This is a genomic window from Ruegeria sp. YTSA135, from assembly GCF_059610165.1.
Genome location: NZ_JBXWNC010000015.1, coordinates 1 through 57,671 on the forward strand (window position 1 = coordinate 1; position 57,671 = coordinate 57,671).

Below are 57,671 nucleotides of genomic sequence, written 5' to 3' on the forward strand. Positions count from 1 at the left end.
AGGCTTTTTGCATCCCGCCATTGCCGCTCAAAACACTACGCAAGCATCAGGGCGGAAAATCACTGTAGCGGAATTGCTAAAGGTAAAGCTTGCCCAAGCGCACGAAACACGCCGCAACCAGCCAGGATTTGCTATTGCCGAACGTGAGGTGCTCGTACCCCCTCGTCCGCTGGTAACTCTAAACTGATATAAGTTATTAGAAAATTAGGGCGGTCATATCATCAAAGCCCCCGTGAAAGGCAGAAATTCATATCAACGTGACACCTGTCTAAGAAGAGGACAGTGGGTATCGCTATGATGCTGGGTGAACGGGTAAATGCTATTATGACCCTCGACAGAGATTTTCGGAGACCGTGGACTGTTTTGTAACGGAGGTTCTGGTTTTGAGTTTAGGCGGCAGCGGTTTGGCGCTGTAAGCGGCGTTTCTGGATTGTCTGTTTCTTGATCTCCCTTCTCATCTTCAAGATATTCGCGCTCCGACCGTGATAGACATCGGCGGGTGTCAGGTTTTTGATGCTCTCGTGGTATTGGTTGTTGTTGTAGTGATTGTCGATTGCACCGATCTGACATTCGAGATCGCCCGGCAGGAATTAGTTTTCCAGGAGAACCCGGTTCTTCATCGCCTGATGCCAGCGCTCAATCTTGACCTGTGTCTGCGGGTGTGTGGTGCGCCTTCAACGTGGTTCATACCTTTGTCGTCGAGATATTTGGCCAGATCGGCTGCGACGTAAGACGAGCCCTTATCGCTGAGTAGACGGGGCTTCTGAGCAACCGCTGCACAGGTGCAGCCTGACGCCTCCAGTGCCAGAGTGTCGGTGACATCTTCCGCCTTCATCATGGTGCAAAGCTTTTATGCAATGATATTGCGACTGTAATCGTCGAGGATGGTCGACAGGTAGAACCAACCCCAGCCAATGACTTCAAGATAAGTTAAGTCGGTCTGCCACAGTTCGTTCGGGCCGGTAGTCTTGTCGCGAAACTCATCCGCAGCCCGGATCGCAACATGGGCCGGAGCTGTGATGAGGTTATCGGTCTTGAGAAGGCGGTAAGCGGATGACTCGGACACAAGATACCGTTTCTCATCGATGTATTTGACCGCCAACTCGCGGGGCATCAGGCCCTCATGATCCAGCGCAAATTCAACAAAGTCTCTGCGGATGCCATTCTGGTTACGGTTCCACACCGAGTTCGGACGGGGAGAGTGACCAGCAAGCTCGTCGATAACACCGTCAGCCCAATGTGCATACCAATCGTAATAGGTGCTGCCGGGAACGTCGATCATCGCCAGGGTCTGCTTCTCTGGCAGATGACGCCTCGACCGTGCGGATGATCTCAAGCTTCTCCGACGCTGGGTATCTCATTCGTCGTTGGCCCCTATCCCCGAAGGTGCGTTTTGTGAACAGCCTGTTCTCAAGCATCAGTTCGGCGACAGCCTCCTTCAAGGCCAACGCTTCGGATCGTAGTTCCCTGATTTCAGGAGCCGTCGCCCGTCGGGCGGTGCCACCAGCCAGCCGGCTCTTTCCAGCCTCAAGGCATTCCTTCGACCAGGAATAATACAGGCTCTCGGCAATGCCCTCCCGGCGGCAACGTGCAGCGATGCTCGCCTCGCCAGAACAAGCCGCTATGGGTGATAAAAAAATTATTCTACTCCAAGCGCTTGCCGCTTACTGATGGTTTGTCGTGGGTTTTCGGGAAGAAACGGCCAAGCTTATCCATCTGATCGTCGGTCAACGGATACAGGTCACCCTTGCGGTCGCTCCGCGTCGCGCTGCGATGCTGCATGACGGGTCATAGCTGCCTATTCAACCGATCGACGCGTCTCACTCATCGAACTTTTCAACAGGTGCGAAACAAGTCACGATCATCACTGGATCGATCACTCTTCCGCTTGTGACACGGCCCTCTGATAAAGATGCCATGTGGTGTGTCCAAGGATCGGCAGGGTGAAGATCAAGCCAAGGAATGCTGGAACCAGCGACAACAGCATGGTGACCGAGATGATTGCTGCCCAAGTCAGCATCACGCCTGGGTTTTCCGTGACGGTGCGAATGGATGTAATCATAGCCGAAATGAAATCGATGTCCCGGTCAAGAAGCAGAGGCATCGCGATTACAGTCACCGTGAACAGGACAGCCGATAAAAACGCGCCTGAGCAGGTGCCAATTGCAAGAAAGGTCCAACCTTCTGTGGTAAAGAATACGGTGTTCAAAAACCCGCTGAAATCCGAGAAGGATGCATCCTGCAGTATGATCGCCAACCACAGCCGGATCTGGTACATCCACACCCAGAAAACGAACAGGGTGACAAAGGCCATCCAGCCCATTTCGCGCTTGCGTTGATTAATCATGACAGTCAGGATTTCGGACCATCCGAAGTTTTCATTCTTTTGCAATCGACGGGATATTTCATAAAGCCCGGCTGCAGCGAAAGGCGCGACCAGTGGAAAGCCTATTATGGCGGGAATGATCATCCAGATCTTGCCAAGCCATACCAAGCTCCAAACAAACAGGATCCCGAAAATGGCATAGAACAGGCCGAAGAAACCGCTCATGAAGGGACGAGCCAAAAAGTCGGAAAACCCGGCCTTCAGCGACGCGGTGATATCACCCCTAGTCACCTTGTTGACCTTGGGAATAGCCTTTTGTTGTGGCATCGGATTGTCTGGTGGTGTGGAACCTGCGGTCTTGGATGTCATGGCATACTCCTCCCGAGGCAGGGCGCTCTGCTGGTCCGTTTGCGAAAAAGCCCGGCGGTGAAACGGACATCCCTCCTCTGTACGCAAGTTTGCCTCAGCCGAGGCATTTCGGCAACGAGGGAGTATCGCAGCCATGCCCGCAACGCCGAAAGGGAACCCTGATTAGGCTTCGGGCGCTCTACAATCGCAGGAAGCGACGAGGTGAGTAGGGTGCTTTTGCGGATGATGGCTGTTCCGAGGCCGTGGTCATGGCGCGGATAGGTTTCGTGGCGCATAGAAAGACAATGGGATGAAAGCCCGAACTGTCGGTCGAACGCAGCGCAAGCTGCCTGTGAAACGTGGCAAACGACGCAACCGGACCGAGATCATGTTCGGCACGCTCAACGATTGGAGACGCGTCGCAACCCGCTTTGATAGATGTCCAAGGTCTTTCACTCAGCCATCGCACTCGCTGCGACCGTCATCCAGTAGTTATAAGTCACTCGCTTTAAAAGCGAATTCCCCGCCGCTGAGATGGAACCAAGCTGTCCGGGCGCGCCGCAACGCTGTTTCGAGCGATTTCTGCAAAACCCGGATCGTTCACAATCCAGTGGCGCAAAGTCTTTGCGATGGCTTCCCGTGTTTGGCGTGGCCCGTGCAAATAGTGAATCATCATTGCCTGGAAGATTGCGTCTTGGCTTTCAGCGCTTAGGCGGGGCGCGGCCGAGACTGCTGCGCTTACTTTGTTCACGCCGTCCAATCCGTCCCTTTCAATAATTGCGGTTGCATAGGCACCAAGCAATCTATCCTGCGCGTGGGTCAGAGAACGTTCAAACCCTTGAAGCAGAAACTGTCCAGCGGCCTCGGAGTCGCTAAAGCCAAGGGTGAGTATCTTAGCAGGTTTAAGGTATATCTCACGAGGATTGGAAAAGCTGCCCAACAGTGTTTGTGTGTCTGAACTGGTGTCCAGGGTTTGCAGAATACTATACGGAGCCTGGTCAAGCTCGTTCAGGGCCATGTTCCGTATTGAAGGCTCTTTGTGGCTGAGAAGCGATCCGAAGTACTGGTAGCGGCTGACGCGCTGAGTTGACCAAGCCTCAAGATTCGAAAGGATATGCTGGAAAACCTGCCTGTTCGATGCGTCGATATAGGCCAAGCGCGCCCAATTTCCGGCCTCGACGTTTTTTGCGAACAAGACCCTGCCGTCCGAATTGCTGCCAAGTTTTCTGCGTGTCGTACTGTCCACAAGAAACGGTATCTCTGCCTCGGTCAAATCTCCTTTGATCGCCTCGGAGGCTTTGTACTGAAAGGGCATGTCAGGGTCAGTTGTGGCCAGTACCACCACTGCTCCGTCCATCAGAGAGCTAACCACGCTTTCACGTGCCGACACCGCATGAAAACCGCATGGCATCGCCGCCGTGGGCAGGAATGTCAGGGTGCAGGTTAACAGCACGGTTGAAACACAAGATCTTATCATCAGATCGAACCTGAAAGACATGCGAAGTATTCTAACATGCTTTCGTGGCCTAGCGTGATCAATTTGTTCGGCTGCCGGGCACCAGACAAGTGGTGAATGGGCGTGGTCGGTCGCCAGACAGACGTGCATTGACGTTAGTCGCAGTCGCCCCACCGATGCAGTAAGGTCTGTCTGGTTATTCGTTTAGGGCGATGATTGAACTTGTGACTATCGGTCAACCCTTTCTGACATCACCGGCAAACCGCGCCGCGTTTTCCTTGGCAAAGGCGCTGGCATCGGCGTTTGCGTCCCAAAAATGCGGGTTTGCCTTGGGAATGGTCAGTGCCTTTTGTACGGATGGGCGCGCGTCAATATGGTCGAACCATGCCTGAAGGTGAGGTAAACCATCAACACTTGTGCGTGCCCAGACATAGGCGCGTGCCCATGGATAAACCATCATATCCGCGATCGTGTATTCCCCGGCCGCAAGCCATTCACGACCTTCCAGATGGGTGTTCAGAACCTCAAGCAGGCGTCGCGATTCGTCAACATAGCGTTTGATTGAGAACGGTTCTTCATGTCCGTTGGGGGCCGCGATGTGCTGAAAATACATGGCCTGACCCATCATAGGACCGACATGGGCAACTTGAAAGAACATCCACTGCATCACCTCGGACCGTTTGACCGGGTCTGCGGGAAGGAACGCCCCGTATTTCTCAGCCAGGTGCCAAAGGATTGCACCGCTTTCAAAAATCGCACGCCCCTCGGCCCGGTCCTCAATCACCGGGATTTTGCCGTTTGGGTTGAGTTTCAGATAGTCCGGCGTTTTCTGTTCCTGTTTCGAGAAATCGACGGAGGTCAGATCGTAGGGAATGTCACCCTCCTCAAGGAAGATAACCGGCTTGTATCCGTTCATGGTGGCCGCGGTATATAGGTGGATATCAGGCCGGGACATAAGCGACCTCTGGGAAAACAGAGTTCAGGTGGGCATCAAACCGTTTGAAATCCGCCTCGATCTCGGGGTTTTTCATGACATCAAACGCGGCGAAGGTTGGTAACTGCTCCATGGCAAAGAACTTGGCGTTCAGATGAACCGGGCGCAGCAGGTCATCGACGCTGCCGCCTTGAAAGAAGGGTTCCGACGGGGCGTCGAACGCTTCTTTTGGTGCGTTGAATGTCACGGACAACATGTACTTGGTGCCCTTGAGTGTTCCGCCCATCCCATAATTCGCTTTTGGAGCCTCTATCGTGCGGCCATCGCCAGCACATAAACGCCCATCCATTCCGGCGGTATAGACATCGTCCATGTACTTTTTGAACACCCAGGGTGTTCCCATCCAATTCACCGGAAACTGCATGATGATCACATCGGCCCAAACATGCGACGCAACCTCGGCTTCGACGTCATACCCATCTGAAATGGTTGTCAGTCGTACTTCGTTTCCTTTTGCGGCCATGGCCTCTTGCGCCCTTTGCGCAAAGCTTGCGTTTAGCCTGCCAGGGGCAAATTCATAGGGCTGCGTACCTTTGATGATCAGAATGTTGCTCATGTCTGGAACCTCGTTCAATTGACTGATTGACGCTTGACTTGAAGCGGCTTGAAGGGAAAGTTGTGTTTCCTGAGATGGAAAAGCAACCAGTATACTTTTTGTAACCTGCCTTTATGCCTATGGAGGTGCGCAATGCGGGCTCGGGTCGAAGATGATGCCAAGGGACGAAGACAGGTTTATGAAGCCTGTACAGAGCCTTGTGCGATTGAGCGCGGCATGCGGATCATCGGCGGAAAATGGACAGGATCAATCCTTTGGCACCTCAAAGACGGTCCTGTGCGTTTTAACGATTTGTCCCGAATGGTGGGCGGTGCCAGTAAAAAGATGATTGCCGAACGTCTGCGCCAGCTTGAGGCGCAAGGGTTGGTGCGGCGTGAGGTGATGGATACTGCACCAATCTCAGTCCAGTACGAGATAACCAAGAGGGGACGCACGGCGCTTGGGTTTTTGGACGCATTGCGTGAGTGGAGTGAGAGTCTGCCGCAGCATAACTCCGATGCCTGACCCACGTGTCTGTCAAAGGTACAATTGGCCAGATGTGAATTAGGTGTATTGCTGTTCATTGAGGACTTGATCACGCGGACGCGTCACATGGAAAGCAGATTAAGACTGCATAAAAACCGAAAGAGAAACGCGTATGCGCGTTTCCCGTTTCTCGGTAGGATCTAGAAATCCCAGTCTTCGTCTTCGGTCGCGACAGCCTTGCCAATTACATAGGATGATCCCGAACCCGAGAAAAAGTCGTGGTTCTCGCTGTCAGGGCTGAGCGCGGCCAGAATGGCCGGGTTCACCTCGGCAACCTCTGGTGGAAACAGCGCCTCGAACCCGAGGTTTTGCAGCGCCTTGTTGGCATTGTAGTGTAGGAACACCTTTACGTCTTCGGTCAGTCCGATCTCGTCATACAGTTCCTCAGTGTACTGATTTTCGATGCCATAAAGCTCGAACATCAGCGAGAAGGCGTAGTCCTTAAGTTCCTGTTGCTCATCATCCGAAAGCTTTTCATAGCCACGCTGAAATTTGTAGCCGATGTAATAACCATGCACGGCTTCATCCCGAATAATCAGGCGGATCAGGTCGGCGGTGTTGGTTAGCTTCGCGCGGCTGGACCAGTACATCGGCAGGTAGAAGCCCGAATAGAACAAGAAGCTTTCCAGAAACACAGACGCAATCTTGCGCTTCAGCGGGTCGTTGCCCGGAGCATAAGTGTTCAGGATTGCATCGGCCTTGGCCTGCAGATGCGGGTTTTCTTCGGACCAGCGGAAGGCTTCGTCGATCTCTTTGGTCGAACAGAGCGTCGAGAAGATCGAAGAGTAGCTGCGCGCGTGCACGGCCTCCATAAAGGCGATGTTGGTCAGCACGGCCTCTTCATGGGGTGTCACGGCGTCGGGCATCAGGGCAGGGGCACCGACCGTGTTTTGGATCGTGTCAAGCAGGGTCAGGCCGGTAAAGACGCGGATGGTCAGCTGTTTTTCGTGATCCGTCAGCGTGGCCCAGCTTTGAATGTCGTTGGACAGCGGTACCTTTTCAGGCAGCCAGAAATTCACCGTTAGGCGGTTCCAGACCTCAAGGTCCTTGTCATCCTCAAGACGGTTCCAGTTGATCGCGCGGGGGATCTTGGTTTGAACCATGTCTTTCATTTCACTTCCCCTTACAAAGAGCAGGATACGCAGCCCTGCACTTCGGTCCCTTCAAGGGCCTCTTGGCGCAGACGTACGTAGTAGATGGTTTTGATGCCTTTCTTCCACGCATAGATCTGCGCGCGGTTGATATCGCGGGTCGTGGCCTCGGCCGGGAAGAACAGGGTCAGCGACAATCCCTGATCGACATGTTCAGTGGCCGCGGCATAGGTGTCGATCAGCGCTTCGGGGCCGATCTCATAGGCATCGCGGTAATATTCAAGGTTGTCATTGTTCATGAAAGCCGCGGGATAGTAGACACGGCCGATCTTACCCTCTTTGCGGATTTCGATCTTCGAGACGATGGGGTGGATCGAAGAGGTCGAGTTGTTGATATAGCTGATCGACCCGGTCGGCGGCACCGCCTGAAGGTTGCGGTTATAGAGGCCGTGTTTCATTACATCGGCCTTCAGCACCGCCCAGTCGTCGCGCGTGGGCAGGGTCATGCCGTCGAACAGAGCTTTCACCCTGTCGCTTTCCGGCAGCCAGTCACGAGTCGTGTATTTGTCAAAGAAAACACCCGAGGCGTAATCTGACTCCTCGAACCCTTTGAACGGCGCGCCCCGCTCTTGCGCCAGATCGCAGGAGGTACGGATCGCGTGATAGGCCACAGCGGCAAAGTAAACGGACGTAAATTCAATGCCTTCCGCACTGCCATAGTGAATATGTTCGCGCGCAAGAAACCCGTGCAGGTTCATCTGCCCCAGACCGATGGCATGGCTTTCGTCATTGCCCCGGCGCACAGATGGCACCGAGTCAATCGCCGACATCTCGGACACCGCGGTCAGCGCCCGGATCGCGGCCCCAACGGTACGCCCAAGATCACCACCATCCATCGCCTTGGCGATGTTCAGCGAACCGAGGTTGCAGGAAATATCCGTACCCAGATGGGAATAGCTGAGGTCATCGTTGAACTCAGACGCTTCATTGACCTGCAAAATCTCGGAACACAGGTTCGACATATTAATCCGGCCTGCGATGGGGTTCATCCGGTTCACCGTGTCTTCGAACATCACATAGGGATAGCCGGATTCGAACTGGATCTCTGCAATGGTCTGGAAGAATTCACGCGCGTTGACCTTGGATTTGCGGATACGCTTGTCATCGACCATCTCGTGATACTTCTCGGAGACCGAGATTTCCGAGAACGGAACGCCATAGACCTTTTCCACATCATGCGGTGAGAACAGGTACATATCAGCGTTTTTCTTCGCAAGTTCAAAGGTGATATCGGGGATCACTACGCCCAGAGACAGCGTTTTGATACGGATTTTCTCATCCGCGTTTTCGCGCTTGGTGTCGAGGAACCGCATGATATCGGGGTGGTGTGCGTTCAGATAAACCGCACCCGCGCCTTGCCGCGCACCCAGCTGGTTGGCGTAAGAAAAGCTGTCCTCCAGCAATTTCATCACCGGGATCACGCCCGAGGATTGGTTTTCGATCCCTTTGATCGGCGCACCATGTTCGCGGACATTGGTCAACAATAGCGCCACGCCGCCACCGCGTTTTGACAGTTGCAGGGCCGAGTTGATGCCGCGCCCAATGCTTTCCATATTGTCCTCAAGTCGCAGCAAAAAGCATGAGATCAACTCCCCGCGCGAGGCTTTGCCTGCATTCAGAAAGGTTGGGGTCGCGGGTTGGAACCGGCCATCCAAAATCTCTTCCATGAAGGACATGGCCAGCGCCTCATCCCCACGGGCCAGTGCCAGTGCGGTCATCACAACACGGTCTTCGTAACGCTCCAGAAAGCGCTGCCCGTCACGGGTCTTCAGCGTGTACGACGTGTAATATTTGAACGCGCCCAGAAAGGTCGGAAAACGGAACTTCTTGGCATAGGCCGCATCCCAGATCTTGCGCATGAAATTCTTGGAATACTGATCCAGAACGGCTTCTTCATAATAGCCTTCAGAGACAAGATACCCCAGCTTTTCGTCCAGTGAGTGAAAGAAAACGGTATTCTGATTTACATGCTGCAGAAAATACTGCCGCGCGGCCATGCGGTCCGCATCGAACCGGATTTTACCCTCGCCGTCATAGAGGTTCAGCATCGCGTTCAGCGCGTGATAGTCCTGCTCGTTTAGGCTGCTGTCGAGCATAGGTGTCTCCCTAGTTTCTCAAGGCCTGCGCGCACGCGGGCGATGTCGGTTTCGGTGCCGGCCAGCTCAAAAGAATACAGCAGTGGCACGTTGCATTTCTGGGCGATGATGCGACCGGCGAGGGCATAGGTCGCACCGAAATTTCGGTTACCGGCGCCGATAATTCCAGCGATCCCGGCGCGCCTGTCCGGATCGTTCAGGAACTGAATGACCTGTTTCGGCACAGCGCCGCGCCCTTCGCCATCGGCATAGGTCGGGCAGATCAGAACAAACGGATGCGTGGGGCGTGGCATCTGGTCCATTCGCATCGGAATGCGCAAAGAAGGCAGGCCCAGCCGCGTGACAAAGCGATGGGTATTCCCTGACTTCGATGAAAAGTAGACCAGCGTCGGGCTCGGCGCCGACACCCTTTAGGCCAGTTGGGCGATCATGTCAGGCCGAAACCCCGACCAGTGATCGCTTCCGGCGACAACAACAGGAGCTTGACGATAGCCCAGCTCGATCACGTGGGTCATGGCGCTGTCATCTTGCGTCAGGTCAACCACGTCATAGGTAATACCTTTTGCATCCAGCGCGCGGGTGGTGGCGGTACATTGCACGCATGCGGGTTTGGAATACACGGTAATGCTCATCTGTCCTCTGTCCTTTTCATCAAAAGCCGAGGACGCCATCGCGCAGATATTCCCTGCGCACGCCCCCGAACCCTCCGTTCGTGGTTATCGTTCTTGCTTGCGGCAGGTCTCCTGGCTCGCGGATCGACGTTCAGGCTGGCCTTCCCAAAAACACTGTTTCAGTGGCGTGTTCAGCCGAACTTTCCGCTTACAGTTGCGGGGGCAGCGCCGGAATTTCACCGGTTTCCCTCTTAGTTTTCGACCGGAATCGAAATCACCGAAGCAACTTCATATTGGGTATGGAAGTAAGGCGTTGTCAATATGTAGTATGCGCTTCGTGTTAATTTCTTCGTTGGGGTTGGAGTATCAAACACGCCGCACCCTTGTATCTCCGACAGTCCAGCGCGCCATCTTTAGAAACCATTCACGCGCTGGACAAGCCAGAAAAGCGACACACACCCGATGGCATAGCCAGTGATCGACCTTGCAATCGTCTCTGACCCTGATGGAACAGGTCGTATCACATGGCGCCACAAGAATATCCCGAGCGAAAGGCTCGCAACAAAAACAAGCTGACCCGCTTCGACCCCAACATTAAAAGCCAAAAGTGCGGTCGGAATATCCCCGGAAGGCAGGCCAATCTCGGTCAGGGCGCCGGCAAAGCCAAGCCCGTGCAAAAGGCCGAAACAAAAACAGACAATCCAGGGAAACTGCTCTGACAACCTGACTTGGCCATCTTTGTGTTTGAGGATTTCCAATGCCATAAACACGATCGAAAGGGCTATCACGGCCTCGACCGGGGCGGACGGAACGTGCAACACGCCAAGCGTGGCCAGCGCCAGCGTTATCGAATGCGCCACGGTAAAAGCCGTCACAGCCCCGATCAAGCGCCATGGATCACGCACCAGAACAAACAGGGCAAAAACGAACAGGAGGTGGTCCAAACCTTCCAGGATATGCTCGAAACCGAGCCAGAAGTAATTAACGAAAACGGATGAGGTGGATGCATCTTCTGGCAGGTTCAGAACAGTCGTCTCAGGCGTAAATCGCAATGTTGCAGCCGAGGCGTCCAAGGGTTGATACCGCAACAAAACGTCGTTGCGCTGCCGTTCCAGGCCCTGAATAGTCACAGCCTGACCGGCGATCTGGGTATTGCACGCGGCGATCCACGAAGAAACCCAGGCGGCTGTGTCGAAAAAGGGCTGCGGCCCCTGCGCCGGAGTGCAGGACGCGGGCAGAATGGCGTCGACCTGCATCGGTTGCCCATTTACATCTGGTATGCGCCAAAACACCTGCCATGTACTGGGAGTAAGCTGTTTCAGGTCCAGATATCCGGGGTCAAGGGCATGCGCATGGCTGGTTTTGGGCAGGCAGACAAGCCATATCGCCAGCATCAAACCAAGCAGCCCCTTCATTCCTGCGGTTCCGGTGCTTGAATGCGGTATTGTGCGGCAAGGCTTTCATACTGCGACTCAGCCAGTTCCTGCGCTGTGTCCCGGCGCCATGCAGCCAAAACTTCTTCCCGAACCTCATTCAAAGGCGGCAGGACTTCAGGCCGTGTTTCGGTAATCCTGACAAGGTGCTGCCCATAACCGGATTGGATCGGACCAACCCACTCGCGCGGCTCCAACATAAACAGCGTGTTTGAAAAACCCTGACCGAACGTGCCATCAATGGCACTGGAAGCTGAAAGAGGTAATGAGCTTGGCATCAAAGATCCCAGGCCAATCTCAGACCAATCCTTACCTGCTTGCAGTTCGGAAAATGCCCGGTCGATTTCATCCGATACTGGTTGAGCGCCAAGAAAAATCTGATCGAATGCAATCTGCGCAGGCACCGTAAACCGCGCGACATTTTCCGCGAGATATGTGTTAAGCGTATCGTCCTCGGGGAGCACGGATGACGCAATCCCATCGAACAGAAAGTTCATCTTTTGCGCCAGCCGCGCCCGAACAATCTGATCTCCGCGATCCAGCCCCAGCTTGCGCGCCTCGCGCACAAGAACCTCTTCACGTATCCTTGCGTCAATCAGGGCCTGTAATTCATCACTGCGTGGCGCGCGTTTCCAAGTGGTTTCAAAACGGGCCGCCAAAAGGTCAACTTCGCCATTGTCGATCACTATCGTCTCGGACCGCTCAGGTGTTCCGCCCGTTTGGCCGACCAGAGAAAACCAGCCAAATATGGCTGCTCCAATCAGAATGAAGTGAAGCAGGGGCTCTTTCAAAATGCGCATGAACAATCCTGAAGCCAAGTCGTTGCTTGCGTCAATCGTAGGGTGGGGCTGTGGCGCAAGTCAAATGGCTGACTGGCGGGTTCTTCATGAAAACCAATGCTGTGACCCAGTGTCGAGACGTTTCATTGAACGCCTCGACGCCGGTGTGAGTCTTGGCTGTTTCATTTGCCGGGCGTGTACCAGATCGGCGAGGAATAGGCCCGTTCCTGATGGATCAGCTGCGCCTCTGCCGGCAGGTCAACGCCAAAGCGCAGCTTGTCATACAGAACCCAGCGAGGTGTCGGAATTTCAAGAACCCGCGCATAGTAAAAGGCGCGCTCATCCGGGTTGAAATCGGGGTCGGTCCAGACAGTGATCAATTCGGATGTGCCGATCGTGTTCGTCCAGCTTGCGGTATCCAAATCCACGGTATTGCCGACCTCGGGCAGGTTGCCATCGGCATCTATGGCGCGATCATCTGACCACGCCACATTAAACACCTTTTCTTGCAGCGTACCGTCAGTATCCAGCCAGCCTTTGACGACCTGAACCCGATCCAGATTGGCCCCGATCGGGTCACGCAACGCACCGATCAGAAAAGTCGGGGCGCCATCGCCTTCGCGCGGGCGCAGATCACTGCCCATGGGCACGCCCTTGGTATAGCCGACTTTGGCAATGAAGCGGGTTTCAAGATCGCTGTCATCAAACTCCCAGCCGCCAAAGAACCGCAGGCCAATGCGGGGACCGGTCGTCGCATAGGTCTCGCGCCGTTTGAACGCATCGAAGATTGCGGCGCGCGTGTTGTCGGTGGCCCAGACGGCGGTATATCCGGAGGCAACCAGCGTGTGGCCTTCGATAACGCCTTTATCGCTTTCGACAAACGGGTGCAGTACCCGCGTGGCCGAAGGTTCGGCGCTGACGGACTTGCCGAAATAGTTCTCTTCTTCCGCGGTGGTGAGGGACGTGTGGCTGTCAGTGGCGCCGCCCATTCCGAACTTATAGGGGTTCACGCCGAACTTCTCTTCCAGCGCCAAGCCCCGTTTCAGAGCTTCGCGGGCATATTCGCCGGCCAGCATGTCATCGGTCTTCAACTCGCTTATGTCGAGGTTGCCGACATCCCAGTTTTCATAATCGGCGAAGGGATCGTCCGGGCTGAGGAAAGGGTGCGCCTCACCATCGCCCTTGATTTGCGTGACCTCGTAATGCGGTTCCCACTTGGCGCGGTTGCTTACGTATTCCTCATCAACCTTCCCGCCGTGATACGTGTCTTCGGTTGGAAACATCCAACCGTTTGACAGGTTGCCGTTATGCGCAAACGCGATGGCACGACCGCCGGTTTCTGACTGATATTCCTCAAGCCAGGCATAGAGCGCCTTCGGGTCGGTATCCCCATACGGGGGTTGTGTCACGGGCGGCACCATCTGTAGCGCCCGGATCGGACCATCGCGCAGCATGACGTTGCGGTGCAGGTTGAACCCTTTCGGGACCGAGGTCCATTCAAACCCTATGAAAGCGGTGAAATTGCCGGGATCATTATGGCGTTCAGCGGCCAGCACAATTTGTTCCCATGTGAAAGCAAACGCATCGGCACCCGGGCTGTAGGATTCCAAGAGAAGCTCTGGCAAGGTCATCTGCGAAAAGTTGGTGATGATATCGAACGCCGCTTTTGCCGCATCGTCGCCACCGGCCGTGTAGCCCTCATACCATTCCAACCCTTTAGGTTCGGCCAGAACTCCGGGCTTGCCTGCCTGCAAGTCAGGGGCAAAGCCCATTAGGTCGGTGTGATCGGTCAGCACCATCCAGTCCAGCGGCCTGGCCAGCCGCACCGGTTGGCCGGTTGATGAAATGACCTGTTCACCCTTTGCGAACCGCCACGCCTCGTCCGGCAGCAGCGTATTGCCAAAAGCCCCGGCATCCAGCGACAGGCCGGTATGCAAATGGGTATCCCCCCACAATGGCCGTTCGGGGAAAGCACGGTTGGCATAGGGCGAATACGGGGTTTCGGTAAACAGGCCCTCGGCGGCTTCTTCGCTGGGCACGGCATCCGTATTTGCATAGGCAGGAACCAACGAAAGCGTGAGAAAACAGACGGTCAACCGAAGCATGTGAAACCCCTTTTGCAGTTTTTGCGTGTTCAACTCAAAAATGCTGTGTGTATAAATCTAAACATAACAATAAAATTGTATTTTGATATGTGGTAAAAAAACTTTGGCGGTCTTTGCACCGCCTGAACAATGTCAGCAGGCCGACCGAAGCACGGAAACAAGCCGGTTTGCAGCGTCCGAAAGTGTCTTTTCCTCAAAGGCCGCATACCCAAGCAGAAGCCCCTGCATTTTGTTTGGCAGGACGCAGTGTTCAGACACTGCGCCGAGCTGCAATCCGTGTTTGTGGGCCAGTTTACAGACGTCCAAATCAGAAACCTGATCTAGCAAACGTTCCCGAAGGCCGATGCACAGATGCATTCCGGAGGAGTCGGCCTTAACATCCAAAAGGTCGGACAACGGGGTAAGTGCATCCAGCAAATGAGTCTGCCGTCGCGCGTATACGCGTCGCATGCGCCGCAGATGCATTGCGAACTCACCACTATTCATAAAGGTTCCGAGTGCAGGTTGCGGGATCAGCGACGCGCGCGGTCCGGTCCGTTCAAGATAGCCCAGGGTTTTTTGCAGCAAGCGTTTTGGCACAACCATATATCCGATCCTAAGCGCCGGGCTGACCAGTTTTGAGAAGCTGCCAAGGTAGATCGTGTTGTTCAGGCCATCCAACCCGGACAGGGAGGGCAAAGGTTGCCCCCGATAGCGGAACTCGCTGTCATAATCGTCTTCGATCACTGTGGCGCCGGTCTGCCTGGCCCAATCCAGCAAGGCAATCCGGCGGGGCAAAGGCAGGCTGACCCCTGTCGGATAATGCCGGGATGGAGTGACGATTGCGGCGTGGGCTTCGTTTGGAAGCCGGTCCACGGCAAACCCCTCTTTGTCGATGCGAACTGGCAGGGCGCGATTTCCGGTATCAGTTAGGGTAGTGTGCAATTTGGGCCAGCACGGGTCTTCGATTGCGACGGTTTTTTCTGTACCAAGCAAGCCGTGGAAAATCACCTCGAAGGCTTCGCGCGCGCCTGAGGTGATTACAACCTGACCCGGATCGCAGTTCAGGTGACGCCACGCGGCAAGGTGATCCGAGATCGCTTCGCGCAGGGGATACCAGCCCTGAGGATCCGGGCGTCCCAAAAGCTCGGGCACGGGCGCGCGCCATGCACGTTCAAGATGGCGGGCCCATTGCCTGCCCGGCAGCAACGACTGATCCGGCAGTCCAGCTTGAAACGGCAGCCATGGCTTAGTTTTGGGGCCGGCCGGGCGGGAGATGGGTTGTGGTTGAGACAAATGGGTGATGTCACTGGCGACATAGGTGCCACTGCCTTGGCGGGTGACCAGATACCCCTCGCTGATCATCTGATCATAAACGGCCTGAACGGTTGTTCTGGAAATCGACAATTCGGACGCGAGTGTGCGGCTGGCCGGCAGTCGCGCACCCACCAAATCCGGAGACGCGGATATGAGGTCGCGCAGCGCTACGCGCAATTGCGTCTGCAATGACGCCTTTAACGACGCATCCAAGGAAATCGCAAACAGGTCACGATTCAAATTGGACTTAGAAAAAGTTTTAAGATTGGACATTTATTAATATCCAATATCCGGGCATGACAGCGGCAGCAAGAACAATCACGAGTTCCGAAGATGACCGAGACACTGTCTGTCACAGACCGAAGCCGCCTGCGCCGCTCGCATGAGCGGGGGCATTTTGACCGCGCGACGATCAACAGTATTCTGGATGCCCAGCCTATGTGCAGCGTGGGATACATCATTGATGGCAAGCCTTTTGTGACGCCAACGCTGCAATGGCGCGAGGGAAATCATGTCTATTGGCATGGCTCCTCGGCCAGCCGCGCCTTGCGCAATTCCCGTGACGCACAGGTTTGTCTGTCGGTTGCTATCCTCGACGGATTTGTCCTGGCCCGTTCCGGCATGCATCATTCGGTCAACTCGCGCTCGGTCACTCTGTTCGGAACCGCAAGCAAGGTCGAAGACCCGGCAGAAAAGCTGGATAAGCTGGGTCGTTTCGTCAACGGCCTTTTTCCGGGGCGCTATGAAGGGTTGCGGCCTGATCACGCGCAGGACCTGAAGGCGACCATGGTGCTTGGCATGGAAATCTCAGAAGGCAGCGCCAAAATGCGTACAGGTGGCCCCGCCGACGAAGAAGAGGATTATGACCTGCCCATCTGGGCCGGTGTCATCCCGGTACATACATCGGTTGGCAAGCCGATCCCTGACCCGCGAAACATCAAGGATGTGCCGATGCCTGACCATGTCCGGTCCTTTCGGTTGTAGGTTAGGGGGCTGAGACAACACTCTTTCAAACTTCCTCTTGCCATTTTTGGAACGTTCCACTAGACATTTGGAACGTTCCAGAATCGGGAGGGGATTAATGCACTGGGCATTTGTTGGGGCAAGCACCATCGCGGCGCAGCATATGCTGAATGCAGTGCGTCGACAGCCCGGCCACAGCGTGACTTGGATTGTCAGCAATTCACCCGACCGGGTTCAAACCTGGGCCGGTGAACACGACATTCCAAATGCCACAACGCAGTTGCAGCAAGCTCTGACCGATCCCTCCGTAGGTGCCGTCTACATCTCTTCGACGAATGAAAAGCACCACGCGCAGGCGATGGCGGCCATTGCGGCTGGCAAGCATGTCTTGTGTGAAAAACCTTTGGGAATGACGCAGGACGAAGCAGTTGAAATGGTGCGTGCCGCGCAGGATGCGGGCGTAACCTTTGGTACCAATCATCATTTGCGCTGCTCTGGCAGTCATCGCGCCGTGCGTGAGTTGATCGCGTCTGGTCGGATCGGCAAGGTGCTGTCGCTGCGTATTCATCATGCGGTGCATCTGCCGGGTAACTTGCAGGGCTGGCGAATCAATTCTGCCGATGCCGGTGGCGGAGTGATTCCGGATATCGTTGTACACGACGCTGATGTCACGCGGTTCCTGCTGCAAGAGGATCCTGAATCGGTGGTCGCTCAGATGACCAGTTCGGGTATGGGGCAGGGGGTTGAAGATTCCTGTATGTCAGTCTGGTCCATGCCCTCGGGCGCGATGGTCATGACCCATGAAAGCTTTACCCATCCCTTTGCCGGATCAGGTCTGGAAGTGCACGGAACCGAAGGGTCGATTTTTGCAAAAGGTGTCATGACGCAGCGCCCGGTTGGCGAAATCACCCTTGTGACAGAGGCCGGGTCAGAAGATGTCCCGTTCTCGGACCACGATCTTTACGTTCAGGGGGTTTCGGAATTTGTCGCTGCTGCGTCGGGACAGGGGCGACCGGCGGCAGATGGGCCGGACGGTGTAAAATCCCTGTCTGTTGCCCTAGGCGTTCGTGAAGCTGCGGCCACGGGTCAACGCGTCAGCATCAACTACGGTGGTTTCTAATGACCAAAGTTGTTTCAGCCGCTGCGGCGGTCTCGCGCATTCCTGACGAAGCCGTTGTGACAGTGTCCTCTTCATCGGCGCTGGGCTGCCCTGATCTGGTCCTGCGCGCGTTGGGTGAGCGGTACAAGGAAGAAGGGCATCCGCGCAACATCACCACTCTGCACCCCATCGCCGCCGGGGACATGTACGGCGTGAAGGGGATGGAGTATCTGGCGCAAGATGGGCTGTTGGCTCGGGTTTTGGCCGGGTCCTACCCCTCGGGGCCGTCCAGCCTTGAGATGCCCGAAATCTGGAAGATGATCGTTGAAGATCGGGTCGCCGCCTATAACGTCCCATCAGGCATCATGTTTGACATGCATCGTGAGGCCGCCGCCCATCGACCGGGCGTGTTGACGCAAGTTGGGCTGGATACTTTTGTCGATCCGGTGCGTGAAGGGTGCGCCATGAATGCCCGTGGGGCGGCGGACCCCATTGTCGCGCGGGCTGAGTTTGCAGGCCAAACCTGGTTGCATTTCCCGAATATCGTCCCGAATGTCTGCATCCTGCGGGCGACCACGGCGGACGAGTTTGGCAACCTGACCTATGAGCATGAAGGTGCCTATCTGGGCGGGTTGGAACAAGCGATCTGCGTGCGCAATCATGGCGGCCTGGTGATCGCGCAAGTTCAACGTGTCACTGCCGAAGGCAGCCTGCGTCCGCATGATGTGCGAGTGCCCGGCCATTTGATCGATCTGGTGGTTGAAGATCCTGATCAGAAACAAACGACTGAGACGCTCTATGACCCGGCGATTTCCGGCCAGATCATGCGCCCGTGGGAAAGCTTCGCGCTGGCCGAACATGGTGTTGAAAAGGTCATCGCCCGCCGGGCCGCGATGGAACTGCGCGCAGGTATGAGCGCTAATCTGGGCTTTGGCATCAGTGCCATGGTCCCGCGTATTCTGCTAGAGGAAGGGCATCCCAACGCCGTCACATGGGCCATCGAACAAGGTGCCGTGGGTGGTGTTCCGCTGACGGGATTTGCCTTTGGCTGTGCCTCGAACGCGCATGCCTATGTGCCGTCACCCCAGCAATTCATCTATTTTCAAGGAGGCGGGTTCGACATGTCGTTCCTTTCATTCCTCGAAGTGGATGTCGAAGGCAATGTGAACGTCTCGAAGCTTGGCAAGAAGCCCTATCTGACGGCAGGTTGCGGCGGCTTTGTCGATATCACCGCGCGGGCTAAAAAGATCGTTTTTTCTGGCTGGTTCGAAGCTGGGGCCAAGATTGAGCTGACGGATGACGGGATTCGCGTCAACGCCCCCGGAAAATTCACCAAGATGGTGGATCAGGTTGAGCATGTTACCTTCTCGGGACGTCGTGCGCGTGAAACTGGGCAGGATGTGGTCTACGTGACCGAACGCTGCGTGATCCGGCTGATGGACGAAGGTCTGGTCGCCACTGAGATCATGCCCGGCATCGACGCACAACGCGATATCGTGGCCGCGTCAGGCGAGCGCGTCAAAATTGCCGAGAATGCAAGCCTGATCTCAAAATCATTGTTCAGCGCCGGGCCAATGGGGCTGCAGCTATGACCGGGATCGGCTTTCATATCGAGGGTGCGGTGGCGGTTCTGACCTTGGAAAATGAGGCCAAGCTGAACGCTCTGACCACCGACATGCTCGACGCGCTGGAGGCAAGAGTGCACGAGGTCGAGCGCAGACCGGAAATCCGCGCGATAATCCTGACCGGGGCAGGGGAAAAGGCCTTCTGCTGCGGGGCAGATATCGGCGCGTGGGGTGATCTTAGCCCTGCCGAATTCGCTCGCCATTGGGTGCGTGATGGGCATCGCATTTTCGACCGGTTGGCTCGTTCGGGCAAACCCACCATTGCTGCCATGAACGGTCACGCTTTTGGTGGAGGGCTGGAATTGGCCAGCTGCTGCGATTTGCGTTTGATGGCCCCGCGCGCGACGCTTGCCTTGCCCGAAGCGCGAATTGGCATTGTGCCGGGGTGGTCGGGCACGCAGCGTCTGACCCGGCTGATCGCGGAAGGCGCGGTGAAAGAGATGGCCTTGTTCGGCCGCCGCATCGGTGCGGAGCGGGCTGTTGCACTGGGTTACGCTGCTGAGGTCGCCGACGACGTTCTAGCCCGTGCGCTTGAGATCGCTGCCGAATTGCAGTCCCTGTCCCCACGCGCGACCGAGATATCCAAGAACATGATCCATGCAGCCGTGGGTGAAGATGCCCACGCGATTGTCGAGGCACTGGGCAGTGCGGCGGCAGCGGCCTCAGCGGATCGGGATGAAGGCGTTGCAGCCTTCATGGAAAAACGAAACCCTCAGTTCTCGGGCCTTTGACCACATGAATGACATGACCGTAAACCCCGCGATTCCGTTTGACCTGCCCGCACTGTTCGAAGGTCGGCACCTGATCAATGGCGTATGGGTGGATAGCGCTTCGGGAAAGACATTCGAACGTCGCTCGCCCTCTCACGGGCACATCGTCAGCCGCTCTGCTCTGGGGCAAGAGGCCGAGGCCGAAGCCGCGATTGCCGCCGCCCGAACCGCATTCGACAGCGGTGTCTGGAGCCGTGCATCAGGCAAGGAGCGCGCGACCGTGTTGCTGAAAGTCGCGGACTTGATCGAGCGGAATGTCGATCGCATCGCCCTAATCGAAACACTGGAAAGCGGCAAGCCGATCAGCCAGTCCAAGGGTGAGGTGGGCGGTGCTGCGGATTTGTGGCGTTATGCGGCCTCGCTTGCGCGCAGCACACTTGGCGACAGCCATAATACACTGGGCGCGGATATGATGGGCGTTGTGCTGAAAGAACCCATCGGTGTGGTTTCGATCATCACGCCGTGGAATTTCCCGTTCTGGATTCTCAGCCAGAAACTGCCTTTTGCCTTGGCTGCGGGCTGTACGGTGGTCGTCAAACCGTCGGAAATGACGCCCTCGACCACGCTGATGTTGGGTGAGCTGCTGGTCGAGGCGGGCCTGACCGCAGGTGTTTGCAACATCGTGCTGGGTTACGGCGTTCCGGTGGGTGCCGTGATGTCCAGCCACAAGGCCGTGGATATGGTCAGCTTCACGGGGTCGACGGCCGTGGGAAAAACGATAAGCGCGGCTGCATCAGGCACACTGAAGAAAGTCGCGCTGGAGCTTGGCGGCAAGAACCCGCAGGTGATCTTTCCGGACGCCGATCTGGATGCGGCGGCGGATGCGGTTGTGTTTGGCGTCTATTTCAATGTGGGCCAGTGCTGTAATTCCAGCAGCCGGATCATCGTGCATGAGGATATTGCCCAAGAGTTTTGCGACCGTGTTATCGCCCTGTCCCGCAAAGTAAAATTTGGTGATCCGCTGGACCCGTCCACGCAGGTGGGCGCCATCGTCACAGCCGAGCACAACGCTAAGATTGATACCTATGTTAGACAGGCCCGGGCCTCGGGCGCGACCGTTGCGCTGGGCGGAGATCGGTTGACGGTTGAGGGGTTGGGCGATCAGTTCTACCAACCTACCGTGATCACTGATGTTGATCCGGACATGCCCATTGCAAGGGCCGAGGTATTTGGCCCGGTTTTGTCGGTCATGACGTTCAAAACACTGGACGAGGCTGTCGCCCTGACCAATGATAGCGACTACGGTTTGTCGGCGGGTGTCTGGAGTACGAATGTCCACACGTGCCTTGAATTTGCACGTCGCGCAGAAACGGGAACAGTCTGGACCAACACTTGGATGGACGGTTTCCCAGAAGTGGCCTTTGGAGGGTTCAAACAATCCGGACAGGGGAGGGAAATCGGGCGCTACGGGTTCGAGGAGTTTTTGGAAGTGAAATCGGTGGTCATGCGTATCGGGAACACCCGTTCCACATGGGTGCCTGAGGACTGACAAAAACGCCGACAGAGGAAAAACAAGAAAATCGCATTTAGGGAGGAAATTAAAATGCGCAATCTGCTGAAAACAAAATCGGTTATTGTGGCCGGGCTGCTCTGTACATCCAGCCTCGTACACGCGGAAGAGGTCGAGGTTCTGCACTGGTGGACCTCGGGCGGCGAGGCCGCAGCACTGAACGTTCTGAAAGATGACCTGTCCGGCCAAGGCATCGGTTGGACAGACATGCCGGTGGCCGGTGGCGGTGGTGAGCAGGCAATGACCGTTCTGCGCGCGCGCGTTACTGCGGGCAACGCGCCGACTGCCGTGCAGGCTCTTGGTTTCGACATTCAGGACTGGGCCGCGCAGGGTGCGTTGGCTGACTTGAACGATGTTGCTGCCCAAGAAGGCTGGGACGAGGTTGTTCCGGATGCGCTGAAGGCTTTTGCCAAGCATGATGGGAAGTGGGTCTCCGCACCCGTTAACGTGCATTCGACCAACTGGGTCTGGGCCAACAAGGCGGTGCTGGACGCAAACGGAATTGCCCCGCCAACCTCGTGGGATGAGTTTGTCGCCGCTGTCGAGACGTTGAAAGGTGCCGGAGTTACTCCGATCGCGCATGGCGGTCAGGCCTGGCAGGATGCCACGATATTTGACGCGGTGGTTATGTCCACGTTGGGGCCCGACGGCTACAAGGCCGCGTTCATTGATCTGGACGAAGAAGTTCTGGGCGGCGAGGCCATGAAAGAAGCCTTCGACCGCATGGCCTTTATCCGCGACAATGTTGACGAGAATTTCTCGGGCCGTGACTGGAACCTTGCCACCGCGATGGTGATCAATGGCGAGGCCGGTTTCCAGATGATGGGCGATTGGGCAAAAGGTGAGTTCCTGAACGCGGGCAAGGTTCCGGGTCAGGACTTCCTGTGCTTCCGTTTCCCGGGTACGGCGGAACAGGTGACGTTCAATGCCGACCAGTTCATGATGTTCGATCAGGGCGGTTCGGTGTCCGAAGAACAGGCGGCGTTGGCCAGTGCGATCCTGTCGCCCTCGTTCCAGTCTGCGTTCAACGTGGTCAAGGGCTCGGTCCCGGCACGCACCGACGTCAGCGACGCTGACTTCGACGATTGCGGCAAGCAAGGCATGAAAGATCTGGCGGCGGCTGCGGCTTCGGGCAACCTGTTCGGGTCCATGGCCCACGGCCACGCGGCGCCAGCCTCGGTCAAGAACGCGGTCTATGACGTCGTCACGGCGCATTTCAACGGCGAATATGACAGCGAAACTGCCGTGACCGAACTGGTCGACGCGGTTTCCATCGCCAAGTGACCAGGTGATCCTCCCGATGGGGCGGCTTTTGGGCCGCCCTGTCACAAGAGGGCGCTCAACGCCTTACAACACTACTTGCAGGAGGGCGCGCCATGGCTGTTTCAGCCGACGCGGATTTCAAGACTCGCCTTCAGAACTGGATTCCCAAACTGGTCTTGTCCCCATCCATCGCGATGATGACGGTGTTCGTTTACGGGTTTATTCTTTTCTCGGTCTACCTTTCCTTCACCGACAGCCGCATTTTGCCAACATTTGGATGGGTCGGTTGGGAAAACTATGACAAGCTGTGGCGGCTCAGTCATTGGGAAACCTCTCTGATCAATATGGGCATCTTCGCAAGCCTTTACATAGTGATCTGCACGTGTATCGGGCTTGGGTTGGCGATCTTTCTTGATCAGAAAATCCGTGGTGAGGGGCTGCTGCGCCCGATCTACCTGTACCCTATGGCGCTAAGTTTCATTGTGACCGGCACTGCGTGGAAATGGTTTCTTGATCCGGGCATCGGGTTGGAAAACGTGATGCAAACCTGGGGTTGGGAAAGCTTTGAGTTCGACTGGATCAAAGACCGCAATTTCGCGATTTACACGGTCGTTCTGGCGGCGGTCTGGCAAACCAGCGGGTTTGTCATGGCCATGTTCCTTGCGGGTCTGCGCGGGATCGACAACGAAATTCTGCGCGCGGCGCAGATGGATGGTGCGTCTAACTGGAACCTCTATCGTCGCATCATCATTCCTCAATTGCGCCCAGCCTTCCTGTCGGCCTTTGTGATCCTGAGCCACCTTGCGATCAAGACCTTTGACCTTGTGATCGCGCTGACCGGCGGTGGGCCGGGCCGTGCAACCGAATTGCCTGCGACCTTCATGTACTCCTACACGTTCACACGGAACCAGATGGGGATTGGTGCCGCCTCGGCCACGATCATGCTGATGACCATCGCGGCGATCATGATCCCCTATCTCTACGGCGAACTGCGGGAGAAACGCTGATGTCCCAAGCAACTCAGGATACCGCAATCCGCACCGGCCGTGTCACGCGGACGCTGATCTATCTGGTGCTGCTGCTGTTTGGTCTGTTCTACCTGCTGCCGCTTTACGTGATGCTGGTGAACTCGGTGAAACCGCTGGAAGAGATCACCGGCGGCGGCATGATGAACCTGCCACAGGTCTTTACGTTAGAGCCGTGGTTCCAAGCATGGTCTTCGGCCCAGATTGGTGTCGATCCGACGGGTCTGAAGCCCTATTTCTGGAACTCGATCAAGATGGTGGTTCCGGCGGTGATCGTCTCGACCATCCTTGGTGCGCTGAACGGTTACGTGCTGACCAAATGGCGTTTCAAGTACGACACCATCCTGTTCGGGCTTATGCTGTTTGCCTGTTTCATCCCGTTTCAGATCGTCCTGATCCCGATGGCGCGGATGCTGGGCATCATCGGTCTGGCAGGCACAACCTGGGGTCTGGCGCTTGTTCACGTGGTCTATGGGATTGGCTTCACCACGCTGTACTTCCGCAACTACTACGCCGTGTTCCCGACCGAGCTGATCCGGGCGGCGCAGATTGATGGGGCCGGGTTCTTCCAGATTTTCTGGCGTATCCTGCTGCCCAGTTCAGGGCCAATAGCCGTAGTTTCGATCATCTGGCAGTTCACCAACATCTGGAATGACTTCCTGTTTGGTGCGTCCTTTGCCGATGCAAACAGCCAGCCAATGACGGTGGCGCTGAACAACCTGGTGCAATCATCCACCGGGGTTAAGGAATACAACGTTCACTTCGCAGGCGCCATTTTGGCCGCCATGCCAACTCTGCTCGTCTATATCGTGGCCGGACGGTACTTTGTCCGCGGCCTGATGGCGGGTTCCGTGAAAGGATAAGACCTGATGGGTTTTCTGGACATAGACAACGCGACCAAATCCTACGGGGCTGTCGAAGTTTTGCACAACGTCGATATATCAGTGCAAGAAGGCGAATTCCTTGTGCTTGTTGGCCCGTCGGGCTGTGGCAAGTCCACCTTGCTGAACATGATCGCAGGTCTTGAGGAGATCACCAGTGGGGAAATCCGCATCAAGGATCAGGTGATGAACGGGGTACACCCATCCAAACGCAACATCGCGATGGTGTTCCAAAGCTACGCGCTCTACCCCAATATGACCGTGGGGCAGAACATCACCTTCGGGCTTGAGATGCACGGTGTGCCAAAGCCCAAGCGTGAAAAGGCCATGCATGAGGTCGCCAGCCTGTTGCAGATCGAACAACTGCTGGATCGCAAACCCGGGCAGTTGTCGGGCGGTCAACGTCAGCGGGTTGCAATGGGTCGCGCGTTGGTACGAAACCCGGACGTTTTCCTGTTCGATGAACCGCTCTCGAACCTCGATGCCAAGCTGCGCGTTGACATGCGGACCGAGATCAAGAAGCTGCATCAAAACCTCGGCACCACCATCGTTTACGTCACCCACGACCAGATTGAGGCCATGACCCTGTCCAGCCGCATCGCGGTCATGAATGGCGGCTACGTACAGCAGCTTGGTACGCCGCAGGAAATCTACGATACGCCGGCGAATATCTTCGTGGCGACGTTCATGGGATCACCCGCGATGAACGTGGTGCCCGCAAAGGTCGTGGTGCTGAATGGCCGACCTCATGCTGAGGTCGCCTTGCATGACGGGTCGATGGCGCAGCTTCCCTTTAGTCAGGACAACCTGTCAGCGTGGGATGGGCGGGACATCCTGCTGGGTATCCGTCCTGAAACTATCACAGATATGGATGGCGCGGATCGCAAGTCTTCCAACATCGCACAGATGACCAACCGTATCGTGGTGACCGAACCTGCCGGCTCGGACACGTTTGTCTCAATGACTTTGGGGGGGCAGGATGTGATTGCCCGAATGCGTTCGGACGCCGAGGTGGCTCCTGGGCAGGATTTTACCTTCGCGGTGAACATGGAAAAGGCCGTGGCCTTTGACCCTGAAAACGAGATGCGGATCACTCCGTGACACAGGCCGACGTCATAATCATCGGCTCTGGCATCGGCGGGGCGACACTGGCCGCGGCTCTGGCGCCGTCCGGGCGCCGTATTCTGATCGTTGAGCGAGGGGAGCGCCTAGCCCCCTCGCCACAGGATCGGGATCCTAAGGCGATCTTTGGCGATGGGTATTTTCGGCCAGACGAAACGTGGCTGGACGGAGAAGGGCAGCCTTTTAACCCCGGCAACTATTATTGTGTGGGCGGGAACTCCAAATTCTACGGTGCGGCACTGATCCGGTATCGACGTGAGGATTTTCAGCCGCGCACGCATATGGGCGGCAGTTCCCCCGGCTGGCCGATCTCTTATGAGGAACTAGAGCGCGACTATACCGCGGCCGAGCAGCTTTATGATGTGCATGGCGTCGTGAGTGAGGACCCGACCGAGCCGCCCCATAGCGCGAACTATCCGCACCCGCCCGTGGCGGATGAGCCGGACATCGCGGATTTGCGAACGCGGCTCAGCCGCGCAGGTCTTACGCCGTCTTCGGTGCCGCTTGGGGTGGATATCGACAAATGGCTGGCAGCAGGTCAAACGACCTGGGATGCGTTTCCCAACACCTGCGGTGGCAAGATGGATGCGGAAACCGCTGCCTTGGCAAAAGCGCTTGCGCACAAAAATGTCTCGATTTTAACGGGGGCGACGGTACGGGAATTGATCGCGGATGCAACTGGCAAGATCGCGGAGATCAAGGTCGACGGGCACGGTACGTTGAAGGCACCGCTGGTAGTGCTCGCTGCTGGTGCTGTTCAATCGGCGGCCCTGCTGCTGCAATCTGCGAATGACGCCTATCCAAAAGGGCTGGCGAACCGGTCCGATCAGGTTGGGCGCAACTTCATGAACCACAACAGCTCGGCCGTGCTGGCCCTGCATCCGTTGCGCCGCAATCGGTCGATCTATCAGAAGACGCTGATGTTCAACGATTATTACAACAGCGACGGCAACAGCGGGCCGCCACTGGGCAATGTTCAGATGCTGGGCAAGATAACAGGCCCGATCCTTGCCTCTCAGACCGGGTTGCCCGGCCCTATCGCGGCGCTGATTGCAGGCCGCAGCTATGATTTCTACGCTATGTCAGAGGACCTTCCGAACCCCGATAGCCGTGTGACTGTCGAAGGTAACCAGATTCGGCTGGATTGGAAGCGTTCGAACTGGGCGGCGCATGAAGCTCTGGTGGAGCGGCTGAAAACGCACCTGCGCCGATCGGGTTTTCCGATTGTCCTGTCGCGGGCATTTGATCGCCGAACGCCGTCCCACCAATGCGGGACGGCACGGATGGGAAGCAACCCTGACAGCAGTGTCGTTGATCCCTTCTGCCGCAGTCACGATTTACGAAATTTGTTCATCGTTGACGCATCGGTCCTGCCGACCTCGGCTGCGGTGAACCCGGCCCTGACCATCGCGGCGCTGGCCCTGCGCGCGGGTCGCCATATCATTGAGACGGAGTTTGCAGCATGACCGGGATTGCGTTGGTCACAGGGGGGCAGCAGGGCATCGGCCTTGGCATTTCGCGCGCGTTGATTGCCGGGGGATACAAGGTGGCGCTGGCGTCGCGCTCGGCCCCTGACAAACCAGCAGTGCAAGAGGCTTTGGCCGAGCTTGGACAAAACGCGATCTATGTGCAGCACGACGTATCGCATATTGACCACGTACCCGCCCTGCTGGATCAGGTGGAGGCTGATTTGGGTCCGATCACCGCCCTGGTCAACAATGCCGGCGTGGGTGCTCCGGTACGCGGTGACATGCTGGAGCTGAAACCTGAAAACTGGGATTTCGTCCAGAACATCAACCTGCGCGGAGCCTTCTTTCTGGCGCAGGACGTTGCGCGGCGCATGCTGGCGCAACCTCAGGACATTTACCGCTCGATCACCTTCGTCACCTCGGTCAGCGCCACGATGGTGTCTATTGAGCGGGCTGAATACTGCGTGTCAAAGGCTGCTGCTGCAATGATGGCGCAACTCTTTGCCGTGCGCATGGCCCCGCACGGAATAGGCGTGTTCGAACTGCGCCCCGGCATCATCGCAACCGAGATGACGGCAGGTGTGCGGGATAAATACACCGACCGGATTGAGGGTGGCCTTGTGCCCGCCGCACGGTGGGGTGAGCCACAAGATATCGGATCGGTTATTGTGCCCATTGTCGAAGGCCAGATGCAGTTCGCCACTGGTGCTGCAATCCCTGTGGATGGTGGCCTGTCGATCGCGCGTCTCTGAGAAACTCTGAGGACAAATCAAGATGTCTGACGGATATGATTTCATCGTGATCGGTGGCGGCTCGGCCGGGTCGGCCATCGCCTCGCGCCTGTCCGAGGAACCCTCGGCCAGGGTGCTGCTGTTAGAGGCTGGCACAAATGACCGGCATCCGTTTTTTCACCTACCCGCCGGGTTTGCCAAGATGACCAAAGGCATTGGCAGCTGGGGCTGGTCGACAGTGCCGCAGAGGCACATGCAGGATAAGGTTTTCAACTATACGCAGGCCAAAGTGATCGGAGGCGGGTCTGCCATCAACGCGCAGATTTATACTCGCGGTGCAGCGCAGGACTATGACGACTGGCGCCAGATGGGGTGTGAAGGTTGGGGCTTTGAAGATGTGCTGCCCTATTTCAGGAAGTCCGAGGACAACGACACCTACGACAATGAGTTCCATGGCAAAGGTGGTCCACTGGGCGTGTCGATGCCTGCCGCGCCTTTGCCGATTTGTGATGCCTACATCAAGGCTGCCGGGCAGGTTGGTATCCCTGAAACCCGCGACGTGAATGGGGCGAAACAGGATGGGGCAGGGTATTATCAGCTGACCCAACGCAACGCGCGCCGGTCCTCGGCAGCGATGGCGTTTCTGGCGCCGAACCGGGGCCGGACGAACCTGACCGTCCGTACAGGCGCGCAGGTTCGGCGCATCATGATCGACCGCGGTCGGGCGACCGGGGTAGAAATGATGGATGGTGAGAAACTCACCGCAGCGCAGGAGGTTATCCTGTCTTCGGGTGCAATCGGCTCTCCACGCCTATTGCAACTGTCCGGGATTGGTCCGGCAGATCATCTGGAAAGTCTGGGGATCAGACCTGTTTACGATCAGCCGAATGTGGGGGAAAACCTGCAGGATCACCTTGATCTCTACGCGATTAGCGAGGTGACGGGACCGCATACCTATGACCGGTTCGCCAAGTTGCATCTTTCGGCATTCGCCGGGCTGCAATACCTGCTCACGCGCAAGGGGCCGGTGGCGTCGAGCCTGTTTGAAACAGGTGGGTTTTGGTACGCCGATCCTGACGCGCGTTCGCCCGATATTCAGATGCATCTGGGGCTGGGTACCGGGATCGAAGCCGGAGTTGAGGCGATGCCCAATGGCGGCGTGACCCTGAACGCATGCTTCCTGCGCCCCCGGTCTAGGGGTTCGGTTCGGCTACAGAGCTCTGACCCGGCGGCGATGCCGTTGATCGACCCGAACTATCTGGCCGATCCCTATGACCGAGAGATGTCGATCCGGGGTCTGAAACTTGTGCAAAACATCCTCGCGCAGGATGCGCTGAAACCGTACATTTTGGCGGAACGTCTGCCGGGGCCGGATGTGCGGACCGATCAGGATTATTTCGACTTCATCTGTGTGCATTCCAAAACTTCGCACCATTGCGCAGGCACGTGCCGCATGGGCAGCGACCAAGAGGCCGTGCTTGACCCACGTCTTCGGTTCAACGGGATTGAGGGGCTGCGTGTCGCGGATGCCTCGATCATGCCCAGTGTCAATTCATCTAATACCAACGCTCCGACCATCATGATTGCAGAGAAAGCTGCGGACATGATCAAACAAGATCAGGGATTTACACAATGATCCGCCATATCGTGCTGACCAAGTTTCGCCCCGACGTGACCGAGGAAACGGTTGCGGCCATCTACGCCGGCCTTGCTGATGTGGCAGAAACACTGCCCGGGGCCAATGGGTTCACTGGCGGCCGAAGTCAAAGCCCTGAACAGATTGAGCGCGGCTATATGCATGGCTTCGTGATCGACTTTAATGATTGGGCGGCGCTGGAAACCTATCAAAACAACGAAACCCACAAGGCGCTGGGCGCGCAGTTGGTCAAGAACGCGATAGGCGGGATCGACGGCATACTGGTTCTGGATCTGGAGGTCTGAGGCGATGACACTGATACTGCCAACCCCTGAAGGCGCGCTGCAACCTTATGCGTTGACCGGAACCCCCTTGGTGCCCCGTGCGCCGCAGGTGCCACTGACACGTACCGCGTTTGCTGCGGCGCATGTCGTCTCAGACCCGCTGGCTGAGAGCAACCCCTGGACAGGTCGTCCGGCGGTGGATTGGGATACGACACTCAGCTTTCGGCAGGGGCTTTGGGATCAGGGTCTTGGTTTGGCCGAGGCTATGGATACCGCGCAGCGCGGCATGGGTGTGGATTGGGATACCGCCCTGGAACTGATCCAACGTACAATGGCCGCTGCCCGGGCGCACCCGCTGTCCCCACGCGTGGCATGCGGGGCAGGGACGGACCACGTGCCGCTTGGCGCGCTGAACACGGCGGACGAAATCCTGTCAGCCTACGAACATCAGGCCGAGGCGATTGAGGCCGCCGGCGGGCAGCTGATCCTGATGGCGTCACGTGCTTTCCCGGCGATCGGCGCTGGGCCGGACATTTATCACGACGTCTACCGTGTTTTGATCGATGGCGCGTCAGAGCCAGTCATACTGCATTGGCTGGGTGACATGTTTGACCCTGCACTCAAAGGGTATTGGGGCAGCACGGATGTTGCTGCGGCCAGTGACTTTGTTCTGTCCCTTATTGCCGAGAACCCGGGCAAGGTGGATGGCATCAAAATTTCACTGCTGGATCAGGCGCATGAAGAGTCGTTTCGCAAGCGCCTTCCGGATGGCGTACGCCTCTATACGGGCGACGATTTCAACTATGCTGATCTGATTGCCGGAGATGGTACGCATTTTTCGCACGCGCTGTTGGGTATTTTTGCCGCAATCGCCCCAGCAGCCAGCCATGCACTTGAAGCTCTGGCGATGGGGGACATGGACCGCTACCACACGCTGTTTGCGCCTACGGTCCCTTTGAGCCGTGAGATTTTCCGGGCACCGACGCAGTTCTACAAAGCAGGTATAGCCTTTCTGGCATGGCTGAACGGTGCGCAGTCGCATTTCGTGATGCCCGGCGGTTTCCAGTCCAGCCGCGATATCTGCCACTATGCGCAGGTGTTCCGGCTGGCGGATCAGGCGGGTTTGCTCTTGGACCCGGATCTGGCAAAGGAGCGCATGACCACATTGCTGGTCCTGCACGGAGTAGACCAATAACCTGAATGCGTAGACCGACGATCATAGATGTGGCCAACAAGGCAGGCGTGTCGAAATCGACGGTCAGCCTGGTATTGCGGGGTGGCGCGCAGGTCAAGCCCGAGACCAAAAAGCTCGTCCACGCGGCGATGAAAGAAATCGGTTATGTCTATAACCGTTCGGCAGCCAATCTGCGCGCGTCCGGGACGGCACTGATCGGGTTGGTGATCAATGACCTGAACAACCCGTTCTTCACGGAATTCGCCACGTCGCTGCAAATGGCGCTGGGTTCGCGCGGCTATGCGGTGGTGGTGGCAAATACCAACGAGGATGCAACGATACAGGATCAGGTCGTCGCGGCGATGTTAGAGCACGGGGTCTCGGCCCTGATCGTCTCACCTGCTTATGGGGATGTATCTGAAACCCTAACCGCTTTAACGCGCGCCCAAATTCCTGTCATGCAGGTCCTGCGTCAGGTCAGCGACGATACCGCGCGCTTTCCCTTCCTATCCCCGGATTATCAAGACGGCGGGCGTGTCGCCACGCGCCACCTGATTGCGTCAGGCGCGCGCCTTATCGCATTTGTGGGTGGGCTGGATGGGCGACAAGTCACGCAGGAGCGGGTTTCGGGGTATTTGGAGGTGATGTCCGAACACGGGCTTTCGCCTTTGGTGCTGTCCGGCCGAAGCAGCCGGTCTTTTGGACACCGTACCGCTGTGCAATTGTTTCGCGACCATCCCAGTTGCGACGCGGCCTTGTGCTTTAACGATCTGGTGGCGTTTGGCATGATCAACGCCTGTCACGAAGCCCGCAAGGATATTGGCACTGATTTCCAGATCATCGGCTTTGACGACATTCAGGAAGCCGCCGAGTGTTGGCCGACCCTGTCCACAGTCCATTGCGGCGTGGAGGCGTTTGGCAAACAGGTTGCCGACACGGTCTTGGAGTGGCTGCAGAACGCAACGGTGCCACCGCCCAGTACCCGCACCGCAGTTCGCCTGATTCAGCGTCAGACAACGAAGCAGGGAAGGTGAAAGCACATTTCAAAAGGGCTTTGTGACAACGGTAGCAATAGATACCGATGCGCCAAGGGTCGAGAAGTGTAGATGGTGTTTGCCCGCTCAGTGGGTCCGGGTGCCGTCTTAGGCAGATGGTTTGCCTGCACGTTCGTGATGGCTAAAGATCAACTGCCCAGATTTGAAGTCTGACCGAAAATCAGCCAATCTGCCGGACAGGGCGTGGTAAAACCCGATCAGTCCCGGCTCAACCTGCCGCGCCTGCGCGACGCAATCCTCACAAGTCTTTTCGATTTGTTCCTGCGGGTGACGGCCCCGAATGGATTCGATCAGCTGTTGATGGGTTGTTTCCAATCTTTGGAAGGCAGGGGTTTCCAGCATCTCTTGGTTGCCGACCAGCACGAACACGGGCTCAAGGTCGGTTCTGCCTTTCAGGTCGATAAACCCGGCTTCCAACATCGCCATGTGGTTCCTCGTTTTCTCGTACACCGAAGTGGAAACGAGAATGTCATAGTCGACATGTCGGCAGCTTTGTTCGATCCGCGCGGCAACATTCACCACATCCCCGATTACGGTGTAGTTGAACCGGCGTTTCGATCCGATATTGCCAACGCAGGCCCGTCCGGTTGCGCAGCCTGTTGCCAATGCAATCGGTGGTCGCCCCTGCATCACCTCTGACGCATTGAAATTCACTAGGGCCTGACGCATCAACAACGCGGCTTCAGCCGCGCGGCGCGGGTGATCTTCGACTGGCAAGGGGGCATTCCAGAATGCCATGACCGCATCGCCGATGAACTTGTCAATAGTGCCACGCTCCCGCAGTATCTGGTCGCCAACCTGAGAGAATAACTGGTTCAGCAAGGTCACAAGATCGGTGGCCGAGACGGATTCTGACAACGGGGTAAAGCCCCGAATATCCGAGAACATAACCGTGATCTCCTGCGTTGAGCCGCCCAGTTGCAGTTGATGTCCGCTTCCTTCCATCTCATCCAGAATTTCGGGGGCGACATAGTGGGAAAAGATCTGCCGGATGACGCGCTTTTCGCGCTCAGTTGATACAAACAGATACCCTGCCAGCAGACCGAAATTGGCCATGCCCCCAAGCAGGGGAAAGGTCACATCGAACAGGACCAACTGGTTCTGAAACGCCAGCCAGCTGATACCAAGCACAACAGCCGCTGATGCTCCGCCTGCGACAAACGATGCCACTGCGCCAAACCGTGCCATGACGGCCGTTACCACAAGGCCCAAGATGACAAAGGACAGTATTTCAAGGGCCGCAGTGACGTCAGACCGGCTTAGCATTTCACCGGTCAGGACCTGTTCCAGGATCTGCGCGTGGATGGATACACCTGGAACGGATTCGCCCAACGGCGTCTGATGCCTGTCGAATAATCCCGCCGCCGATGTGCCGACAAAAATGATCCGCCCTTCAATTTCGGCGCGCAGGTCAGGGTTGTCCCCCGGCTGCATCACATCATGCGCCGATAGATACAGGTCTTGATTGTCACGTCTGTATTTTATCCAGACCTCACCATTCTCGGTCGTTGGCAAGCGAAATTGACCGATCTCGAGTGCCAGCATGATGCCGGCTTCGTCCGGTGTGCCCTCGACAATGATCACGGGCTCGCCCATGGCGACGCGCAACGCTTCGACGCTCAAACCCGGTAACGCACCGTCCGGCCCGCCCCACAAAACGGGAACTCGGCGCACAATGCCTGTTCCACCCAAGGGTGAGACATTGACTCCTCCGATACCTGCAGCCGTACGGTCCAGAGGAACTGCGGGTGGCGTCCAGTGAGGGACAGTGATCAGACCCGAGGTTGGTGCTTCACCGATTTCTATTATCCCGGCCAATGGCGTCACGCGCCTGCCATGGGCGGTTTGCCGGGCTGCCGCACCCAGAACGACAGGCCAATTCGCGATTTCCATCCCGAACATCATGTCATAGTCCAGATGCTTTGCGTGATGCTCGACCGTCAAAACACCTGACAGCGCCGGATCGTTCAGCAGTCGGGCGGGCGAAAACCTGTCTGGTTCGATAAACAGCATGTCAAAGGCGATAGCGGCAGCGCCATATTCGCCCAGGTTTTGGACCATCTGCGCCAGCAAAGTGCGGGGCCAAGGCCATTGCCCCCAAGTCGCAAGTGACTGCTCGTCGATATCCACCACGCGAACTGGCAAGTCAGGATTGTATTCCCGAGGTGAAATGCGCTGCAGAATGTCGAAGTAGACCAATCGTGTCATGCGCACAGGGTAAGGATCAAGGACCCGGATGAAGCACCCGAACAGGATCAGACCCAGCCCGACCAGCTGAAAAGCGCGTCTTTGCCCTGCGCGTTCCCTGGGCTTTCCGGTCACGTTTGCCTCCGATTATCCTGGCCAGCCCTGACGGGCCATCACCTACGGTACGCGTTTCAAGAACCTCGGCAGCGTCCGAACTGGCGGCATGAACAAGGGGCTTTACTGCCCCTGGCCGCTATTGCCCCCGTTACCACCAGCGCCGCCGCTGCCAGCCCCGCCACCAAAGCCATCTGTGCCGCCGCTGCCGATTGTGCCGCCACTGCCAGCACTTCCGCTGCCTGATCCGCCACCGATTGAGCCGCCTCGGCCATTCCCAGTGCCGCTGCCCGTTCCGACATTGCCACCTGTTCCGGAATCACTGCTGCCATTTCCGCCAATGTTTCCGCCGTTGCCGTTGCCGCTGCCGGTGCTTCCACCGACGCTGCCGCCATTGCCGCTGCCGGTGCTGCTAGGGCTGGTGCTACCTGACGACGCACGAGCCTCGTTTTGTGGCGCGGATGCAGCGGCGCTTTTAACTTCTCCCCGCTCAGGGGTAGAAGCACGCGTTTCCGATCTTTGCTGAAGTGGAGGCACGGCGTCCCGCCCGCAGCCTGACACATCTACTTGCAGCGGTACTTGCAACTGTTGTTGCGATTGAACAAATGGAAAGCCATTTTTCACCGCCTTTTCATAGCTTTCCTCGTCGGTCGGACGACCGATATTCCCGCTTTGTGTGGTGGCAAGAAGGCTGCATTTCCGCCCCGTTTCCTGACAATTTCCACTCTGCCCGCACATCTCGACACGACCCTGAAGAACCATCATGGCACTTTGCGTGCCTGGTACGACCCAAAGGTCAAATGTCGTTCCCCTAACGGCCATGGTCGCGGTGGGTGTCTGGATGGAGTAGGCCCGTTTTTTGCTTTTGCCTGAGATGAAGCGGAAGCTGCCGCCCAGGGCCTGAATTGCAAAGTTCTTGGCCTTCCTGTTTCCGCGCAGCATTGTCACATCCAGTTGCATGCGCGCATTTGGGCCAATCGCAATCTTGGTTTCGTCATCAAATACCAGTTGAACCAAACCGCTGCCATCGGTTGAGATGGCATCCCCGGACGCAACGGTCATGCCTGCGCGCAATGGTTGCGACTTCCCGGCACGGGTTATTTGCGCACCTTGTTCGACACCGATGACTTTTCCGATATTGGCTGCAACCGACGAAGGGAGCAGCAAAATACAACATATTACCAGTATAGTTCTTAACCAGGCCAAACCACACGTCCTTCCCCCACAGATAGGTACAGAGCGCATCGCGCCCGCCGCTCGGTTTGTGCCTCAAAACACTCTAAATACTGACTTCAGAATTAATAAATATATACAAATATGTCCTAAATACCGTGCCGTTTGCAAGGTTTTCTACCAAACCGGCCGAGTTTATTCGGAAAGACGGGGCATTTTGCGTGAAAGCTAACTAAGTGAAGAGGCAGCAGTTATCATGGCGTGCAGCGGACTTCCTTTGAAGAACGTGGAAGTGCAAGAATGGGGCGATTGTATTTTTGACGAACCCAACTACGGTTTTCATATTGAGTCACGAATTTGGGGTGAGTGAATAGAGGTTCTATCCAAAGCAACTTGTGTGCCCCGGCAACCTGCCACTTACCAACCTGATCTTGGCTCCAAAAACAGCTTTTTGCCCTGATCGGACTGCAACTGTGTGCGGAAGTCCCAGCCGTGCTCAAGAAGGTTTTCTGGCAGATCGGCTGGGACCAGCTTGGCATACTTCAGCGCCATATCCAGTTCATTCGTCTACCGGGCCAGTAACAGCAGTGCGACCCGCGCCACTGCGGGATGTCGAGGTGATCTTTGGCATTGGTTCGGGTGCTCACAATACCTCATCTTGTGTTAAGTTCCTTGTAGGCAAGAAGAAGATCATCCACCTGATCAAAGAACCGGATTTGGTCGCCCTCCAGTAGCAGGCCGCAGTCGCAATACTGCGCAATTGTGCCCGGAGAATGCGATATAATGATGATCTGGCTTTTTGCGAGTTTGTCTTGAAAGACGGCCTTGCTTTTTTTCTTGAAGTCCTCGTCCCCAACGGCTGTAATTTCGTCGATAAGATAGACATCGAAATCGATGGCCATGCTGAGCCCAAAGGCAAGTCGTGCTCGCATGCCGCTCGAATAGGTCTTGATTGGAAGACGTAGAGATCGACCCAGCTCTGCAAATTCGGTCACGTAGGAAATCACGCGCTCCGTGTCCTGCCCATAAATTCGTGACACGAAGCGGATGTTCTCGATTCCGGTCATACTTCCGTTGAAACCGCCGGCAAAACCCAGAGGCCATGATACGCGCGAGGTTCGGTAGACATGGCCAAAGTCCGGCGGCTCGATCCCGGCCATCAGGCGCATCATGGTCGACTTACCAGCGCCGTTCCTGCCCATGATCCCGACGTTCCGATTCACCGGGAACTCGAACGAAAAGTCAGTCAAGATCGTTTTCTTTACGCCCTTCACCCGGTAGAATTTACTGACATTATCAAAGGCAAGCATTCAGTACCTCGAACGCCGGAAAAATCGCTCACCCGCAAGGCCAAGTAGCAGCATGGCCGTGCCGACCCCGACAGGATAACAAACATCAAGTATCATTGAGTTGTAGTTCGAGTAAAACCCGTACCGGAACCACTCGACGAGGTGCAAAACGGGGTTCCATTGCAACACTTCTCGCGCCTGAGGTGGCAACTGGCTGGGGACGTAGAAAATCCCAGAGATGAAAAACAGCGGCCGCGTTAGGATCTTTTCAATATGGGTCCATATGTCCCACAAAGAGGAAATAACGGCGTTAAGTGTGCCAAACCCAAGTCCAAGAAGCCAGGTAGCATGGAAGGCCAGGATCACCTGCTCGGGCCTGAACGGAACTGAGGCCAGACCCAACGCGATCAAGGTTGCGTAGAAGATGGCCATGATGAGAGTGTAGGTTGCCGCGACTAGAAGGGCTCGTGCAAAGAGAGTGTCCACATCCTTGATGATCGGGTATGTCAGCAATGCCCGGTTCGCATCAAATACAGTCATAAGCTTGTTCGACAGCTCGTTGAAAAAGTGCAGGGTCAAGATACCTGTCGCAAAGAAAAGCGCGAGACTGGACCCAAACGGTGGCTGGCGATCAGCGATACTGAAAATGAACACGAGTAACCCTATACTGGCCGTCGGTGTAATGATCGCCCAAACATACCCGAATGGCGATGTACCAAAGGTCGCGCGGGTTTCCCGAAGCACAAGGCTCACGATAACCCGCGTCTGAAGCTGCAGAAGCTCTGACGTACCAACTAGCTTCATGTCAGATGGTCTCGCACCGAATAGGTGAGAAGGGCGCCGATACCCCAGATCGCAATCAAAGAAAAACCGATCACAAGGAGATTGCGAAGACTGCGGGGATACTCTGCGGACTCAGCAACCTGAGGGCGGAGATGTATGGCAAGATATCGTTGCTGTCGGTCCGCATCTCGTCGGGCTTGTTCCAGCGACACGAGGGCGGAGGCGTAAGCTTGTTGAGCGAGGCTGCGTTCCACTTCGAGCTCTTCGTAGAGCGCCAGTTGTTGGGTAACGGCGCTCACACCTGCTGTGCTCAGAACATCGTTCCCAATCGCCTGCCGACGCTCTAAGATTTGTGCTTCGAGCGCGTCGGCGGTACGACGCAAGGCCGCCAAGCTGGGCGCGTTGTCGTCGAGGGTCTCATGCAAGGCAGCGATGCGTGCATTCACATCAATGAGCTTTGCTTCAAGGCTCGCGATGAGTTCGATCTCTAGGGCCGCGCTTGCAGAGGGATCCACCGATTGCTCGGAAGCACGGAAATCCCGGATCGCAGACAAGGCGTTGCGAAGCCGGGCTTCTTGCAAATCGACTTCCTCACGCGCGAATCTGAGGGCGTCACTGCGGGCGTTTGCCGAAAGATCATTTACCAATGTCTGGGTTAACTTCAGTACAACAGCAGCGATTTCGCGCGCATGTTCTGGGCTGAAGGACTGCACCTCGAATTCGATTATGCCTGAAGCCGGGTCAAACTGTGTGTGAATACGCCTTTCCCAGTATCGCAGAAACTCTTCGACCGTTGCATTCGGCGCAAGCCGTGCAAAAAAATCAATCTCGTTGGACGAATAAGCACCTCGCAGATCAATTTGCTGATCCACTGCTTCCACCAATTCACGGCTGGCGAGATAACTAAGCACGATATAGGAGTCAGATGTGGTCGATCCGGAACTGGCAAGACCGGTCAGGGCGCCGATGCCGTCGATGCCAGCACTCGTGTCGATGCCTCGGATGGAGAAACCTGCGCGGGCGGCATAGCGGTCGGTGGCAATTGCCGCGTAATACACCGACACCAAGAAGAACGGTAGCAGCACGCAAAAAACGAATGACCACATCAGGTTGCTGGGTGCGTGTTTCTTTACGGGATGCACCGGGTCCATTGAAGAGGTATTGCTCAGCGATAGCACCCGTCCCTTTTTTGAGGATTGATCTGTGTTTGTATGAACCATCATCGCTACCTTCCTTTGAGCTTCAGCCAGGAGAGAATGGCAGCACGCAGAGCTTTTCGTTGCCAGGTTCGGGTTGCTGGACCGTTCTTTGCGATCTCCGCGAGTTTTTCCACGGCCTCCTCGGCCTCAACAAAGCAGTGGCGGTCGTAGTTGAAATACCGAGGATATTCGATAAGGGCGCCATACACCAACTCATCCACGGTCAGACGGCGTGTGCGGCGCGGGCAAGTCAGCCGGTCTTCTGTGAGGCCCCAACCCGCATAGAATGGAAGCCCGTGGCAGACGACTTTTGTACCTCGGATGAGAGCTTCGAACCCCATCAAGGAGGTCATGGTGTGAACCTCATCAACCTGCGCGAACAGTTGGCCCAGGGAAACGGGCTCCACAAGCAGTTCATCTGCGATGTCAGATGAGAAGTGCTCCCCCGCCCCGCGCATGCGTAAACCTGCAACGACATCAGGATGGGGCTTGTAAACGATGTAGGCTTCCGGGTTTTCATGCCGAACGCGCTTGAGCAGTTCAATGTTGGACTTCACGTCCGGCGAGCCAAGCCTAATTGAGGCATCAGTTTCGACCTGGCCGACCACGACGATCACTGGTCTCCGACTTTCGGGGCGGTTCCAAGCCTGTGTGCCCAGGTTGTATTTCGTGACGTCTAACTGAACAATCTTCGCGCGTAGCGCGTGGGCACGCGTGATCGACCGCTCATCCGGCTTTTCCGCCTCGAGAATGAGTTCCAGACGTGAAGGACGCGAGGCGTCGAAATAGATCCCGATATCATCAATGACCAAAGAAAGCGGTCGCACCAGATCTGCGCCAAGGCCCGAGGAACGTAAAAAGCCGTCCTCGATCCGCAGTATCGTTTTATTGGTGGATACGGACGGTGATGTAGCGCTTCCCCAAAGCGCTACAGTAGACGAACAGTGTTCGGTCGACGTTTTTCGGGGACCTGTTGCAAATGTAACGTCAGACCCCTGAAGAAAGCTCTTGATAAAGGGCCGTTTCCAGCGCGAAAAACCGTAGGCGATAATTTTCTGCGAGAATTCGGTTCTTTTGCGTCTCTGTAACCCAAGGAGCGTGAATGTTCGCTCTGCCGCGCAAGGCGCTTTCGTGACTGGGTCAATGTAGTGTGTATATCTGACAAGCGCCGCGTGTACGAGCTGCTCAAGTTGAATGGGATGCCTTCGGGCGGGTGCAGGTAATTCATCGACTGTAAGTCCCCACCCAGCGTAGAAAGGCATTCCAAAGCATCTCACAGGTTTACCCCAGATCAGCGCCTCGAAGCCGACCTGCGAGGTCACGGTGTAGACTGCGTCTGCATGTTCGATAAGCCGGGATGGGTGTGACACGTCTGCAAGGATTTGCACCCGATTGTTTGCGCGAAGAGCGGCAAGCTCGAAATATCCCTTCTTGCCACTGGTGACGACATCAGGGTGAGTTTTCAGGATGATGTCATGGTCTGGATATTCGGCAAGTGCTGCTTGCAACATGTTGGAGAAGCTTTCGTTCGTTGCCCCACCATAGACAATTGAGGCATCCCCGAAGGTCTGATCGCATACGAGAACGTAGCGCGCCGGAAGTTCACCGGAATAATCTCGTTCTGCATTGTACTTGGAAAGTCGTTGCGAGCGCCAGATTGCCATCAGCCTGCGCGCTCTCGAAATATCTGACTCTGAAAGAACTTCTTGCGTAAGTTGCTCCAAATCAGATGGAATGGTGGAATCGTAATAGATGCCGGATGTGTCCAGAACGAGAGAAAGAGGCTGATCATCACGTCCAAGCGATCGAAGAAACCCATCTTCAATAAGAAGGGCCTTTCGGCCGAAGCTCGTAGCCAAAGCAGTAGCTCGGCGACCCGAACATTTCCGGCCCCAGCCAAGCACCTTATCGCCCTTGAGCGCAAGCAGACGACTATAGAAAACAGGAGGCTCGCCAAGTATCGAATGTAACGCCGCCGAGCGCGTCAGTGCAAGGCTTGTGCAGGCATATCTTGTTGTCATCGGTGCCATAGCCGTCCGCATGCATTGCAGACACCATGACGGAGCGGACAGGAGGCGGGCACGCCATTTGCGAGTCGGGGCTAGAAGCCGCGGCATTTTCTTAGCCATCAGCGCAACCAACCGATCTGTGAAGCCAACGCTGCGTATAAGATTCCGTGTACGCTGTGCGGCGTGGATCGCTCGGCTGCCTTAAACCTCCGGTAGAAATGCACGCAGTTAATGATCCGAGCTTTTCTGCCGCGAAAGTCAATGGCTGGCGAAGTCGGAGCCAATGCCTTCTGGAATAATGATTGCGAAGACGAAAAAAGTACTCACTATCTGCTCCAAACCTTTCTTCTTCCCAAATTCCACACTCTCGTAGAACCTGGTTCTTCCTAAAAGTGAGTGAGCTCGTATTCAGGCGCTGTAGTGGGTAAACTTCACGCCGCGCAAAGATTCCATCCTCTGCAATTCTAACCATATCGGAAATCGAAAAGAGGAGACGCTTATCTCGCAGCATGGGGCGGACCTGACGCTCGATCTTCTGGACATGCGCAAAATCATCGGAATCATGAATGGTGACGAATTCTCCGGAAGCCTCCTTCAAAGCTGTATTTCTTGCCGCGTAAGCGCCATAGTTTCGTCGCAAATGTATTACCCGCACGCGCGGATCACTTTCCGCAAATTCTTGAGCGAGGCTCGCTGTGTTGTCGGTGGAACCATCATTTACAATGATTACTTCTAAGTTGAAATAGCTTTGCTGCAGAAGGGACGAAATACTCATCTTTAGGTCGGTTTCAGCATTGAAAGCCGGAACAATGATGGACACCAGAGGACCACTAAATGGTGAAGAATCATCGTCATTTTTGATTGAATCGAGACGAAAGTCTGATCCACGGTTCTTAAGACGGATGGCGGCCAAATCAAACTCAGCCATTTGTCGATTTACAGCTGCCAACTTAGCATTGGTAGTAAGGGCGAGATTTGCCTTGAGGAAAAAATGCCCAGCCACAACATCTCTACGCCGAGGTGGATTGCTTCGCTTAAATTCAGTACGGGCCAGGTCCTCTTTGCCAAGCACGAAGTGTGCCGCAGCACGCAGGTCGGATGTGTTTTCGATCCCTTCACACAGCTTTTGAGCAAGACTTGGGATAAACTTGACGACTCCGCGCGCCGCCTCGATGGCGTATCGCGGCTCTTTTTTTAGCTTTTCGAGATGTTCACTGACAAAAGCTTCGCACTGCTCAAATCGACCCATCGCAGCGAATGACAAGGAGATTGCTGCGATTTCAGGTGATCTTTTCGGCAGATAATCCTCCGCCAGTTCAACGACTTTTTGATAACACCCTAACCGATACCAAGCGTATATGCAGGCAGAAACGCTCGGTACGTTGGCATCTTGTTGCAACTGGATGACGCGCAGGTAATCATCTTTGCGCACTGCCAAAGAGGTTTCGATAGACCGGACAACACGGTCAACAAATTCTGTTGGGTTTATTGTAATCATGAATGTGGGCGCAACCGAAAGTAAGCCCGGACCATGAAAGATCGAGAATCCAGAAAGAAGGCTGTCCGATCACGCCCATACTTCTTGAACTTCTTTTCGCTTCGAACTAATTTTCGGACCAACCAAACCTCCAAAGCACGCTTCTTTTGTTCTTCTTTGGTCTTCATGTCCTCAATCATGCGGGTCAGCGTGGCGCTCTCTTTAAAGCGCGTTTGGCGCTCATTTGCGATCTCTGCCTTGTATCGCGTTTCCGTCTGCTTGGCGTGAGTTTGGGCCGTCTCCAGCGCGGCCTCAAGTGCCACCATGCGCGTGGTGAGATTCCTCACCTCAGTTCGCGCGTCCTCCGCTATTTTTGTTAGCTCAGCAGTTTCTGAAAACCTTACTTCTTGCTCGGATTTAAGCTTGTCATGAAGTAACGACTTCTCGCGCCCCAACTCAGATAATGCTTCCTTGTGAGTTGCCTCAAGCGCGCCGCGCGCCGCCTCAACAGTCGCCAGCTGATCTCGCAAACCATCGGCTTCCCTACGCGCGCTCTCCAACTGCTGTTCAGCCTCGCCCAGGGCCAGTTCGTGAGCCACTTCCGCCGCAACCCGCGCTGCCTCAACGGCCGCCAACTGATCTCGAAGGTCATCGGCCTCAGCACCCGCAGCCTCCGACCGCTGCTCAGCCGCGACCAGCTCCTGTCGATAGGCCACCTCCATTGCTGCCTGAGCGTTTTTCGAGGCGGCGATTGTGGCGTCGGCGGCCTCTAATTTTTCAACTGACAACAGTTCTTTCTCTGCAAGTTCATCTACTTCGGTCTGCAAATGGAACACTAGACCTTTTAGTTCAGTCATCTTGCGCATTTGCTGCGCCCACGAGTGCTGCAACTCCGTGATTTCTGCTTCAGTAGTCTTTCTTGAATCTTGCGCGGCTCTCGTGACCTTCTTCTGCTTCTCGACTTTTTGTTCGGCCTCGCAAGCCCTTTCTAGTGCGACCAAACTACTACCAAGGCGCCTAAAAACAGTTTCGACTTCGACCGGAGCGCGTCCTTGCTGAGCTGTTGCTAAAAGCGCAGTCAAACGCGGCGGTAAGTGGTCGCCAAGGGCAATCACCGTTAGTCCGGCGCCTTGGTGCAATTCAATGGATCGAACCGAACCGAACCGCTCGATCACCTGAACCGAAAACTCGTCTTCATAGGGAGAGCCACGAACTCCGTGCAACACAACCACGCCAGTCTCAGCTACCAATTGAAAAAGATCACTGAAACTGGGTAACTCTCCTGAGTTAAACCGTTCTAGGTCAATGAAAAGCAAATCTGTGCTGCCTCGATCAACATACGAAAAAATGTTCTTGATCGGATTGCATACGGTCAATTCAGATAGACCATCGTAGAAGTAATCGACGTGCTCGAGCAATTTCTTGGGAGGTATAGTCGTGACAGACTTGCCAGCCTCGTCTAACCAACGGTCATACCCTTCACAGCGTGCGCTTAGGTTAAGTTTGTCAATCGCTTGGCAGAATGCGAAATGAACGAGCCCGTCCCCTGCACCCAGCACGACTATGCGGCTTGGTTTAATCACGCTAGAGAGCCAGAAAAGGAACGGGATATGTGCTAGCGCCGGTGCGTTGCCGCGAAATCGCGGCCGCCAAAATAAACTAGGTAACAGCGCTAGAGAGAAAATCTCACTTTCAGGCAGTGCGGGGTAAGAGTGTTCCACATGTTCAGCTACGTTAGTTTTGCTCATGACCCATCCATTATTGCGGTATGTGCAACGTTCTTCGACGCGCTGGCCGCCTTGTTTTCTTTTGCTTCTAAACCTGCGAGGACCCACAACTTGTCGCCGAGCTTTTGGACGGTACAAGAAAAAAGTTTACCAATTTCGGCCGCTTCACTTTCGTCATGGGCGGTGAGTACAATCACAGGCGGATCGGTCGCAGTGTCGGCAATCGTCTGAACTGCTCCCAGATCGGCGCCAGCTCCGCATACGATCACTTCAGGGGTATACTTCTCCAGTATTGATACCGTGCCTTTATTCAATTCGATGCACAGAATTTCTGAGGGCAGACGCTGGGCAAGCAGCGCATCAATCTGTGCGCGCCGTGTAGAGTTGCCAGGAATAAACGTGACAAGACGGCGCGTGAACATAGCAGAAATCGTGGCAGACAGGTCCTCGTCGATATGCACGGAATTTCGGCTATCGCGCATTAGAGCGATGACCGCGCCTGCATCAGGACTTGCCAGCCAGGTCCCCCCTAGGCCGCCTTCATCTTCTCCGGCACGGGAGGCAAGGCGCGCCAGAAGCGACAGCCCTTCGGCAACAATCTCGTCGACCAAAGCAACATCCATACGATGCACGAACGGGTCGCCCGGTGCTGTTTGCAGGGCTGGAAATGCTGGCTCAAGTCCGAATTGTACACTTAGACGGCGGTTAGATGCTTCAACCGTGGCACGGTGCTGTGCCGAAAGCGGTACGCCCGGCACGGCAAAAAACGCCGGCGTTTCTTGAGTATGGTTTATCAAATATTCTGTCTTGCTTCGCAGAAGCATTTCGAATTCGAGTGCTTCATTTCTTCCAAGATGTTTGGTGACATGGTTCAATCGCCTCTTGCCCTCAATCAAGGGCAGGTATTTCTTGCGCACATTTGCTTGCATCGTTTTGGCCAGATCAGGGTTCGTAATCGGCAAACCACATACATCCGCAAAGGTCAGCACAAGGTCATTTCTTGCCTTAGCCGCATCGTAATTTACCACGACAGTCGATTGCGCGCGGAAAATCGCGGCAAGGTGCACGAGCCGTGCCGCATAGTCGAGTTGGCCAGCTTTGGCGCAATCGTCACAGAAGTCGGGAAAAGACCTTGTTTCGTTTGAGAACCCGCTCAGACAGTTCTCGATATATCGGGACTCGAGCCAACTTGCAGCATGGCGCAACACCGCGACAATCTGAACCTCATAGCCTGAAAAATAGTCCGCAAGCACCTGAAGCTCCAAATCGGGGCGGTTCACGAAAAGATTCTCGGCCGACAGCAAACAGACGGAATGCGGGGTTGCTTGGCGTTCGGTATCAATATCGCCGGTCTGGCCCACTGCCAGCATTCGAACCAATTGCAAATGTCCCGCGGTCCGCTCCTGCGCGAAGGGATTGGCGCGCGCGAAGCCGATCTCAGGCACCCATACTCCATGTGCCCGCAGGGCTACGCGCTCGGCGTCGAGGTAGTTCTGGATTGCGGTACTTCCCGCCTTGGTCTGGCCAACGTGCAGCAACAGCAAGGGCTTGGCGGTCGTTGCACTTAAGGTAGCTGATGAGCGACCAAGCCGCGTCCGAGAGGCAGTTGGCGGAGGCTGATCTTGCAAAGGCGCTACGACTGTAGAAACGTGATCAATGGATGTCATATTGAAGATTTGCCATCGGATTATACTTCTGGTGCGGCCACGCCAACGTGCGCCGTATGCGGCGCGTGCGAATTAAAGGCGCCTGTCTCCGTGGATTGATCCAGTTTTTCCTCGTCACAAATCAGTTCAAGGTCATCCTCTTTGCGTGGTCCGCCAGCGCCAAATTCTTCGGCCAGTGGGCCCGAAAAGAAATGTTGCATGACGTAATCGACACCAAATTGACTGACGTTGCGCAAATCAGGCTCGAAAAACATAGCGCGTGACGGATGCGCCGAGATGATCTCGTAGGAGGGGAAATAGTGGATATCGGAGACATCTTCGGCCAGCTCCCCAGCCACCGCACGAAGTACTGACTTGGAATAAGTTGTCGCTACAAGAACATGGTTTTCTGTCGCCGTTGCAGCAAGCGGCACGGGCGAGACCGTCAGCAGCATGCGCGCTCCCGGGTTTACATCCCTCAGTCGGTCCCAAAAGGCCAGCATGTCGGCGCGGATTTCAGTGGCGCGCAGGTTGCGGAAAACATGGCGCTTCGGGTCATATGTGCCAGCCACGGTACCAGGGGCGGCAGCAAACATGGTCCCGTCATCAGTACTTTCCCAGCCCTCCGTCAGGCCCAAGGTAAAGACAAAGACGTCGAGCTCGGCAAACATCCGGCGCACCGCGGCAAGGTGCCGCGCGCGCAATGCCAGGACGGTGTTGGGACTGTCCTGACCCACCGGATCGACGCTGGCGCGTAGCGCATCGTAGAAACGCTCGTCTTTCTCCCAGACCCGCTCCATGGGTGTGCGGGTGCCATAGGCCTCGTCGAACAGCTGGATCAGCTGACGAGTGGTGTAGACGTTGCCGTATCGGCATGAAAACACGCCATAGCCCCACTTTCTCGCCTCAGAGGCTGACGAAAAGACGGGCGGCGGGGGCTCCATATCCATGAAGGCGGCGCCACGGGCGGCCAGGTTGTTGCCGATATGTTGGGCAAAACAGCTGCCGGCCGTGGCGATGCGATCTGTCTTCACCAGTGGCATCGGCTGCCACATATTGGCGAGCTCAGCATAGTGCCGACTGCCTACTGAGGCCCGCCAGAAAGCGCGTTCGGGCTGCGTCTTGTAGGGGTGCGAGGGCGTCGCCATGTCAGACCTCCATCGGTTGGCGAAGATGATAGTCGCGCAGGATGTCTGCGCGGCGAAGATCTCCAGGTGTTGCCGTTCTCATCGACTGTGAAGGACTTAAATTGGGAGCGTCCGCCTTGACTGTCAGAGCATGATGTGTGTCGAGGATGGCCTGACGATCGAACCAAGGAGCAGCGACGACAGCTTTAGCAACGGGATAGTAATATTTGGAAGGGATTGAGTTGCTGTGCCCCTGAGTTCCCCAATACCCACTTTTCAAGATGAAATTATTTGGGTTCTTTAGGCCAGCTTGACAAAATCGTGGCATCTGAGACCCGTAATGACGAGTATCTCCGACGCTTTGCATATAAATCACCATGTTTTCAAAAGCATGATCGTAAGCATCGGCAAGATCCGTAACAACCTGATTGCTTATTTCTTCAATCGACTGGAACCCAGGCCAAGCACCACGCAAATAACTTTGAGTGGCCGACTTGAGATATGTTCTCAAATCAGTTTGTGGGTTGACCGAAATACAAATACTTCCGGGGTCCAATAAGGAGTAGTACAAAGCAGCGAAGCCACCGGATGATCCGCCTAGATAAATCCGTTTCGTCGTCCCAGACCGTTTAAAAATTTCCTGCAGAAGCATTGGCAGTTGAGACTGAAGCGGCATTGAAGCGCCCCCAATATACCAGCCAGAACGAATATTTGTACTTAGCTCAAGGGAGGGATCTGCAATCGAAATTTGATGACATTCCTGCAAATCTGGAAGGAAACTTTGATATCTTGGAATTTCCCTCTTCTGCTGATCAACTGCACCGTGGAAAATCACGATCATGATATCGTTGGTCCCGCGGCGAAATCGGACCGGAACGCGGATGTCTTCAAAACGTAATCTGTGAAAACCGGAGCCGAGATTTTGTTCCAAGTTAAAAACATCCAATTCTAGGTTTTCAGAAAATGCTGTCATAGCACGACCTCAGAAAAATTCATGATTCCCATCCGATACGCCTTGCTCTCAGGGGTTAGCTCCAAACAAGTAACGGCGGAAGTATCAAGCCCAGACAGTCCAGTATGAGCTAGTCTCCGAGCAATGACCCGGCTGGAATAGCGCTCGGTTGCAATCTTTTGAAGTTCGCTCAACCAAGCGACCCGCGCGGCATTGTTGCGGGCCAGGCGCCGGACCAGATCGGCGACCTGATGCGGCTCACAGTATAACGGCAGATCGCCGAAGGTTGCTGCGAACCGCTGTGGTAGAATTACAGGCACACCGGCCAACATGGCCTCTATTATGGTCCGACCGAAGGCCTCGACCAAGGTGCTGTTTGGAAAATAAACAAATGCATCTAGGTTTGACAGGTACTCGTGCGGCTTTATGGATCCGAAATCATGCACTTTCCAGTTAGGTGGCAACTTTCCCAGTATTTTACGAGCTTTGGCCGCCCCACCGAGTATTTGGATTTGGAAATCATCCGAGCCCGGATAGGCTTGTCGTAGGATTCGTCCGTCTTCGTGCCATTTTTCGGCCCCGTCGCGCCCATGCCGCCCAATCCGGAACGGTGCCGACATTTCTGACTTTGGAGCGGCACTGTAAAGGTCTAGGTTGAAGGTTGGGGTCCAATCGGTCTGAGACAGATCGAATTTGCGACCACTTTCCCGAGCATATGTTTCAAGCTCTGCCCTCATCAACGGACTAATTGGGCAGAACGTGATGTGCTTTACAGAAACATTCATGCCTACTTCGATCATTTCCGATACTTGATACACTGATGTGCCATCTGGTCTCTTTGAAGAGTTATTCTTTACGAAGAAGGCGTGATCGGCCGAAATGCGCGGCAGCAGTGAACGAAAGGTTCGCGATGTGATTGTTGTCGGATGGCGGCAAATCAAAACGTCGCATTTGATGGTCCGAACGTCGCTCCAATTGTTCCATGAGGGTAAATAAGGGCGATAGCGTTCAGAGATTGCCTTTCCCAACGTCTGGTCTGATGGACAATGTACTATCGACACTTTCTTTCCCAAATAAAGAAGGAAGGATAACTCGTCGATTGTGCTGGATGCGTTGCCGCCAGGAAACCATGTATTCGTTACCAAGACGACATCTGCTTCGATATCAATTCCACCTCCCATTTCTGAAGCATTGTCCGTGTCGAGTACGGACATTAAACCTGAATCACTTACGCAGATTTCTGCAGGCGCTTCAAACAAGCGCTGTCGGCTCCGCGGGTCAATTCTTGCAGTCGATTTCGTTAGTTTTTTGTGCCACCGAGTGAATGCGTCCCTGTATTGCAAGCGTATCGGTGAAATTGGGTTGTTTTCATTGTACCCAAGAGTGGGATGGTTAGTTAGCCCATCTGGATTGTCCAAGCAGAACATTGTTACGGTGTTGAGTTGTGTTACAGCTTTTTTCTCTATTGCTTCAATCCTGCGCAACAACTCGGAGTCGCCGCTAGTGCGAACTGAATCCCAGCCGCCCAGAACATCACGAAAATACTGAGCTCGAACCATAAGTGAGATTAAAGCACTGCGGCATGCTCCGTCATGAACAAAGCCGCCGATTGGGTTCAGTCTGACGAACTGGCCCGAACCCGCTATCCGCAACATACCCGACATACTTGCGGACAGTTGATTGGCTGAGCAAAAATTAACCTGCTGTGCCAGCCGCTGTGGATGCGCCCAGTCGTCGGCGTCATGCCCGGTGATCCATTCACCTTTCGCCCGGGTCATTGCAAGATTCTTTGAAACATACGGCCCGACATTGACCTTGTTGAGCATGATCTTCACGCGGTCATCACTGGCCGCGATCCGTTGCAACACCGCCCAGGTGCCGTCGGTCGAAGCATCGTCCACAACCAGAAGTTCCAGATTACGCCAAGTTTGATCAAGGATTGAGCGCGCGGCCTTATCGACCGTCTTCTCCGCGTTCCACGCTGGCATGATGACCGAGACCAACGGCCCGCCGGTCACTGGAGACAAAGGAGCACTAGCCAACCGGTCGAAGACAGTTCCCGTTCCCTCAAGCCGGATCGGCGCGACCCCGAAATGCGCCAGATAGCTGTTCAGATGCAGCTGCCAGCCGTCCTCATCGGCTCGGGCCAGCGCCGCATTTGCACGCAAAATCCCGGCCGTATAGGCCAGATCGGAGGGTAGATGTGCCTCAGCCAAGGCAATGGCGCGGGCGTGATCGCCGGCTCGGGCCACCAAGTTCGCGGCTTTCAGAACCCGCTTCGAATTCGGCGCAACCGGTTCTTCCCCGGCCTTGCGTCGCATCCAGTTAAGTCGGGCAATTGGCTCGTGCTGGTCTTTCATCCCGTATGCGGTCCGAATGAAGAGGGTAGAAACGTCCGGCCCCGGATCGCGGTTCAGGCGGTGACCGTAATTCAGGTAGTGCCGAGCAGGATCCATTCCGGTCATATCCACGTCGGGGTACATCCGACGGTACCAGTCTGGATCGAACTGTCCTGAAGCTTGAAGCGCAAAGATTTGCTTTTCCGTGACACCATCCATTGACTTCACAACCTCAAATCACTGTCTGCGATGTCGAACGCGGCCTTCATGTCAAACAGCACTCCGTCGGGGCGGAGCAGGTTGCGTAATCGTCCTGCCCCTTGGGCCACGATGTCACTATGTGGGACGGCAAGAATCACGGCGTCATAGGCCTGCTCGCCCTCCGGCAAAACCTCTCCGATGGTCATCCCGTATTCTTTGCGCACGTCGCGAGGATCTGCCCACGTATCCACGACATCAGGCTCCATGCCCCACTGGCGAAGGTGTGAGACAAGCTCAATGACCTTGGTGTTGCGCGTGTCCGGGCAGTTTTCCTTGAAGGTAAGACCCACGACCAAAACTCGCGCCCCGTTCACTGGAAAGTTACGCCCCACCATCAGCGTCACAAGCCGCACGACTGCATTCCGCGCCATACCATCGTTAATCTCGCGTGCGGTGCGAATGATATCCGGGATGAAGCCGGTGGAAATGGATTTGTGGACCAGATAGTACGGGTCGACTCCAATGCAGTGGCCCCCAACTAGACCGGGGCGCAAGCGAATGAAATTCCACTTCGTGGCCGCTGCGTCCAGAACCTCGTTTGTGTCGATGCCAAGATTGGCAAAAACGATCGACAATTCGTTGACGAGGGCAATGTTCACGTCGCGCTGGGTGTTCTCGATAATTTTTGCGGCTTCAGCAACACGAATTGAGCTTGCCTTGAATGTCCCAGCATCAATGATCTGGCGATAGAGGTCGTCCACGAAGTCGGTGACTTCGGGCGTCGATCCTGATGTCACTTTTACAATTTTGTTGATGGGGCGATCTTTGTCGCCAGGATTGATCCTTTCAGGACTGTATCCGGCAAAGAAGTCTACGTTGTATCGGAGTCCCGACACCCTTTCTATTACAGGGATGCAATCCTCTTCGGTAGCGCCAGGGTAAACGGTGGATTCATAAATGACGACTCCCCCCCGCTTGATGCATCGGCCCACGACCTCGGATGCAGCTAAAAGTGGTTGTAGGTCTGGCGTGCGCGATTTTGTAATAGGGGTCGGCACTGCGACGATGAAGACATCACATTCGTGCAGATCACTTTCAGATGACGAAAACAGAAGTCTTTCAGCTTCTTCAAAGTCGTCAGGATCAAGTTCGTCGGTTATGTCGATACCGGAGGTAAGCTGCTCAATTCGACGATTGTTTGTGTCAAAACCTATTGTCCTAATTTTCTTACCGAAGGCTGCCGCCAATGGAAGACCTACATAGCCCAGACCGATCACACCAATGGTCACTGTATCGCAGGTGGGTACCTGCAAGGCGTCTGAAAATATTTGCGAGTTTTGTGATTGGTTCATGGGTTAGTTTCCTAAAGTATCTACGCTGCGCACCGTTCCCAAAAACGGCGATAGCAAAATCGACATAAAGCGTTCGAAATCAGCCGCATCGGCGGATGCTACATACGTTATGTCGGTTGGCATAAGGTGGAACGCGCTTGCGAAGAGAAGGGCGTCCGGCTGCGAGAAGTCGAACCGATATGCAGTTGCCGCGCTGCCCCCAGCAGAAGGCCGAAAAACAAAAACTGACCGCGTCTGCGCGACTCGTTCGTCGAGACCGCCAACTTCTGCGAGAAGGTAGGCAAGATGTGCATCCTCGACCGGGATTTCTATATTGGCGGGCCGGCTTACACCGCCGTAGACCGCGAAGCGCCGCGCTTCATGAGAGATATTGATCGTGTCACCGGGTAAAATGACGATGTTATTCGTGGGGCTGTCGATGATATCCGAAAGCAAAAGCGACCCGGATGCCGATCCGCGTTGAACCTTTACCCGGATTTCCCAAGGCGCTTGAGAAGCTCCTCCGGTGCTTGCAATGAGATCAAGCAGACGAATACCTCGTGGGGGAATTTCGATGCGTCCAGGATTTCTGACATTTCCCAGCACGGTTGCTGACCGGGATTCAGTCGACGTGATCGCAACAGCGATTTCCGGTTCAACCGCCTGCCCGTAGTAGCGTTCCAGAAGCAACTTGCGAAGTTCAGACGTCGTCAATCCTCGCGCCGCGATGGTGTTAGCATATGGAACTGTGATATTTCCGCTGTTTGAGACCCTTACTTCTAACATAGTCTCGCGATTGCCCGCGGTCGCGAAAAGGCCATCCTCGGCGATCTCCCATATGCGTATCTCGAGTTGGTCACCGACACTGACAACCTCATCTTTATCCCGAAACCCCTGAGCGCGGAACGTCGCCGGAAAGGTTGCATGCACCTCTGATAAGGTCGGCAGCTTGGCAGCGCTCACCTCGACAACTTGAAACGGCAGCGCGTCCTCCGTGACGGCATTGCCGTCAACCGCGACACGGTTGATGTCGTCCGCATCTGGACCAAAGGCTGGCATAGCCGAACAGCTTGCGAGTACGACCGCCAGCGCCGTGCAATATGCCGCTTTACAAAGGTGAGCCTGCGTCATGCGCTTGCCTCTTTTTGAGAACATGACACGCGCTGACCCTGCTGCAGCTTGCCCATAATTCCGGCAATGGCTACCTGCCGGCCGCGCGAGACATAGAAGTCTCCGGGTATGAGGCTCTGCGACTTGAGCACGGCAAAAAACGCGTCGATAAGTCGGCGCGATTTCGCATGTCTGATTTTGAAGAAGCCCGTGACGTCGGCTTCTGACTCGCCCAGCGTCACGATTTCGTCGTGCCGAAACACTGCGTCACCCAAAACCAAAACAGGGATGCCATGGTGAAGCGCCGAAAAAGCCGACGTGGAGTTGATAACGACCATGCCGCTGGACTCTCTGGTCAGATCACCCATGCGACCCGAGTGCAGAACCCTAACGCGGTGGCGTTTCACCCCAAGCTGAGAAGCTTTGCGAAAGATGAGACGTTTGATCTCAGCACTTCTCCGCTCCAGTGGATGCAACTTGAACACCACCCTTTTTTCCGTGGGGCATGCTCGGAGTGCCATCAGACTCGCATTAATGAGCCTTGGTACGGACCAGCCACGCGCCGCCACCTGTAGTTGGCTGTCGCTCGAAACCTGCAACGGGATCAGGAAATACTCCGGACAGCGGTGCAGACCGCGTTTCGTCGGTAACTCGAAAATCCGCGCGGCGAGCCTTCGGAGCAAATGGAAACCCCACCGCGACACCAAGGGAACTATACGTTCACGTTGCCGGTGAAAGAGGTGAACTTCTGACGGCTTGGGCGCGAAATCGCGCGTAAGGTAGTAGGTTGCGGCCCAAAAACCCATGGTCACGAACGAGGATGGCTGAGCCCCAGAGGCCGGGGCAGGATCGGCGGTTCTCCCGCATATAGGCAGGGGTTTGGCATCCCAGGTCGTGAGTGGAGAATGCTGATTATTGCCCCCTAGCTCACAAGTGACATATCCAGATCGAAGATAGCCTTCCTCAAGGCTGAGCACGTCAATGCCGAAAGATGCGGCCACACGGCGCGCGACCACATGTGGTGGACGGCTGGAGCCGAACAGGATAATCACATCAGGCGCGCTCTGAGCAATCTGGGACCGAAGCCAGTTTTCCCACTCGATCTGCGTGCCGGTGAAGTACAGGCAATCATGTCGAGGTGCGAAGGCCTTGTCGCCGGCGTTGAAAATGACGCGGCGAACCTCAAGTCCGGCAGAAGACAGAGCGGCCTGAAGTTCGGTAAAAAATGGTCCAACAGGCCCCTGCAGCAGTAGGACGCGCTTGACTGACATATGTTCAAGGAAAGTCAGTTTGGCATTTTCGTCTCCGGACCCAACTGGTCTGCTCGCACCAGAGGTGGTTGAGAGCGCCATGTCATTCATGATCTCACCTCCACTGGGGGCAAGAAAGTCAACTGATGAGATCCACCGGACACAGGCATGTGGTTTAGGGGGAGATGGCGGATCATTTCTGCAGGCGGCCGTAAGTATGAAAAGAAAACACAGGATAGAACTCTTGTTGAAATTGCTCGTACGGAAACAATCAAAATTGGAAGTTTTTGGTGCCTGGTTTTTCTAAAGAAATCCCTAATTTGCGCACTGCCTTCAGTCGTTTTACGACTCCTGCTGGCGCGAAAAATGGCACGCGTCCAGTCTGCTTGGACTGGTAGACTGGACCGCCCCGGTCTTCGTTCTGACGTATAGGAGACAGCATTTCATAAACACTTAAATTCAAGAATGCGAAATTAATATTTTCAGTGGCGCTTAACTGCCTGATAGGTGCCAATTCGACACTTGCGGCATATTCAAAAAATTGCCGACCGGACATATTGAAATCTTCCACCATTTTAAATGCTCTAACCCATCAGATACAACTTGTCAGCCATATGCCTGAGGTTGCCAGAAGTGAAGTCACAAAAATTTGAAAACAATTAAAAGTAGTATAAAATGAAACGATTGGAATCTGAACGACAGGTACGACACCCGTCCACGGAAAGCTGAATGAGCCCATGCTGGTATTGAAAATGACTTTAAATCAATTCACTAGATCCGAAAGATAGTGCTCATGTCATCGTTCAGCACACCGTTGACTCGAGGTGCCATACAGGCACCTTATCCGCCTCCAGTCCTTGATCCCGCCAAACAAAGTCTCTACATGGTTGTATCATTTGTATCTGCACTTTTCGTTTTCAGCCGATGCTTTTCGTTGCTTTCGATCAGGGATGCTGGCGCGTATTCATGTCACCGTTAGTTGGCCCGATCAGCCTGCCACGCCCCCCCTTTTTCATCCACGGGCTGACGGCAGTGCGATACGCTTTGAGATATGTTGGGTTAATCATGATCTTCTTGTGATCCTTGCCTTCAGCAGCCAGCCCGTTCATGATCCGAGCGAATACACCGATATCGCTCCATCGTTTTCAGCGATTGTACAGCGTCTTTGGCGGCCCATATACACGGGGTGCATCGGAGTAACGTAACCCATTGCAGTTAATGAAATACTCCCGTGCAGGACACGACGATCATCAATCTTCGGCTTTTGATGGCGCTTTGAAAAGTAAGGCTAAAGCCCTGCCATCTGCCCATCGGTCAGTCGAAATAGGTTGCTCATGATACACCCCTGAAACTCAGGGGCTTGAATCACGCAGCCGAGATGGCAAAAATCAAATTAATAGGTCCAGGACCTACCAGTCTGGTCGGGAGAAACGGTCTTGTTCTGCCGCAAGCTGATTCATGGAGTTAGCAGACCCGCCCGCTTTAAACGCGCGATCACCGCCCACTATTTCGAAAAAACGTGTCGCCCAGATCGGATCCGACGGGGTTGATCTGGTCTGATCCAAAAACATGCGCGCCCTCATGGCTGCTGACCTTCAGCGCAAGAAGGTACCTCGAAAAGGTCGAACGCTACGCCACACAGTTCCTTCAGCTGCACGCGCTAGTGAAAGTAGAAGCTGTCGTCGCGCTGCTGGGCGCACGCGAGCTTATCGGCAAAGAGTTTCAAAAGTGGCTTGCCCTGACCCTCGTTGACCCCGCACCCTGAGGGGCCTCGAAAGACTTCAGTCAGGCGAAAATCAGTCTGCGGAAAATCCGGATTTTCCGCGAGCACTCCATACAAACTAGGAACGCGCGCGAAGCAAATTTCCCTGTTTGGTCCTGCCGGTGCGCACAAAATATTTCCAAGAGTGAAAGTTCCGCAATCCTTTCGGGGTTTTCCACATGTATCGCGCGGACAGAAGGAATATACGTCTTATCAATGGATTATGCGGTGATAGTCTGTGTGTATGACGACATGCTTACGAAAAGCCGCCGCCTATACCCGTCTTCGATAGAATCCGCTCACCATATCAATCACGCCCCGAAAGTGGCCCCTCCACTTTAGGGTCTTACGCGCGCGACGTTCGGAAAGCTCGATAAAAAAACCCATTCTGCATTCGAGCCTGCACCGCAGCTTTTTCTGCGAACAAAAGAGATCACCCTGATGACGGACAAAACTTCATCCGCACCTCGCGCAACGCGGCGCCGCGATATCACAATCAAAGTACGGCTGAACGAAGATGAGGCTCGTGAGACTGATCACAGAGCCAGGACGGCAGGGATCGGCACGCGGACAGGCTATCTGCGCAAGTCAGTCCTTCAAAGCTGGGTCAATGACGCGCTCGCCGGGATGATCGGCAGCGTGGGTCTTAGCCCGAATCGGCTCGATCACGCACCAAGGCAAAGCATGGACCAGATCTCCCGGCAGCTTGAGGAGATCACCACCCTGATGCGCGCCTTTACTGTCCTGCATGAAAACGCCCGTTTCATCGAAAGCTATGACCTGCGCGACGGCGCTGAGTTGTTCGGTGGGACAGTTCCCGGCCGCGGGCGTCACGACCTGTGTGATTGTTTCGAGCGGCTCGCAGATGGGGTGGGGTTTCTGTATGTCACGCTGTCTCTGCACGAAGGCCTGCAGGAAGACGCCGCAACATGGCAAAGGATCGCGGCCTTTCAGTTGCATCTCATGGGGCTTGATCCGCTCATAACAGCATGGATCGCTGCGCGTCACTTCGACAGCAACTGCGATCACATTCACATCGCCGTATCGCGCACAGCGTTTGACGGTCAGAGGATTGCCCCGCGTCTGTCGGCGCTGCAAACAGATTGCAATCATATCACCATGGCTGCGCGTCTGGGACTGGAGCGGCAGACCTATTTTGATCGAGAGGTTCCGACGCTCACACCACCTGCGCCAGCACGGCGCTTACGTGATCCACGCGCGGCCAAACTAGCCGAAGATCTGGGCGATGTCATACGTCGTTACTGGCCGCAGAAGGTAGATGAATTTGATGCAAGGCTTGCACGCTACCAGCCGCCAATCCTACGGTGCCTCAGCCCGAACCGCTATGGCCACGCGCCATGGCTCTTTGAACGAGGCGACTTTGTGCCGCGCGGCGGTGCGCTTGGACCCGCATTTGAGCCCCGTCACATCAAAGCCCGACTGGCACTTTGCAAGGCGCACGATCATACACGCCGTGCCGTGAACCTCAAAGACCTCCTGTTTTCCCTCAAACCCTGTTTTGCAGAGCTTAAAGGACGCCTCGACGACTATGGAAAAAGAAACGCTGATCTTACCGCAGGAGGCAGAAATCCTGCTCTCGGCGCTGCGATTTATTGATGGCAAAGTGGACCAACTGCTGCCGCTCCGCGCACTACTGTAGGTGGAGACGGGCGAGCGCTCAGAAATCGGAGAGGCGCTTTTGAATGCATTGC

The 57,671-nt window shown here is 55.5% G+C and carries 51 protein-coding genes, 3 pseudogenes and 1 riboswitch; of the genes and pseudogenes, 22 read left to right on the forward strand and 32 right to left on the reverse strand.

Features of this window, described 5'->3' with window-relative positions; all coding sequences use genetic code 11:
* Positions 1-187, forward strand: a 187-nt coding sequence (locus AC2FIT_RS17285) for a hypothetical protein (RefSeq protein WP_496831278.1), incomplete at its 5' end; no start/stop codon positions are given.
* Positions 188-389: 202 nt separating this feature from the next.
* On the opposite strand, the pseudogene AC2FIT_RS17290 reads toward AC2FIT_RS17285, so the two are convergent.
* The 3 genes and pseudogenes from AC2FIT_RS17290 to AC2FIT_RS17300 form a co-directional block, all read right to left on the reverse strand.
* Positions 390-1,610 (reverse strand): annotated as a pseudogene (locus tag AC2FIT_RS17290) (IS3 family transposase); the annotation flags it as partial.
* Between the two features lie 34 nt (positions 1,611-1,644).
* Complete coding sequence (locus AC2FIT_RS17295; protein ID WP_496831279.1) at positions 1,645-1,782, reverse strand: hypothetical protein; 138 nt, start codon at positions 1,780-1,782, stop codon at positions 1,645-1,647.
* A 94-nt stretch (positions 1,783-1,876) separates the two neighbouring features.
* Positions 1,877-2,695 (reverse strand): DUF2189 domain-containing protein, encoded by an 819-nt coding sequence (locus AC2FIT_RS17300; RefSeq protein ID WP_496831280.1) that lies wholly within the window; start codon positions 2,693-2,695, stop codon positions 1,877-1,879.
* A 226-nt stretch (positions 2,696-2,921) separates the two neighbouring features.
* Between AC2FIT_RS17300 and AC2FIT_RS17305 the strand changes: the two are divergent.
* Positions 2,922-3,166 (forward strand): annotated as a pseudogene (locus AC2FIT_RS17305) (transposase); the annotation flags it as partial.
* Between the two features lie 16 nt (positions 3,167-3,182).
* Here AC2FIT_RS17305 and AC2FIT_RS17310 read toward each other — a convergent pair.
* The 3 genes from AC2FIT_RS17310 to AC2FIT_RS17320 form a co-directional block, all read right to left on the reverse strand.
* Entirely contained in the window at positions 3,183-4,172 is a 990-nt protein-coding gene (locus tag AC2FIT_RS17310) for a hypothetical protein (RefSeq protein ID WP_496831281.1), read from the reverse strand.
* A 193-nt stretch (positions 4,173-4,365) separates the two neighbouring features.
* Positions 4,366-5,085 carry a glutathione S-transferase family protein gene (locus AC2FIT_RS17315; protein WP_496831282.1) on the reverse strand — a complete coding sequence of 240 codons (720 nt, stop codon included), beginning with the start codon at positions 5,083-5,085 and terminating at the stop codon, positions 4,366-4,368.
* Positions 5,072-5,680 carry an NAD(P)H-dependent oxidoreductase gene (locus AC2FIT_RS17320; protein ID WP_496831283.1) on the reverse strand — a complete coding sequence of 203 codons (609 nt, stop codon included), beginning with the start codon at positions 5,678-5,680 and terminating at the stop codon, positions 5,072-5,074. The genes AC2FIT_RS17315 and AC2FIT_RS17320 overlap by 14 nt, the downstream gene beginning before the upstream one ends.
* Positions 5,681-5,812: 132 nt before the next feature.
* Between AC2FIT_RS17320 and AC2FIT_RS17325 the strand changes: the two genes are divergently transcribed.
* Entirely contained in the window at positions 5,813-6,184 is a 372-nt protein-coding gene (locus AC2FIT_RS17325) for a winged helix-turn-helix transcriptional regulator (protein ID WP_496831284.1), read from the forward strand.
* A 161-nt stretch (positions 6,185-6,345) separates the two neighbouring features.
* On the opposite strand, the gene nrdF is transcribed toward AC2FIT_RS17325, so the two are convergent.
* The 8 genes from nrdF to pdxR form a co-directional block, all read right to left on the reverse strand.
* Positions 6,346-7,317: a class 1b ribonucleoside-diphosphate reductase subunit beta gene (gene nrdF / locus AC2FIT_RS17330; protein ID WP_496831285.1), complete on the reverse strand. Its 972-nt coding sequence runs from the start codon at positions 7,315-7,317 to the stop codon at positions 6,346-6,348.
* Between the two features lie 11 nt (positions 7,318-7,328).
* A complete protein-coding gene (gene nrdE, locus AC2FIT_RS17335; protein WP_496831286.1) occupies positions 7,329-9,452 on the reverse strand; it encodes a class 1b ribonucleoside-diphosphate reductase subunit alpha in 2,124 nt (707 codons plus the stop codon).
* A complete protein-coding gene (gene nrdI, locus AC2FIT_RS17340; protein WP_496831393.1) occupies positions 9,434-9,838 on the reverse strand; it encodes a class Ib ribonucleoside-diphosphate reductase assembly flavoprotein NrdI in 405 nt (134 codons plus the stop codon). The genes nrdE and nrdI overlap by 19 nt, the downstream gene beginning before the upstream one ends.
* 24 nt (positions 9,839-9,862) lie before the next feature.
* Positions 9,863-10,084, reverse strand: coding sequence for a glutaredoxin-like protein NrdH (nrdH, locus tag AC2FIT_RS17345; RefSeq protein WP_496831287.1), 222 nt, complete (start codon positions 10,082-10,084; stop codon positions 9,863-9,865).
* Positions 10,085-10,167: 83 nt separating this feature from the next.
* Positions 10,168-10,360, reverse strand: a riboswitch (cobalamin riboswitch).
* Positions 10,361-10,476: 116 nt separating this feature from the next.
* Positions 10,477-11,478 (reverse strand): HupE/UreJ family protein, encoded by a 1,002-nt coding sequence (locus tag AC2FIT_RS17350; RefSeq protein ID WP_496831288.1) that lies wholly within the window; start codon positions 11,476-11,478, stop codon positions 10,477-10,479.
* On the reverse strand, positions 11,475-12,296 hold the full coding sequence (locus AC2FIT_RS17355) for a peptidyl-prolyl cis-trans isomerase (RefSeq protein ID WP_496831289.1): 822 nt from the start codon (positions 12,294-12,296) through the stop codon (positions 11,475-11,477). The genes AC2FIT_RS17350 and AC2FIT_RS17355 overlap by 4 nt, the downstream gene beginning before the upstream one ends.
* 161 nt (positions 12,297-12,457) lie before the next feature.
* Entirely contained in the window at positions 12,458-14,380 is a 1,923-nt protein-coding gene (locus tag AC2FIT_RS17360; RefSeq protein ID WP_496831290.1) for a DUF3604 domain-containing protein, read from the reverse strand.
* A 132-nt stretch (positions 14,381-14,512) separates the two neighbouring features.
* On the reverse strand, positions 14,513-15,949 hold the full coding sequence (gene pdxR / locus AC2FIT_RS17365) for a MocR-like pyridoxine biosynthesis transcription factor PdxR (protein ID WP_496831291.1): 1,437 nt from the start codon (positions 15,947-15,949) through the stop codon (positions 14,513-14,515).
* A gap of 60 nt (positions 15,950-16,009) precedes the next feature.
* On the opposite strand from pdxR, the gene AC2FIT_RS17370 reads away from it, so the two are divergent.
* From AC2FIT_RS17370 to AC2FIT_RS17440, 15 genes are all read left to right on the forward strand, one after another.
* Complete coding sequence (locus AC2FIT_RS17370; protein ID WP_496831292.1) at positions 16,010-16,660, forward strand: pyridoxamine 5'-phosphate oxidase family protein; 651 nt, start codon at positions 16,010-16,012, stop codon at positions 16,658-16,660.
* Between the two features lie 97 nt (positions 16,661-16,757).
* Complete coding sequence (locus AC2FIT_RS17375; RefSeq protein ID WP_496831293.1) at positions 16,758-17,759, forward strand: Gfo/Idh/MocA family protein; 1,002 nt, start codon at positions 16,758-16,760, stop codon at positions 17,757-17,759.
* Entirely contained in the window at positions 17,759-19,330 is a 1,572-nt protein-coding gene (locus AC2FIT_RS17380; protein WP_496831294.1) for an acyl CoA:acetate/3-ketoacid CoA transferase, read from the forward strand. Before AC2FIT_RS17375 ends, AC2FIT_RS17380 begins: the two co-directional genes overlap by 1 nt.
* Positions 19,327-20,094 (forward strand): enoyl-CoA hydratase/isomerase family protein, encoded by a 768-nt coding sequence (locus AC2FIT_RS17385; RefSeq protein WP_496831295.1) that lies wholly within the window; start codon positions 19,327-19,329, stop codon positions 20,092-20,094. Before AC2FIT_RS17380 ends, AC2FIT_RS17385 begins: the two co-directional genes overlap by 4 nt.
* A 4-nt stretch (positions 20,095-20,098) precedes the next feature.
* Positions 20,099-21,622, forward strand: a complete 1,524-nt coding sequence (locus AC2FIT_RS17390; protein ID WP_496831296.1) for an aldehyde dehydrogenase family protein — start codon at positions 20,099-20,101, stop codon at positions 21,620-21,622.
* Between the two features lie 54 nt (positions 21,623-21,676).
* Complete coding sequence (locus tag AC2FIT_RS17395) at positions 21,677-22,927, forward strand: ABC transporter substrate-binding protein (RefSeq protein WP_496831297.1); 1,251 nt, start codon at positions 21,677-21,679, stop codon at positions 22,925-22,927.
* Between the two features lie 92 nt (positions 22,928-23,019).
* Positions 23,020-23,913 carry a carbohydrate ABC transporter permease gene (locus AC2FIT_RS17400; protein WP_496831298.1) on the forward strand — a complete coding sequence of 298 codons (894 nt, stop codon included), beginning with the start codon at positions 23,020-23,022 and terminating at the stop codon, positions 23,911-23,913.
* Positions 23,913-24,794 (forward strand): carbohydrate ABC transporter permease, encoded by an 882-nt coding sequence (locus AC2FIT_RS17405; protein WP_496831299.1) that lies wholly within the window; start codon positions 23,913-23,915, stop codon positions 24,792-24,794. The genes AC2FIT_RS17400 and AC2FIT_RS17405 overlap by 1 nt, the downstream gene beginning before the upstream one ends.
* Before the next feature lie 6 nt (positions 24,795-24,800).
* The gene (locus AC2FIT_RS17410; RefSeq protein WP_496831300.1) at positions 24,801-25,913 is read left to right on the forward strand and encodes an ABC transporter ATP-binding protein; all 1,113 of its coding nucleotides are present in this window, start codon (positions 24,801-24,803) and stop codon (positions 25,911-25,913) included.
* Positions 25,910-27,400, forward strand: a complete 1,491-nt coding sequence (locus AC2FIT_RS17415; protein WP_496831301.1) for a GMC oxidoreductase — start codon at positions 25,910-25,912, stop codon at positions 27,398-27,400. Before AC2FIT_RS17410 ends, AC2FIT_RS17415 begins: the two co-directional genes overlap by 4 nt.
* A complete protein-coding gene (locus AC2FIT_RS17420) occupies positions 27,397-28,155 on the forward strand; it encodes a 3-ketoacyl-ACP reductase (RefSeq protein WP_496831302.1) in 759 nt (252 codons plus the stop codon). The genes AC2FIT_RS17415 and AC2FIT_RS17420 overlap by 4 nt, the downstream gene beginning before the upstream one ends.
* Positions 28,156-28,177: 22 nt before the next feature.
* Positions 28,178-29,770: a GMC family oxidoreductase gene (locus tag AC2FIT_RS17425; protein ID WP_496831303.1), complete on the forward strand. Its 1,593-nt coding sequence runs from the start codon at positions 28,178-28,180 to the stop codon at positions 29,768-29,770.
* Positions 29,767-30,075 carry a Dabb family protein gene (locus tag AC2FIT_RS17430; RefSeq protein WP_496831304.1) on the forward strand — a complete coding sequence of 103 codons (309 nt, stop codon included), beginning with the start codon at positions 29,767-29,769 and terminating at the stop codon, positions 30,073-30,075. The genes AC2FIT_RS17425 and AC2FIT_RS17430 overlap by 4 nt, the downstream gene beginning before the upstream one ends.
* Positions 30,076-30,079: 4 nt before the next feature.
* Positions 30,080-31,249 carry a dihydrodipicolinate synthase family protein gene (locus tag AC2FIT_RS17435; protein WP_496831305.1) on the forward strand — a complete coding sequence of 390 codons (1,170 nt, stop codon included), beginning with the start codon at positions 30,080-30,082 and terminating at the stop codon, positions 31,247-31,249.
* 5 nt (positions 31,250-31,254) lie between these two features.
* A complete protein-coding gene (locus tag AC2FIT_RS17440; protein ID WP_496831306.1) occupies positions 31,255-32,262 on the forward strand; it encodes a LacI family DNA-binding transcriptional regulator in 1,008 nt (335 codons plus the stop codon).
* A 108-nt stretch (positions 32,263-32,370) separates the two neighbouring features.
* Here AC2FIT_RS17440 and AC2FIT_RS17445 read toward each other — a convergent pair whose 3' ends face one another.
* The 10 genes from AC2FIT_RS17445 to AC2FIT_RS17490 all read right to left on the reverse strand — a co-directional run bounded on the left by AC2FIT_RS17445 (position 32,371) and on the right by AC2FIT_RS17490 (position 45,602).
* The gene (locus AC2FIT_RS17445) at positions 32,371-34,605 is read right to left on the reverse strand and encodes a CHASE2 domain-containing protein (protein ID WP_496831307.1); all 2,235 of its coding nucleotides are present in this window, start codon (positions 34,603-34,605) and stop codon (positions 32,371-32,373) included.
* A 102-nt stretch (positions 34,606-34,707) separates the two neighbouring features.
* Positions 34,708-35,751: a FecR family protein gene (locus AC2FIT_RS17450; protein ID WP_496831308.1), complete on the reverse strand. Its 1,044-nt coding sequence runs from the start codon at positions 35,749-35,751 to the stop codon at positions 34,708-34,710.
* A gap of 423 nt (positions 35,752-36,174) precedes the next feature.
* Positions 36,175-36,309: a hypothetical protein gene (locus tag AC2FIT_RS17455; RefSeq protein ID WP_496831309.1), complete on the reverse strand. Its 135-nt coding sequence runs from the start codon at positions 36,307-36,309 to the stop codon at positions 36,175-36,177.
* Between the two features lie 101 nt (positions 36,310-36,410).
* Complete coding sequence (locus AC2FIT_RS17460; RefSeq protein ID WP_496831310.1) at positions 36,411-37,067, reverse strand: ABC transporter ATP-binding protein; 657 nt, start codon at positions 37,065-37,067, stop codon at positions 36,411-36,413.
* Entirely contained in the window at positions 37,068-37,850 is a 783-nt protein-coding gene (locus tag AC2FIT_RS17465) for an ABC transporter permease (RefSeq protein WP_496831311.1), read from the reverse strand. It abuts the gene before it with no gap.
* Entirely contained in the window at positions 37,847-38,980 is a 1,134-nt protein-coding gene (locus AC2FIT_RS17470) for a KpsE/RkpR family capsule polysaccharide export protein (RefSeq protein ID WP_496831312.1), read from the reverse strand. Before AC2FIT_RS17470 ends, AC2FIT_RS17465 begins: the two co-directional genes overlap by 4 nt.
* Before the next feature lie 74 nt (positions 38,981-39,054).
* On the reverse strand, positions 39,055-41,058 hold the full coding sequence (locus tag AC2FIT_RS17475) for a capsule polysaccharide biogenesis protein (protein WP_496831313.1): 2,004 nt from the start codon (positions 41,056-41,058) through the stop codon (positions 39,055-39,057).
* 91 nt (positions 41,059-41,149) lie between these two features.
* Entirely contained in the window at positions 41,150-42,535 is a 1,386-nt protein-coding gene (locus AC2FIT_RS17480; RefSeq protein WP_496831314.1) for a glycosyltransferase family 2 protein, read from the reverse strand.
* Entirely contained in the window at positions 42,532-44,262 is a 1,731-nt protein-coding gene (locus AC2FIT_RS17485) for a hypothetical protein (RefSeq protein ID WP_496831315.1), read from the reverse strand. Before AC2FIT_RS17485 ends, AC2FIT_RS17480 begins: the two co-directional genes overlap by 4 nt.
* Entirely contained in the window at positions 44,259-45,602 is a 1,344-nt protein-coding gene (locus AC2FIT_RS17490; protein ID WP_496831316.1) for a hypothetical protein, read from the reverse strand. Before AC2FIT_RS17490 ends, AC2FIT_RS17485 begins: the two co-directional genes overlap by 4 nt.
* A gap of 24 nt (positions 45,603-45,626) precedes the next feature.
* Between AC2FIT_RS17490 and AC2FIT_RS17495 the strand changes: the two genes are divergently transcribed.
* A complete protein-coding gene (locus AC2FIT_RS17495; RefSeq protein WP_496831317.1) occupies positions 45,627-45,809 on the forward strand; it encodes a hypothetical protein in 183 nt (60 codons plus the stop codon).
* A gap of 119 nt (positions 45,810-45,928) precedes the next feature.
* On the opposite strand, the gene AC2FIT_RS17500 is transcribed toward AC2FIT_RS17495, so the two are convergent.
* The 3 genes from AC2FIT_RS17500 to AC2FIT_RS17510 are packed head-to-tail and all read right to left on the reverse strand — an operon-like array spanning position 45,929 to position 50,182.
* Complete coding sequence (locus AC2FIT_RS17500) at positions 45,929-47,035, reverse strand: GSCFA domain-containing protein (RefSeq protein WP_496831318.1); 1,107 nt, start codon at positions 47,033-47,035, stop codon at positions 45,929-45,931.
* Between the two features lies 1 nt (position 47,036).
* Positions 47,037-47,987 (reverse strand): hypothetical protein, encoded by a 951-nt coding sequence (locus tag AC2FIT_RS17505; RefSeq protein ID WP_496831319.1) that lies wholly within the window; start codon positions 47,985-47,987, stop codon positions 47,037-47,039.
* Positions 47,984-50,182, reverse strand: coding sequence for a glycosyltransferase (locus AC2FIT_RS17510; protein ID WP_496831320.1), 2,199 nt, complete (start codon positions 50,180-50,182; stop codon positions 47,984-47,986). The genes AC2FIT_RS17505 and AC2FIT_RS17510 overlap by 4 nt, the downstream gene beginning before the upstream one ends.
* On the opposite strand from AC2FIT_RS17510, the gene AC2FIT_RS17515 reads away from it, so the two are divergent.
* The gene (locus AC2FIT_RS17515; RefSeq protein WP_496831321.1) at positions 50,168-50,482 is read left to right on the forward strand and encodes a hypothetical protein; all 315 of its coding nucleotides are present in this window, start codon (positions 50,168-50,170) and stop codon (positions 50,480-50,482) included. The genes AC2FIT_RS17510 and AC2FIT_RS17515 overlap by 15 nt on opposite strands.
* 47 nt (positions 50,483-50,529) lie before the next feature.
* On the opposite strand, the gene AC2FIT_RS17520 is transcribed toward AC2FIT_RS17515, so the two are convergent.
* The 5 genes and pseudogenes from AC2FIT_RS17520 to AC2FIT_RS17540 form a co-directional block, all read right to left on the reverse strand.
* Positions 50,530-51,858: a nucleotide sugar dehydrogenase gene (locus tag AC2FIT_RS17520; protein ID WP_496831322.1), complete on the reverse strand. Its 1,329-nt coding sequence runs from the start codon at positions 51,856-51,858 to the stop codon at positions 50,530-50,532.
* A gap of 3 nt (positions 51,859-51,861) precedes the next feature.
* The gene (locus AC2FIT_RS17525) at positions 51,862-52,968 is read right to left on the reverse strand and encodes a polysaccharide biosynthesis/export family protein (protein ID WP_496831323.1); all 1,107 of its coding nucleotides are present in this window, start codon (positions 52,966-52,968) and stop codon (positions 51,862-51,864) included.
* A complete protein-coding gene (locus AC2FIT_RS17530) occupies positions 52,965-54,308 on the reverse strand; it encodes a capsular polysaccharide export protein, LipB/KpsS family (RefSeq protein ID WP_496831324.1) in 1,344 nt (447 codons plus the stop codon). The genes AC2FIT_RS17525 and AC2FIT_RS17530 overlap by 4 nt, the downstream gene beginning before the upstream one ends.
* A gap of 160 nt (positions 54,309-54,468) precedes the next feature.
* A complete protein-coding gene (locus AC2FIT_RS17535; RefSeq protein ID WP_496831325.1) occupies positions 54,469-54,771 on the reverse strand; it encodes a hypothetical protein in 303 nt (100 codons plus the stop codon).
* Positions 54,772-55,147: 376 nt separating this feature from the next.
* Positions 55,148-55,533, reverse strand: a pseudogene (locus AC2FIT_RS17540) (transposase); the annotation flags it as partial.
* Positions 55,534-55,716: 183 nt separating this feature from the next.
* On the opposite strand from AC2FIT_RS17540, the gene AC2FIT_RS17545 reads away from it, so the two are divergent.
* Together AC2FIT_RS17545 and AC2FIT_RS17550 are read left to right on the forward strand one after the other, a co-directional pair.
* Positions 55,717-55,962, forward strand: a complete 246-nt coding sequence (locus AC2FIT_RS17545; RefSeq protein WP_496831326.1) for a hypothetical protein — start codon at positions 55,717-55,719, stop codon at positions 55,960-55,962.
* Positions 55,963-56,400: 438 nt separating this feature from the next.
* Positions 56,401-57,576: a relaxase/mobilization nuclease domain-containing protein gene (locus AC2FIT_RS17550; protein WP_496831327.1), complete on the forward strand. Its 1,176-nt coding sequence runs from the start codon at positions 56,401-56,403 to the stop codon at positions 57,574-57,576.
* The last annotated feature ends 95 nt before the right edge of the window (positions 57,577-57,671 follow it).

Coding starts and splice junctions, on each gene's coding strand:
- AC2FIT_RS17295 (WP_496831279.1), bottom strand. CDS start 1,782: ATGCAGCATCGCAGCGCGACGCGGAGCGACCGCAAGGGTGACCTGTAT.
- AC2FIT_RS17355 (WP_496831289.1), bottom strand. CDS start 12,296: ATGCGCATTTTGAAAGAGCCCCTGCTTCACTTCATTCTGATTGGAGCA.
- AC2FIT_RS17430 (WP_496831304.1), top strand. CDS start 29,767: ATGATCCGCCATATCGTGCTGACCAAGTTTCGCCCCGACGTGACCGAG.
- AC2FIT_RS17525 (WP_496831323.1), bottom strand. CDS start 52,968: ATGACGCAGGCTCACCTTTGTAAAGCGGCATATTGCACGGCGCTGGCG.
- AC2FIT_RS17460 (WP_496831310.1), bottom strand. CDS start 37,067: ATGCTTGCCTTTGATAATGTCAGTAAATTCTACCGGGTGAAGGGCGTA.
- AC2FIT_RS17420 (WP_496831302.1), top strand. CDS start 27,397: ATGACCGGGATTGCGTTGGTCACAGGGGGGCAGCAGGGCATCGGCCTT.
- AC2FIT_RS17425 (WP_496831303.1), top strand. CDS start 28,178: ATGTCTGACGGATATGATTTCATCGTGATCGGTGGCGGCTCGGCCGGG.
- AC2FIT_RS17385 (WP_496831295.1), top strand. CDS start 19,327: ATGACCGGGATCGGCTTTCATATCGAGGGTGCGGTGGCGGTTCTGACC.
- AC2FIT_RS17515 (WP_496831321.1), top strand. CDS start 50,168: ATGTGCCTCAGCCAAGGCAATGGCGCGGGCGTGATCGCCGGCTCGGGC.
- AC2FIT_RS17435 (WP_496831305.1), top strand. CDS start 30,080: ATGACACTGATACTGCCAACCCCTGAAGGCGCGCTGCAACCTTATGCG.
- AC2FIT_RS17300 (WP_496831280.1), bottom strand. CDS start 2,695: ATGACATCCAAGACCGCAGGTTCCACACCACCAGACAATCCGATGCCA.
- AC2FIT_RS17455 (WP_496831309.1), bottom strand. CDS start 36,309: ATGGCGCTGAAGTATGCCAAGCTGGTCCCAGCCGATCTGCCAGAAAAC.
- AC2FIT_RS17350 (WP_496831288.1), bottom strand. CDS start 11,478: ATGAAGGGGCTGCTTGGTTTGATGCTGGCGATATGGCTTGTCTGCCTG.
- AC2FIT_RS17315 (WP_496831282.1), bottom strand. CDS start 5,085: ATGTCCCGGCCTGATATCCACCTATATACCGCGGCCACCATGAACGGA.
- AC2FIT_RS17500 (WP_496831318.1), bottom strand. CDS start 47,035: ATGGCGACGCCCTCGCACCCCTACAAGACGCAGCCCGAACGCGCTTTC.
- nrdE (WP_496831286.1), bottom strand. CDS start 9,452: ATGCTCGACAGCAGCCTAAACGAGCAGGACTATCACGCGCTGAACGCG.
- pdxR (WP_496831291.1), bottom strand. CDS start 15,949: ATGTCCAATCTTAAAACTTTTTCTAAGTCCAATTTGAATCGTGACCTG.
- nrdH (WP_496831287.1), bottom strand. CDS start 10,084: ATGAGCATTACCGTGTATTCCAAACCCGCATGCGTGCAATGTACCGCC.
- AC2FIT_RS17530 (WP_496831324.1), bottom strand. CDS start 54,308: ATGAATGACATGGCGCTCTCAACCACCTCTGGTGCGAGCAGACCAGTT.
- AC2FIT_RS17480 (WP_496831314.1), bottom strand. CDS start 42,535: ATGATTACAATAAACCCAACAGAATTTGTTGACCGTGTTGTCCGGTCT.
- AC2FIT_RS17360 (WP_496831290.1), bottom strand. CDS start 14,380: ATGCTTCGGTTGACCGTCTGTTTTCTCACGCTTTCGTTGGTTCCTGCC.
- AC2FIT_RS17440 (WP_496831306.1), top strand. CDS start 31,255: ATGCGTAGACCGACGATCATAGATGTGGCCAACAAGGCAGGCGTGTCG.
- AC2FIT_RS17370 (WP_496831292.1), top strand. CDS start 16,010: ATGACCGAGACACTGTCTGTCACAGACCGAAGCCGCCTGCGCCGCTCG.
- AC2FIT_RS17375 (WP_496831293.1), top strand. CDS start 16,758: ATGCACTGGGCATTTGTTGGGGCAAGCACCATCGCGGCGCAGCATATG.
- AC2FIT_RS17475 (WP_496831313.1), bottom strand. CDS start 41,058: ATGGCACCGATGACAACAAGATATGCCTGCACAAGCCTTGCACTGACG.
- AC2FIT_RS17470 (WP_496831312.1), bottom strand. CDS start 38,980: ATGGACCCGGTGCATCCCGTAAAGAAACACGCACCCAGCAACCTGATG.
- AC2FIT_RS17520 (WP_496831322.1), bottom strand. CDS start 51,858: ATGAACCAATCACAAAACTCGCAAATATTTTCAGACGCCTTGCAGGTA.
- AC2FIT_RS17505 (WP_496831319.1), bottom strand. CDS start 47,987: ATGACAGCATTTTCTGAAAACCTAGAATTGGATGTTTTTAACTTGGAA.
- AC2FIT_RS17410 (WP_496831300.1), top strand. CDS start 24,801: ATGGGTTTTCTGGACATAGACAACGCGACCAAATCCTACGGGGCTGTC.
- AC2FIT_RS17310 (WP_496831281.1), bottom strand. CDS start 4,172: ATGTCTTTCAGGTTCGATCTGATGATAAGATCTTGTGTTTCAACCGTG.
- AC2FIT_RS17380 (WP_496831294.1), top strand. CDS start 17,759: ATGACCAAAGTTGTTTCAGCCGCTGCGGCGGTCTCGCGCATTCCTGAC.
- AC2FIT_RS17495 (WP_496831317.1), top strand. CDS start 45,627: ATGTCCCGCGGTCCGCTCCTGCGCGAAGGGATTGGCGCGCGCGAAGCC.
- AC2FIT_RS17405 (WP_496831299.1), top strand. CDS start 23,913: ATGTCCCAAGCAACTCAGGATACCGCAATCCGCACCGGCCGTGTCACG.
- AC2FIT_RS17400 (WP_496831298.1), top strand. CDS start 23,020: ATGGCTGTTTCAGCCGACGCGGATTTCAAGACTCGCCTTCAGAACTGG.
- AC2FIT_RS17535 (WP_496831325.1), bottom strand. CDS start 54,771: ATGGTGGAAGATTTCAATATGTCCGGTCGGCAATTTTTTGAATATGCC.
- AC2FIT_RS17390 (WP_496831296.1), top strand. CDS start 20,099: ATGAATGACATGACCGTAAACCCCGCGATTCCGTTTGACCTGCCCGCA.
- AC2FIT_RS17485 (WP_496831315.1), bottom strand. CDS start 44,262: ATGAGCAAAACTAACGTAGCTGAACATGTGGAACACTCTTACCCCGCA.
- AC2FIT_RS17320 (WP_496831283.1), bottom strand. CDS start 5,680: ATGAGCAACATTCTGATCATCAAAGGTACGCAGCCCTATGAATTTGCC.
- AC2FIT_RS17325 (WP_496831284.1), top strand. CDS start 5,813: ATGCGGGCTCGGGTCGAAGATGATGCCAAGGGACGAAGACAGGTTTAT.
- AC2FIT_RS17550 (WP_496831327.1), top strand. CDS start 56,401: ATGACGGACAAAACTTCATCCGCACCTCGCGCAACGCGGCGCCGCGAT.
- nrdF (WP_496831285.1), bottom strand. CDS start 7,317: ATGAAAGACATGGTTCAAACCAAGATCCCCCGCGCGATCAACTGGAAC.
- AC2FIT_RS17395 (WP_496831297.1), top strand. CDS start 21,677: ATGCGCAATCTGCTGAAAACAAAATCGGTTATTGTGGCCGGGCTGCTC.
- AC2FIT_RS17465 (WP_496831311.1), bottom strand. CDS start 37,850: ATGAAGCTAGTTGGTACGTCAGAGCTTCTGCAGCTTCAGACGCGGGTT.